This window comes from Pseudomonas sp. NFX98 (assembly GCF_047784845.1).
Classification (GTDB): Bacteria; Pseudomonadota; Gammaproteobacteria; order Pseudomonadales; family Pseudomonadaceae; genus Aquipseudomonas.
The window spans coordinates 1-57671 of sequence record NZ_JBLNNF010000024.1; the positions used below are offsets into that span (position 1 = coordinate 1).

A 57671-nucleotide genomic window follows, 5' to 3' on the forward strand; every position below is an offset into this window, starting at 1 on the left:
TTTTGATCTTGATTTCCCAAGATCAAAAGATCGCAGCCTGCGGCAGCTCCTACATTATTTAGATCAGCGTCTGGATCAGGCTTTCGGTGAGCCCATGCCCTGACCCATCTGCACCGCCGTACCGGCAGTCATTTCTTCAGCCCACTTCACTTGATCCGGCCCGAACAGCACGACAGCGGTCGAACCCAGTTTGAAGCGGCCCAGCTCAGCGCCTTTTTCCAGATGGATCGGCGCGCGCGAAGCTTCGTCGTAACGGAAGGTTTTCAGCTCGCGTTTCGGCGGCGTAACCAGGCCGGCCCAGACGGTTTCGATCGACGCAACGATCATCGCACCCACCAGTACCACGGCCATCGGCCCGCGCTCGGTGTCGAAAATGCACGCAACGCGCTCGTTGCGGGCGAACAGTTCAGGCACGTTTTCAGCGGTGGACTGGTTGACCGAGAACAGACGGCCTGGAATGTAGACCATCTCGCGCAGGGTGCCGGCCAGCGGCATGTGCACGCGGTGGTAGTCCTTCGGTGACAGGTAGATCGTCGCGAAATCACCGCCCATGAACGGCGCGGCGTTGGCCGCGTCACCACCCAGCAACTCCAGCACGCTGAAGCTGTGGCCCTTGGCCTGGAACACGCGACCATGTTCGATCGGGCCGAGCTGGCTGACCGCGCCGTCGGCCGGGCTGAGGATCGCGCCCGGTGTTTCGTCGAGCGGGCGGGCACCGTCTTTCAAAGCGCGGGTGAAGAAGTCGTTGAAATGCTCGTAGGCGGTCAGGTCTTCGACCAATGCCTGGGACATGTCCACTTGATAACGCTTGGCGAACCACGCGGTGAACGCGTTCTTGAACCAGCGCACGCGGCATTCGGCGACGCAGCCGGCCAGCCGCGAGAGCAAGTGGTGGGGCAGCAGGTATTGGCTGAGGATAAACAAACGTTCTTTCATTGGATGTCCTTAAAAACCTTAAAGCTCGACGGGGGTGTCGGGGTGATTGCCCCATTCGCCCCAGGAACCGGCGTAGCCTTTGACCCGCGGATAACCGAGGGATTTGGCCACCAGATAAGTGAAGCCCGACCGGTGGTGGGTCTGGCAGTGGGTAATGATTTCTTTGTCAGGCGTAATGCCCAGTTGTTCCAGGATCTGCGGCATGTCGGTGCGGATACGCAGTTGGCGTGCCTTATCCATGCCCGCCGTCCATTCGAAATTGACCGCGCCGGGGATATGACCACCCTTGGCGGCGAGCACTTTTTCACCGGAATATTCCAGCGGCCCGCGAGCGTCCCAGATCGCCAGGTCGGCAGCACCGAGACGGCTTTGCAGGTATTCGCGGGTGGCGGTGGGTTCGTCGTGCAGGGTCAGCGCAATCGGGCCGCCAACGTGCGCCGGGATCTGAATCGACATGGGCAAACCTTCTGCCAGCCACGCCGGCAATCCACCGTCGACATAGTGGTACTTGCTGTGGCCGATGACATCCAGAAGCCAGATAAAGCGCCCGGCCCAACCGCCGCCTTCGTCGTCATAGACGACGTACACGGCATCGGGGTTGTGTCCCAGCTCGCCGAACAGCGCTTCAAGTGCCGCTTGCGGCGGCATCAGTCCGGGCGCAGGCGCCTGGCCGAGTTGCGTGCGTTTGGGGTCGACAAAACGTGCGCCGGGAATATGCCCTTCGGTGTAGCGGGCGCTGCTGGTCAGGTCGACCAGAATCAGTTCGCGGGCGTCGAGGCGAGGGAGCAAGTCGCTCGGTTCGATCACCAGCGGCAAGCCAGAGAAGTCAGGCATGTGAGGTCTCCAGGGCACAAAAGGGAGGATTGTAGCGTAGCGTCATTGGCCGCGTCGGCTAAAACTGTGCAGCGCTTTCTCGATGCATTGCGCGGTTTTGCCGAAGGCTTGTACGGTGATTTCCGAAAACGGCCCGCCGCCCTGATCCGCCACCACAATCATGATCACCCGGCCATTGTTGACCAGTGAACGCAGCAACAGGTGCTCGCCGCTGAACTGCGAGCGCAGGGTGTTGGGCAGCAGGGCGGAAAATTGTGCATTGTTGGCTGGCGTCAGGCGCACCTGGGCCTGTTGCGCGAGCAGTCGTTGCAGCACGGTGCTCTGACTGACTGCGATGTTCAACCCGGCGACTTCTTTCGGCAAGCCCGCCGTCTGATGGACCCGAAGATTGGCGTGGGTGCGGTCGGCCATCAAAATCATTACCCGACGCATGCCGCACGCGACCAGCGCGTCGCGGGCAGAGGTGGTCAAGTGCATGGCGTTGGTGAAGCGACTCGGTTCGACCAGCAGCTCGGCGCACTGGCTGCGCCACTTCGCCAGGTCTTCGGCGGTCGGCGCCGGGGCCGGTAACAGGCCGGCATGAACGCGGTTTGTGCCCCATGGCCAGAGCAACGCAACGGCGGGGTGCCAGAGGTCGGGCATGGCGTGATGGCGGGCGCTGTTGGCGGCTTGCTGGTGCAGTTGTTGCTGCACTTCGTCCATCGGCATTTGCAGGTAAAGGCTGGTCAGGTATTGCCAGCGCTCGCTGTGCGGACTGTCCCAGGCCTGTTGTGCCGACAGCGCCAACCCATTGGCCAGCAACACGGTGTTGGCCGGCTGGTTAAGCCAGCGGCGCAGCGTCGGATCGTCATCGAGGCGATTTTGTTGACGCAGTGGGTGCTCGCTGTCGCGGGCAATGCGCAGGACTTTGACCAGTTCCCGCTGCTCGGTGAGCAACAGTTTATAGCCTTGTTGCACCCAGATCGGCAGGCGCCAGATATCCACCAGGGCCAGACCGATTTGCAGCAAGCGCGTGCCAAACAATTGCTTTTCGACTTTGCGCGCCGACTCACCTTTATGGATGACCCGCAGTTCCCATTCTTCGAGCAATTGCGGATGCGTCAGCGCCAGTGGCCACAGCGGCGACAGAAACAGCAGGCTGCCCCAATGGATGTCCTGCCACAGTCTCGCCAGGCGACTGGAGAAAAAACCGTTGGCCTGTTGCGTGGCGTGCTGGCTGATCATCTGCAGCTGGCGCAGGGCTTTGGGGATCTCGGCCATGGGTTCGGCCGGCAAGCGCTCGAGCAGTTCTTCGGTGCGTTTCAAACCGAGGCGATTGATCGCGATCTCAAGGTTTTCCGCCGGCTCGGTCATGCTGCCATGGGTGTGCCGGTTGGCTTCGCGGATCACGCTCAAGGCCAGGGCCGGGCTGTCCTGCATCAAGTCGGCGATGTCGCGCAACGAGCTGCGGCTGTCGCGGATCGCACGGCAGACACGGTCGTGACTGGCCTGCGGAACCGGCAGGCGCACGCCATCCAGAAGCTTGATCCAGCCTTCAAGAGTGGTCGGTTTTGGAGTCGGGACGTTCGTTTCGTTAACCATGTCGGGAGGCGATCATCTTCAGCATTAACGGGGCCCGGAGTGGGTCGAAGTGGCTTTTCGCCTGAACTGGCTATAGTCTGGCGCAGTTTTGCCGATAAGTAGAAGAAGAGATTTTTTAACTTCCGAATATGACCTTGAACCCGACTCAGTAAGTGCTCTCCTACCTATGGCTAAAATAATCGGCATCATCGTCGTATTCGCGAGCGTGCTCGGCGGATACGTGCTCTCCCACGGCAAAATTGCTGCCCTGATCCAGCCCTTCGAGGTGTTGATCATCGGCGGTGCGGCCCTCGGTGCATTCCTCCAGGCCAACCCCGGCTACATGACGATGCACGTGCTCAAGAAATCCCTGAGCATGTTCGGCTCGCGTTTCACTCACGGCTTCTATCTGGAAGTGCTGGGGCTGATCTACGAGATCCTCAACAAAAGCCGCCGCGAAGGCATGATGGCCATCGAAGGCGACATCGAAGATGCCGCTGCGAGCCCGATCTTCGCCAAGTATCCGACCGTCCTGAAAGACGAGCGCATGACCGCGTTCATCTGCGATTACCTGCGCATCATGTCCTCCGGCAACATGGCTCCCCATGAGCTGGAAGGCCTGTTCGACATGGAGCTTTACAGCCTCAAGGAAGACCTTGAACACCCGTCCCACGCGGTGAACGGCATCGCCGACGCCATGCCCGGTTTCGGTATCGTTGCGGCGGTACTCGGTATCGTGGTGACCATGGCGTCCCTGGGCGAGGGCGACCAGAAGTCCATCGGCTTGCACGTAGGTGCGGCGCTGGTCGGTACCTTCTTCGGTATTCTTGCTGCCTACGGTTTCTTCGGTCCGCTGGCCCATTCCCTGGCCCACGACGCCAAGGAAGAGCTGAACGTCTACGAAGCCATCAAGGCCTCGCTCGTGGCTTCGGCATCCGGCATGCCGCCATCGCTGGCCGTGGAGTTCGGGCGCAAGGTTCTGTACCCGGCGCACCGTCCAAGCTTCGCCGAGTTGGAACAAGCGGTTCGTGGTCGTTAAGTTATGGAAAACAATCAGCCGATAATCATCAAGCGCGTCAAGCGCATCGCCGGCGGGCATCACGGGGGCGCCTGGAAAATCGCCTTCGCCGACTTCGCCACGGCGATGATGGCGTTCTTCCTGGTGTTGTGGCTGCTGTCCACGGCAACACCGGAACAGAAGATCGCCATCGCCGGTTACTTCAAGGACCCGATCGGCTTTTCCGAAAGCGGTACGCCTTACATCATCGACCTGGGTGGTACACCGACCCTGGCGCCGGAAAACACCCTCAATCCCGAGGTGAAGTCCCAGCCGCAACCGGACAAGGTCACCGTCGACGCCGAGCAGGTCGAAGGCATGGCCGAAATGGTCGAGAAGGAGCGCCTCGAACTGTTACTGCAAGAATTGCAGAACAAGGTCGAAGAGAACCCGCAACTGCAGAAATTCAAAGACCAGATCATGTTCGAGATCACCCCGGACGGCTTGCGCATTCAGATCGTGGATGCCGAGAACCGGCCGATGTTCGACTCGGGCAGTGCGCGCCTGAAACCGTATTTCGAAGACATCCTGCTGGCCATGGCCGACACCATCAAAGCGGTGCCGAACAAGATCAGCATCAGCGGCCACACCGATGCCAAACCGTACAGCGGTCAGGGCGATTTCGGTAACTGGGAACTGTCCGCCAACCGTGCCAACGCCGCTCGCCGTGCGCTGGTGGCGGGCAGTTACCCGGACGCGCAGGTGGCGCGGGTAGTCGGTTATGCCTCGTCGGCCCTGTTCGACCGTGAGCATCCGTTCAACCCGGTCAACCGCCGTATCGACATCGTGGTGCTGACCAAGAAAGCCCAGCGTGCCATCGAAGGTTCGCAAGGCGCAGAGCCTGCACCCGATGCCTCGCAAGGTTCGGGTGCACCCGGTGAAGCTCCGGCCACGCCGGTCGACCCGAACGCCTTGCCGGCGGACAAGGAACCCCTGCCGGCCCACGAGCTTCGTGAGCGGTTGAACCTGTTTGATGATCCGGCACCGAAGCCGGGTGAACCCGTCAAGCAGTGACCTACAAAAAAGCCGACAGTGATGTCGGCTTTTTTGTGGGCGATGACTTTTAGAATCCGCGAATGATTCGAGACTTGAGATCCGTATGGAACCGATCGGCATTCGTCCTGTTAATGCTGCGCGTCGACTCACTGCCCGTCACCGACTCCAGCGACATCGAGCGCTTGAGCGTCGATTCATTGCGATACGCATCAATAAAGAATTCGATGTCCCTTTCATTGGTGAGTTTCGGCCATTTGTCGAGGTACAGCGGCAGTTCTGTCGGGCCGGTCTTGAATGAGCAGATGCGGCGGTTGGTGATGGTGGCCTCGCCGATTTCGAACGGCACCCACCAGGACAGCGCGGTTTTCTCCGAGACCACTGCCAGCAGGTGCGTGCATTCGCTGATGTTGCGGGTAATCACGCCGGTGATGTCGTCGGTGGTCTGGGATTCGGCGTCCAGCACGTCGAGATAAGTCTTGATGTTCGCCTGCATCAGGCGCGTGTTGATGTTGATCGCGTAGGCGCGATCCATGTGGCGGTAGCTGATAAACACTGGCATCAGAAATGTCCCTTGATCGCGAGTTCGCGGTAATAGGCGCCGAGCGCGGTGAGGCGGCAGCCGGTGGAGTGAATGGCGGCGTAGTACATGTGTTCGGCCTCCACCGGTTCGATCAGGCTGTGGCGATTGCACTTTTGCAGTTGGGCGAAGACATCGCCGTGTTCCGGGTTGAATTCAGGCTCGGTGGGCTCAAAGCTGGGGGCGAGGGGATAGACCGATTCCGCTTCGGCAAACCATTCAGGCAGCTTGCGCAGGATTTCCTTGGGGATCAGCGGCGAAACCTCGCGCAGGGAGATGAACTGCGACACGTTGGTCTTGAATACCGGCCGCTGCTCCCAGGCATCGAGCGCGTTATCGACAAACGAATAGAGGCTGCCGGGGGTGATCTTGCCGAGGATGTTCGCGGCGCCACCGTGCAGCGCCTGGAGCAGTAATCCGGTGAACACGCCGTGCTGCCCGCCTTCCATGGCTGGCTCTTCCTTTTTGCATGCTGTGAGAATCGTCATGCCTTCGCCGACCACGCTGCCTTCGCTACGCAGGGCGCGGAGTTCGCCGGCCGAGCCGCTCTGGCAGCAGTCGAGAATGATCACCTTGTTTTTGATCTTCGTGGCTTTGCTCGCCCAGTTGAGAATGTCGCTAAGGCGAATCCCGTCCTTGGCGCTCTTGTAATCCTGCGGGATCAACATGCCCTCGTCGGTATCGGTATCGAAAGTGCCGTGCCCGGCGAAATACAGCAGCGCGACATTGCAATCGCCGGAAAACAGCTCGCGGATCTGGTCTTCGAGCTTTTCCCGGCCCAGGTAGTCCTCGGCGGAGGTCAGCACGATGTTCTTGAAGTTCGGATCGCCATTGGCGTCGGTCTTCAACACAGACGCCATGGCCATGGCGTCATTGCAGCAACCGTTCAAACGCGAAACATGGGTGTAATCGTTGATGCCGATAAACAGTCCCTTGCGCATGATCAGGCCACCGTATGCAGGCGAATGGCTTTGACGATGCTGCCGGTGTTCCACGCACACTCGGCGTGAGCCGCATTGCGCACCACTGTAGAAATCCGCTCGGCGCCGAACGGTTTGATCGCGATGATCACCTTGCCCATGCGCTTGGCAATCTCGATTTCCTTGTTGATCCACTTGCTGTAGGTGGAATACATGCCGGCCATGATCAGGACGGCGGAGCAGGGGCGGATCTTGTTTTCGATGGCTTCTTCGAGTTGCTTGTCGGTGCGGGCGCCGAGGATCGGGTTGTGCGGTGGCACGGAGAAATTCTTGAAGGTGAAGTCGGGTTGCGCGTTCAACAGGCGCACGAGATTGTCGTGGGCGTGAGGGTAGTTCCACGAATGGCTGATGAACAAATGGTAGGTTTGCATGAGGGTCCCTCGGTGTCGCTGGAGTGCGAAGAGGGTTTGAACTTAGGCCAATGGTTGGCGGCTACAAGGGGGAGGAAGTTAAAGAGAAATGCCCTACAAGTACGCGTGCAGGCGTCTTACAGAAAGGTCTGATGTTTGGCTGACAGGGGAATTAAACAGTAGAGCCGGCAATCCACCACCCCGTTTGTTCGGAGCGGTGGACGGGCCTGTTTAGTAGCCGTTTTCCGGCAAACTGGCGATGATCGAGCGGTAGCTGTTCATTCGTTGCTGCTGCACGCGGCCATCTTCCAGAGCCTTGAGCAGCGCGCAACCAGGTTCACGGTCGTGCTTGCAGTCGCGGAAACGACACGTGCCGAGCAAATCGTTGAACTCGATGAAACCGGCCTCGACGTCGGCACGGCTGACGTGGCCCAGGCCGAATTCGCGGATGCCCGGGGAGTCAATCAGCTCACCGCCGCCGGGGAAGTGGAACAGTCGCGCGGTGGTCGTCGTGTGAGTGCCCTGGCCGGACAGCTCGGACAACGGGCCGACGCGGGTTTCGACTTCCGGCAGCAAGCTGTTGACCAGCGACGACTTGCCGACGCCAGACTGGCCGACGAACACGCTGATACGCCCGTCCAGTTGCTTCTGCAGTTGCTCCATGCCGTTGCCGTGGTGGGCCGACACTTCGAGCACCGGATAACCAAGCGTGCGGTAAACCGCCAGCAGGGCATTCAGCACCGGGGCGTTGTTCTCGTCGATCAGGTCGAATTTGTTCAGCAGCAGCAGCGGCTTGATGCCCGCGTGTTCGGCTGCTACGAGGTAGCGGTCGATCAGGTTGGCATGGGGCTCGGGCAGCGGTGCAAACACGATGACGATCATGTCGACGTTGGCCGCAACAGGCTTGAGCTGGCCGCGGCTGTCCGGGCGGCACAGCTCGGTGTTGCGCGGCAGTTGCGCCACGATCACGCCGATGCCTTGGTTGCCGGCACGCCAGACCACCTGGTCACCGGTCACCAGCGCCGGCAGGTTGGCGCGCAGGTGGCAACGGAACACCTGGCCGGCCAACTCGCCATCGCGGGCCTCGACCTCGACCTGCACACCGAAGTGCGCGATCACCAGACCGTGCTGTTCCGGACCCAGGTCGCCACCCTCAAGTGCCTCGACAGCCGAGGACTCGCGTTTGGCGGCGCGGGCAGCGCGCTCGCCCTGAATCTTTTCGATGCGCCAGTTTTGACGACGATTGAGTTGGCGTTTGGCCATGGGTGTTCCGTATCAAGAATGCAGCGATTAGGTAAAACGGCCGCGAGTTTAGCACGCCCGGCTACCGGCCTAGGCTAAACTGCGCAGCATTGCCTAGGAGCCGACACATGCAAAATTCGCAGAACCTGATCTGGATCGACCTGGAAATGACCGGTCTGAACCCGGACACCGACGTCATCATCGAAATGGCTACCATCGTCACCGACAGTGAGCTGAACACCTTGGCCGAAGGCCCGGTGATCGCCATTCACCACAGCGACGCGGTCCTCGCCACCATGGACGAGTGGAACACCCGCACCCACGGCAACTCGGGCCTGACCCAGCGCGTGCGCGACAGCCGCATCAGCATGGCCGAAGCCGAAGCCGAAACCATCGCGTTCCTGGAGAAGTGGGTGCCGAAGGGCAAGTCGCCGATCTGCGGCAACAGCATCTGCCAGGATCGCCGCTTCCTTTATACGCACATGAAATCCCTGGAAAGCTATTTCCACTACCGCAACCTCGACGTCTCCACGCTCAAAGAGCTGGCCGCGCGCTGGGCGCCGGACGTGCGCGACAGCTTCCAAAAGGGCAGCACCCACCTGGCGCTGGACGACATCCGCGAATCGATCGCCGAGCTGCAGCACTACCGCAAGCATTTCATCAAGTTCTGATATTGCCCACGTTCCTCGTGTAGGAGCTGCCGCAGGCTGCGATCTTTTGATCTTTGTTTTTAAAAGCAAAATCAAAAGATCGCAGCCTGCGGCAGCTCCTACATGGGATGTGTTGTCATTGTGAAAGTGAGTAGACTGCGCGCCTTTTTGCAAGGACCGCCACCATGTTGCTGATGCTCTACCTGATCGCCATCACCGCCGAAGCCATGACCGGCGCCCTGTCTGCGGGGCGTCGTGGCATGGACTGGTTTGGCGTGGTGCTGATTGCTTGCGTCACGGCGTTGGGCGGCGGTTCGGTACGCGACGTGCTGCTCGGCCACTACCCGCTGACTTGGGTCAAACACCCGGAATATCTGGTGCTGACCACCATCGCGGCGATGTTCACCGTGTTCACCGCACGCTGGATGCGTCACCTGCGCTCGTTGTTTCTGGTGCTCGACGCCGTGGGTCTGGTGGCGTTCACCCTGATCGGCTGCATGACCGCCCTGGAAATGGGCCATGGCATGTTGGTCGCGTCGGTCAGCGGTGTGATCACCGGGGTTTTCGGCGGCATCCTGCGGGATATCTTCTGCAACGATATTCCGCTGATCTTCCGTCGAGAGCTGTACGCCAGTGTCTCGTTCGCGGCGGCGTGGTGCTACATGCTGTGCCTGTACCTGAATCTACCGGGAGAACAGGCAATTCTGATCACCTTGTTCGGCGGCTTCCTGCTGCGATTACTGGCGATCCGTTTCCACTGGGAAATGCCCAAGTTCGTTTACAACGACGAAGCTTGATTCATACGCGATCCCTGTAGGAGCTGCCGAAGGCTGCGATCTTTTGATCTTAAACAGTCAAGATCAAAAGATCGCAACCTTCGGCAGCTCCTACGTTAGGCCGTGTTGCTTCAGGGCCCATTCGACGTGCTCGCGTACGAGCTCCGACGGATAGTCGCGTCGCGCCTTGAGCGCTTCCAATACTGGAATCGTTGAAGGCGCATTGCCCAAGCCCACCGCCAGATTACGCAACCAGTTTTCATATCCCGTCCGGCGCAGTGGCGAACCTTCGGTGCTGCTCAGGAATTTGTCCTCGTCCCACATGAACAGATCCGCCAGCCCGGCGTTGTCCAGATTGTGGCGCGGCTTGAAATCGCCTTCGCCGGACGGACGGGCGAAGCGGTTCCACGGGCAGACGATCTGGCAGTCATCGCAACCGAACACCCGGTTGCCGATCAGCGGTCGCAGGTCTTCGGGGATGGCGCCTTTGAGTTCAATGGTCAGGTAGGAAATGCAGCGTCGGGCGTCCAGCACATACGGGCCGACGAAGGCATTGGTCGGGCAGATATCGAGGCAGGCGCTGCAACGACCGCAGTGTTCGGTGGCGTGGGGCGGGTCCACGGGCAGCGGCAAATCGACGAACAGTTCGGCGAGAAAGAAATAACTGCCGGCTTTGCGATTCAAGACCAGCGTATTTTTGCCGATCCATCCAAGGCCGGCCTGTTCGGCGATGGCTTTTTCCAGCACCGGCGCACTGTCGACGAAGGCGCGAAAACCGAATGGGCCGATCTCGGCTTGAATTTTATCTGCCAGTTGTTGCACGCGCTTGCGGATCAATTTGTGGTAATCGCGGCCCAAGGCATAACGCGAGACGTAGGCTTTTTCCGGTTGGGCGAGGACTTTCGCCATTTGCGTGTCACCAGACAGGTAGTCCATGCGCAGCGAAACCACGCGCAACGTACCCGGCACCAGTTCATCCGGATGCGAGCGTTTGCTGCCGTGGGCGCCCATGTAGTCCATTTCGCCGTGGTAGCCGGCGTCGAGCCAGCGCTGCAAATGCTGCTCGTGCTCGCCCAGGTCGAGACCGCTGATGCCGACTTGCTGGAAGCCCAGCTCCCGGCCCCAGTCCTTGATGGATTGGGCGAGGGCGGGCAGGTCTGTGGTAATAGCGGGCATGAGGCGAGAGAAACCGGAGCTGAGGTGCGTATAATTCTGCCAGACATCGGAGCCTGAAGACGCATGCCGCACACTAAAGATGAATTACCCGACGCGCTGTACAGCGCCGCGCAGGTCCGAGGGCTCGATGCGAGCCTGATCGCGGCCGGCACACCGGGCTTCGAATTGATGCAGCGCGCGGCGCGGGCGACCTGGCGCGCACTGGTTCGCCAATGGCCGACGGCGAACGAATTGACGGTTGTCGCCGGTCACGGCAATAACGCCGGCGATGGTTATCTGGTGGCCGTGCTGGCCCAACGTGCCGGGTGGTCGGTGCGGGTGCTGGCGGCAGGTGATCCGCCGCAACTGCGCGGTGATGCGGCATCGGCCCATGCCGAGGCAGTATCGGAAAAAGTCTCCACCGAGTCCTGGACAGAAAACGCCCAATTGCGCGGCATCGTGCTGGACGCGTTGCTCGGCACCGGCCTGACTGGCGAGGTGCGCGAGCCCTACGCCAGTGTTATCGCGGCGATCAATGCCAGCGGCTTGCCCGTTGTGGCGGTGGATATCCCTTCCGGACTGTGTGCCGATACCGGTCGTCCCCTTGGCTGCGCCGTGCGAGCCGACCTGACCGTGACCTTCATCGGCTTGAAACTGGGATTGTTCACCGGCGATGCGGCGGATGTGGTGGGCGAACTGGTGTTCAATGATTTGCACGCCGATCCGCAGCTGATCGAGGCTGTGCCGATGACCGCACGTCGTTTGGCTGCCGGCAACCTTCCGCGTCTAGCCGCCCGCGCACCCACTTCCCACAAAGGCAGGTTCGGCCATGTGCTGTTGATCGGCGGCGATCGCGGCTTCGGTGGCGCGATCCTGTTGAGTGCGCAAAGTGCGCTGCGCAGCGGTGCCGGCATGGTGTCGGTGGCGACCCGCGGCGAACACGTGCCCGCCGCGCTGGCGCGGATTCCCGAGGCGATGGTGCTGGGCACGTCTTCGGCCAATCAGTTGATGGGTTTGCTTCAAAAGGTTTCCGTGCTGGTTGTCGGCCCGGGACTTGGGCAGGCTGGCTGGGGCCGCAGCTTGCTGTCGGCCGCCGCCAATGCGCCGCTGCCGCAAGTCTGGGATGCCGATGCGCTGAACATGCTGGCAGAGGAGCGTGTGAGTTTGCCCAAGGATTGCGTGATCACGCCGCATCCGGGCGAGGCGGCACGCTTGTTGGGGATCAGCACTGCCGAGGTGCAGGCGGATCGTCCTGCGGCGGCCCATGCGTTGAGCAAAAAATATACAGCCGTGGTTGTGCTTAAAGGCGCCGGCAGTTTGATTGCCTGTCCCGACGGGCGGCTGGCCGTGTGTCATCAGGGGCATCCGGTGATGGCGACGGCGGGTTTGGGCGATGTGCTGGCCGGTCTGGTCGGCGCATTGCTGGCTCAAGGCATGACCGCATTCGACGCGGCCTGTCTGGCAGTCTGGCTGCACGCCAATGCCGGAGAGCATCAAGGGAAATTCGGCCGTGGGCTGGCGGCCAGTGATCTGATACCAGCCATTCGTCAGTTGTTGGAGGAGCAAATACCGTGTCTGAAGTAACCCTGTACCTGGCTGATGAAGAGGCGATGACCGCATTTGGCGCGCGTATCGCTCAAACGACTCAAGGGCACGGTTTGATTTTTCTTGAAGGCAACCTCGGGATGGGTAAAACCACGCTGTCGCGGGGCATCATCCGTGGTCTTGGCCATGTCGGGGCGGTGAAAAGTCCGACCTTCACGTTGGTTGAACCCTACGAGATCGGCGACATTCGCGCCTTCCACTTCGACCTGTATCGACTGGTCGACCCGGAAGAGCTGGAATTCCTCGGCATCCGTGACTACTTCGAAGACGATGCGCTGTGCCTGATCGAGTGGCCCGATAAAGGTGCAGGCTTTTTGCCAAAGCCTGACCTGACCATTACCATTAGCCCGCAAGACAGCGGACGTTCGCTGAAAATTTTATCCCAGGGCTCGCGTGGCGAGATCTGGTGTGCCGCTTTGGCATTGGAATCCAAATAAATGATGGGGTTAGGTATGCGCTTTCGCGCGTTGGTTGCTGCCGTTGGGGTGTTGTTTTTGGCGGTGACCGTCGACGCTGTGGCCGAAACGAAGGTCAACAGTGTTCGCCTGTGGCGGGCGCCGGACAACACGCGGCTGGTGTTTGACCTGACAGGTCCCGTGCAGCACAGCGTCTTTACCCTGTCGGCGCCGGATCGCCTGGTCATCGACATCAATGGCGCCAGCCTCGGCGCGCCGCTGAACGTCAACACCTCGAACACCCCGATCACGTCCATGCGCTCGGCCCAACGAACGCCGACTGACCTGCGCGTGGTTATCGACCTGAAAAAGGCCGTCACGCCGAAAAGTTTCTCCCTGGCGCCTAACGCCCAGTACGGCAACCGACTGGTGGTCGACCTGTTCGACAACCCGGCCGACGCCGCGCCGCCGCCAGCGCCGACGCCTTCGGTGGCCACGGTGCCAGCCGTACCGGTCACACCGACGGAGCCTGCGATCAAATTGCCGCCAGCCCCGGCGGGCAAGCGCGACATTGTTGTGGTGATCGATGCCGGTCACGGCGGTGAAGACCCGGGCGCGTCCGGCTCTCGCGGTCAGCGTGAAAAAGACGTAGTGCTGCAGATTGCCCGCGAAACGCAGCGCCAGGTCAACGGCATGAAAGGCTTCCGCGCCGAACTGACCCGCACCGGCGACTACTTCATTCCACTGCGTGGCCGTACCGAAATCGCCCGCAAGAAAGGCGCCGACCTGTTTGTCTCGATCCACGCCGACGCCGCGCCTTCTGCCGCAGCTTTTGGTGCCTCGGTGTTTGCCCTGTCTGATCGTGGCGCAACTTCGGAGACCGCCCGTTGGCTGGCTGACAGCGAAAACCGTTCCGACTTGATCGGTGGGGCCGGCAACGTCAGCCTCGATGACAAGGACCGCATGCTCGCCGGTGTGCTGCTCGACCTGTCGATGACCGCGTCCCTGACGTCCAGCCTGAACGTTGGCCAGAAGGTCTTGAGCAACATTGGCCGGGTCACCCCGTTGCACAAGCAGCGCGTCGAACAGGCCGGATTCATGGTGCTGAAGTCGCCGGACATTCCATCGATCCTCGTGGAAACCGGATTCATCTCCAACGCCAACGAAGCGTCGAAACTCGCTGCATCGAGCCACCAGCAAGCGCTGGCGCGTTCCATCAGCAGCGGCGTGCGCCAGTTCTTCCAGCAGAACCCGCCACCGGGCACTTACATTGCCTGGTTGCGTGATTCCGGGAAAATCGCTCAAGGCCCGCGTGATCACCGGGTAAACCCGGGCGAGACGCTGGCGATGATCGCTGTGCGTTATCAGGTGTCGCCCGCCGCGGTGCGCAGCGCCAACAACCTGTCGAGCGATGAGCTCAAGATCGGTCAGCACCTGACCATTCCGGGCAATGATCTGGCGGCCAAAGAATGAATCAGGTCGTGAACAACAGCGCTCGCATCGAGCTGCTCAGCCCGCGTCTGGCGAACCAGATTGCTGCCGGTGAAGTGGTCGAACGCCCGGCGTCGGTGATCAAGGAGTTGCTGGAAAACAGCCTCGATTCCGGCGCCAAGCGCATCGACGTCGATGTGGAGTTGGGCGGCGTCAAATTGCTGCGGGTGCGCGACGACGGCAGCGGCATTTCTGCCGATGACCTGCCGCTGGCCCTGGCGCGACACGCCACCAGCAAGATCCGCAATCTGGAAGACCTCGAACAGGTCATGAGCCTGGGCTTTCGCGGTGAGGCACTGGCGTCGATCAGCTCCGTGGCGCGCCTGACCCTGACTTCCCGCACCCGCGAGGCCGATCAGGCCTGGCAGGTGGAAACCGAAGGCCGCGACATGGCGCCCCGCGTACAACCGGCGGCGCATCCGGTGGGCACATCGGTTGAAGTGCGCGACCTGTTTTTCAACACCCCGGCGCGACGCAAGTTTCTCAAGACCGAAAAAACCGAATTCGATCACCTGCAAGAAGTGATCAAGCGTCTGGCGTTGGCGCGTTTCGACGTGGCATTCCACCTGCGCCACAACGGCAAGACCATCCTCAGCCTGCACGAGGCCCATGACGATGCTGCCCGTGCGCGGCGTGTGGCGGCAATCTGTGGCCCGGGTTTCCTTGAGCAGGCGCTGCCGATCGAAATCGAGCGCAATGGCCTGCATCTGTGGGGTTGGGTCGGTTTGCCGACGTTCAACCGCAGCCAGGCGGACTTGCAGTATTTCTTCGTTAACGGCCGCGCCGTCCGCGACAAACTGGTGGCTCACGCGGTGCGCCAGGCTTATCGCGATGTGCTGTTCAATGGTCGGCACCCGACGTTCGTGCTGTTTTTCGAGGTCGATCCGACGGGCGTCGACGTCAACGTGCACCCGACCAAGCACGAAGTGCGCTTCCGTGAAGGGCGCATGGTCCACGATTTCCTTTATGGCACCTTGCATCGCGCCTTGGGCGATGTACGGCCGGACGATCATCTGGCGGCACCGGTGGCGACGGCTATCGTTCGTCCTACAGGCCTCGATGCGGGTGAGTTTGGCCCTCAGGGCGAAATGCGTCTGGCGGCCAATGCGCTTCTGGAACAGCCTCAGGCTCAGCCAGCGTTCAATACGCCTGCCGGTTCAGGCGCTGGCGCGGGTTATCAGTATCAATACACGCCGCGTCCGCAATCGGCCGTCCCTGCCGCCGAGGCGCACGCCGCCTATCGCGAGTTTTTCGCGCCATTGCCCGAAGCCAATGCGGTCGCTCTCCCGGCTGGGCAGGATGATATTCCGCCGTTGGGTTACGCGATGGCGCAGCTTAAAGGCATCTACATTCTTTCGGAAAACGCCCAAGGCCTGGTACTGGTGGACATGCATGCCGCTCACGAGCGGATCATGTACGAGCGCCTGAAAGTTGCGATGGCCAGCGAAGGCCTGAGCGGTCAGCCGCTGTTGGTGCCGGAATCCCTGGCGGTCAGTCAGCGTGAAGCCGATTGCGCCGAAGAGCACGTCGCCTGGTTCCAGCGTCTGGGCTTTGAATTGCAGCGTCTTGGCCCGGAAACCCTGGCCATCCGCCAGATTCCGGCACTGCTCAAGCAGGCGGAAGCCAACCGTTTGGTCGCCGACGTACTGGCTGACCTGATGGAATACGGCACCAGCGATCGCATTCAGGCGCACATCAACGAACTGCTCGGGACCATGGCCTGCCACGGTGCGGTCCGTGCGAACCGGCGTCTGGCCATCCCGGAAATGAACGGTCTGCTGCGCGACATGGAAAATACCGAGCGCAGCGGTCAATGCAACCATGGCCGACCGACCTGGACCCAACTGGGCCTGGACGATCTGGACAAACTGTTCTTGCGCGGTCGTTGATGAGCCAGCTCCCACCTGCGATTTTCCTGATGGGGCCGACCGCCGCCGGCAAGACCGACCTGGCCATCGAACTCACCAAGGTCCTGCCATGCGAACTGATCAGCGTCGATTCGGCGCTGGTCTACCGTGGCATGGACATCGGCACCGCCAAGCCTTCCAAAGAGCTTCTGGCGCAATATCCACACCGCTTGATCGACATTCTTGACCCGGCTGAGAGCTATTCGGCTGCGGATTTTCGTCGAGACGCCCTCGAAGCCATGGCCGATATCACCGCTCGCGGAAAAATTCCGCTGTTGGTAGGCGGCACGATGCTCTACTACAAGGCTTTGCTCGAAGGACTGGCAGAAATGCCGGCGGCCGATCCCGAGGTTCGTGCGCAAATCGAAGAAGAGGCTGCACGCCTTGGCTGGCAAGCCCTGCACGACCAGTTGGCGGTGGTCGACCCGGTATCGGCGGCGCGGATTCATCCGAACGATCCGCAGCGTCTGAGTCGAGCGCTGGAAGTTTATCGCGTCAGCGGTCAAAGCATGACTGCCCTGCGCTTGCAACAAACTGCGCAAAGTACTGAAGCAGCCGCTTCGGGACGGCAACAATTGCCCTATACTGTCGCGAACTTGGCCATTGCTCCGGCAAATCGTCAGGTACTGCACGAGCGAATTAAACAAAGATTCACTTTAATGTTGGAACAGGGATTCATTGACGAGGTCGTAGCCCTGCGTAAGAGAAGTGACCTGCATGCCGGGTTGCCGTCTATACGTGCAGTAGGCTACCGCCAAGTCTGGGACTACCTGGATGGCAAGCTGACGTCAGCCGAGATGCAGGAGCGTGGAATCATCGCCACGCGCCAATTGGCAAAGCGGCAGTTCACCTGGCTGCGCAGTTGGGCTGATTTACACTGGCTGGACAGCCTGGATTGCGACAATCTGCCGCGCGCCTTGAAATACCTTGGGACCATCTCCATATTGAGCTGAGTCCTTGCAATTGCCGTCTATCCTTGGGGGTGTGGCGGCCAAAGCCATCTGTTTACCTATTTTTTTATATTGAATCCTTAAAGGAGTGCGGCACATGTCAAAAGGGCATTCGCTACAAGACCCTTACTTGAATACTTTACGTAAAGAGAAAGTTGGGGTGTCCATCTACCTGGTCAACGGTATCAAACTGCAAGGTACGATCGAGTCTTTCGACCAGTTCGTTATCCTGCTGAAAAACACCGTCAGCCAAATGGTCTACAAACACGCTATCTCTACAGTAGTGCCGGTTCGTCCAATTCGTCTGCCTAGCGCAACCGAATCCGAAGCAGGTGATGCTGAGCCAGGTAACGCCTGATAGGAGTCTCCTTTGTTCTTTGAGCGCCACGGTGGTGGTGAGCGAGTCATCCTCGTTCACTTGGATGGACAGGACCCTGAGGCGCGCGAAGATCCGCAGGAGTTTCAGGAACTGGCTAATTCGGCAGGTGCCGAGACCGTCGCGTTTTTTAACGTGCCGCGTCATCGGCCAACTGCCAAGACCCTGATTGGCAGTGGCAAGGTCGAGGAACTGCGCGACCTGGTCAAAGCCGAGCAGGCCGATCTGGTGATTTTCAATCACATCCTCACGCCCAGTCAGGAACGTAACCTCGAACGTGTTTTCGAGTGTCGCGTGATCGACCGTACCGGTCTGATTCTCGATATTTTCGCCCAACGCGCCCGCACCCATGAAGGCAAGCTCCAGGTCGAACTGGCCCAGCTTGATCACATGAGTACCCGGCTGGTTCGTGGCTGGACTCACCTTGAGCGCCAAGGTGGCGGTATCGGTATGCGTGGACCGGGTGAAACCCAGCTGGAAACCGACCGCCGTTTGCTGCGGGTTCGCCTGCGTCAGATCAAGGGACGGCTGGAGAAAGTGCGCAGCCAGCGCGAACAGTCGCGCCGCGGCCGATCGCGTGCGGATATTCCTACCGTGTCCCTGGTGGGGTACACCAACGCCGGTAAATCCACGCTCTTCAATAACGTGACGAAATCCGACGTCTACGCAGCCGACCAATTGTTCGCCACGCTGGACCCGACCCTGCGTCGTCTGGAAATAGACGATCTGGGGCCGATTGTCCTGGCGGACACGGTGGGTTTCATTCGCCACTTGCCCCACAAGCTGGTCGAAGCATTCCGGTCTACCCTCGAAGAGTCGAGCAACTCCGATCTGTTGTTGCACGTGATCGATGCGGCCGAACCGGATCGCATGTTGCAGATCGAGCAGGTCATGGTGGTGCTGGGCGAGATTGGTGCCCAGGACTTGCCGATCCTCGAGGTCTATAACAAACTCGATTTGCTTGAAGGCGTTGAGCCACAAATCCAGCGCGATGAACACGGCAAGCCCCAACGGGTCTGGCTGTCGGCGCGTGATGGCAGTGGTCTGGAATTGCTTGAGCAAGCCATTGCCGAGTTACTGGGCAGTGAATTGTTTGTCGGTACCTTGCGCTTGCCGCAACGATTCGCTCGACTGCGTGCGCAGTTCTTCGAACTCGGTGCGGTGCAAAAAGAAGAACACGACGAAGAAGGCATCAGTTTGCTGGCCGTTCGTTTGCCCCGGGTCGAGTTGAATCGACTGGTAAGCCGCGAGGGATTGCAGCCGATGGAATTCATCGAGCAACACACTTTGCAATAAAAGCCTGAGAAAGCGGTTGTGCCGTGGTGACAGGCATTCTGTAGCATTGGTCGGCGCGCCGTGGGTGCGTCTTTGCTTTATCAGATGGAGAGCGCTATGGCTTGGAATGAGCCGGGTGGCAACTCGAATAATCAGGACCCTTGGGGTGGCAAGCGTCGTAACAACGGCGACCGCAAGGGACCACCGGATCTCGACGAGGCCTTCCGAAAGCTGCAGGAAAGCCTGAACGGGTTGTTCGGTGGTGGTAAGAAACGTGGTGATGACGGCGGTGGTTCGGGCAAGAGTGGCGGCTTCGGCGGCCTGCTCGGCATCGGACTTGTCGTGCTGGCGGCCGTGTGGCTGTACAGCGCGGTCTATGTAGTCGACGAGCAGGAGCAAGCCGTGGTGCTGCGCTTCGGCAAGTACTACGAAACCGTCGGCCCGGGTCTGAACATCTATTTCCCGCCGATCGACAAGAAGTACATGGAAAACGTAACGCGTGAGCGTGCGTACACCAAGCAAGGCCAGATGCTGACCGAAGACGAAAACATCGTCGAAGTGCCGCTGACCGTGCAGTACAAGATCAGCAACCTGCAGGACTTCGTGCTGAGCGTCGATCAGCCGGAAATCAGCCTGCAACACGCGACCGACAGCGCCTTGCGCCATGTGGTGGGTTCCACCGCCATGGACCAGGTACTGACCGAAGGTCGTGAGCTGATGGCCAGCGAAATCAAGGAGCGTCTGCAACGCTTCATGGATACCTATCGCACCGGTATCACCGTCACCCAGGTCAACGTACAGAGCGCAGCAGCACCGCGTGAAGTGCAGGAAGCCTTCGATGACGTGATCCGTGCCCGTGAAGATGAGCAGCGTTCGCGCAACCAGGCTGAAACCTATGCCAACGGCGTCGTGCCGGAAGCCCGTGGTCAGGCCCAGCGTATCCTCGAAGATGCCAATGGTTACCGTGACGAAACCGTCTCGCGTGCCAAGGGTGAAGCCGATCGCTTCACCAAACTGGTCGCCGAGTATCGCAAGGCACCTGAAGTCACCCGCCAGCGTCTGTATCTGGACACCATGCAGGAAGTCTTCAGCAACACCAGCAAGGTTCTCGTGACCGGCAACAAGAATGGCCAGAGCAATCTGCTCTACCTTCCTCTGGACAAGATGGTCGAAAGTGGTCGCAGCACCAGCACTCCGGTGACCGGCGCGGCAGCCAGCAGCAATGAAGCGAATGCGCGTGCGGCAGCTGATCTGCAGCAACAGCAAGCACGTACCAGGGAGAGTCGCTGATGAGCAATAAATCGCTGATCGCCCTTATTGTCGGCGTCGTCGTGGCGATCGCTGCCTGGAACTGCTTCTACATCGTGGCTCAGACCGAGCGTGCGGTGTTGCTGCAGTTCGGTCGCGTGGTTCAGGCCGATGTTCAGCCAGGCCTGCATGTGAAAGTGCCTTACGTTAACCAGGTGCGTAAATTCGACGCACGCCTGATGACGCTGGATGCACCGACACAACGCTTCCTGACGCTGGAAAAGAAAGCGGTAATGGTCGATGCCTACGCCAAGTGGCGCGTGAAGGACGCCGAGCGTTTCTACACCGCGACTTCCGGTCTCAAGCAAATCGCCGACGAGCGTCTGTCCCGTCGTCTGGAGTCGGGTCTACGAGACCAGTTCGGTAAGCGCACCCTGCACGAGGTTGTGTCGGGTGAACGTGATGCGCTGATGGCGGATATCACGGCTTCGCTGAACAAGATGGCCGAAAAAGAGCTGGGCATCGAAGTTGTCGATGTTCGGGTCAAGACCATCGACCTGCCAAAAGAAGTGAATCGTAGCGTGTTCGAACGTATGAGCACCGAGCGTGAGCGTGAAGCTCGCGAGCACCGCGCCAAGGGTAACGAGCTGGCCGAAGGCATCCGTGCCGACGCCGATCGTCAACGCCGCGTGCTGCTGGCTGAAGCCTATCGTGAATCGGAAGAGGTTCGCGGTGACGGTGACGCCCAGGCTGCTGCGATCTACTCCAAGGCCTACGGCCAGGATCAGGAGTTCTACGCGTTCTACCGTAGCCTGCGTGCCTACCGTGAAAGCTTCGCGAACAAATCCGACGTCATGGTCCTCGACCCAAGCAGTGACTTCTTCCATTACCTGGAAAAAGCCAAGCCTTGATACGACGTTGACCTGAATCATCCCGCCGGGCGGCTAAAACCTCTGGCGGGGTGATCCTTTGGGAAAACGTGTGTATGATGCGGCAGCCGGGAAATTCCCGGCTTTTTTGCGTCTGCACGTTTGATTGCTGTTTTTATGCAGATGCCGGGCTGAAAGGCTCGACAGGATTTTCGAGGAAAGTGGTTGGCGAAGCCGGTAAAAGGCTTTTCGCTCCGTCGCTCATGCGCGTGGTTTGCGCATGAGCCGATCATTTTCTGCTTCACTCAAGGCTCGGCCGAGGGCTGGCCGCCCGGATATAGGGGAAGGCGTAATGGCAACGGTAGACCGCTGGCTGCTGCCAGATGGCATCGAAGAAGTACTGCCACCGGAAGCTGCGCGTATTGAAGTCGCGCGTCGTCAGGTGTTGGATCTGTTCCAGAGCTGGGGTTACGAGTTTGTCGTGACTCCCCATATCGAGTACCTGGAATCCCTGCTGACCGGCGCGGGCTCCGACCTCGATCTGCGTACCTTCAAGGTCATCGACCCGCAGTCGGGCCGGCAGATGGGTTTCCGCGCCGACATCACGCCGCAGGTGGCGCGCATCGATGCGCATACCCTGCGTCGCGAAGGTCCAAGCCGTCTGTGCTATGCCGGCAGCGTGCTGCATGCTCAGCCACGTGCCTTGTCGTCCTCGCGCAGCCCGATCCAGTTGGGCGCCGAGTTGTACGGCGATGGCAGCCCGAGCAGCGACGTTGAAGTCATCAGCCTGATGCTGGCCATGCTGCAACTGGCCGACGTGCCGGATGTGCACATGGACCTCGGGCATGTAGGCATTTACCGCGGGCTTGCCCGTGCTGCCGGTTTGTCCGGTGAAGTCGAGCAGCAGTTGTTCGATGCGTTGCAACGTAAAGCCATCGACGAGGTCATTACCTTGACCGAAGGCTTGCCTGCCGATCTGTCGGGCATGCTGCGCGCGTTGGTCGACCTGTGTGGCGGCCGTGAAGTGCTGGCGGCTGCGCGTGAGCGTCTGGCCAAGGCTCCGGCCCCGGTTCTGGCAGCACTGGATGACTTGCTGGCGATTGCCGAGCGTCTGTCGGTGCGTTTCCCGGCGTTGCCGCTGTACTTCGACCTGGGCGAGTTGCGCGGTTACCACTACCACACCGGTGTGGTGTTCGCGGTGTTCGTACCGGGCGTTGGCCAGTCCATTGCCCAGGGCGGTCGTTACGACGATATCGGCGCCGACTTCGGTCGCGCTCGTCCGGCAACCGGTTTCTCTACCGATTTGAAAACCCTGGTGACCCTGGGGCGTGCTGAGATCGAGCTACCGTCTGGCGGTATCTGGATGCCTGACAGTACGGATGCGGCACTCTGGCAGCAGGTTTGCCAGTTGCGCAGTGAGGGTCAGCGTGTCGTCCAGGCATTGCCTGGACAACCTTTGGCCGCCGCCCGTGAAGCGGACTGCGACCGGCAATTGATCCAGCAGAACGGGCTTTGGCAAGTATCGCCACTGGCTTCTTGAGTTTTCCTGCCGGCCGCCGCCGGCACCAAGTTTGCGCGAATGAGGACAAGTGTTATGGGTAAGAATGTCGTAGTCCTGGGCACCCAATGGGGTGATGAGGGCAAAGGCAAGATCGTTGATCTGCTGACCGAACATGCTGCCGCCGTAGTGCGCTACCAGGGTGGCCACAACGCTGGCCACACGCTGGTGATCGATGGCGAAAAAACTGTCTTGCACCTGATCCCGTCGGGCGTGCTGCGCGAAGGCGTGCAGTGCCTGATCGGTAACGGCGTGGTGGTTGCACCTGACGCCCTGCTGCGCGAGATCACCAAGCTGGAAGAGAAAGGCGTACCGGTGCGTGAGCGCCTGCGTATCAGCCCGTCCTGCCCGCTGATCCTGTCCTTCCACGTCGCGCTGGACCAGGCCCGTGAAAAGGCCCGTGGCGAGCTGAAGATCGGTACCACCGGTCGCGGCATCGGCCCGGCCTACGAAGACAAGGTTGCACGTCGTGGCCTGCGTGTGGGCGACCTGCTCAACATGCCGCGCTTTGAAGACAAGCTGCGTGAACTGGTGGATTACCACAACTTCATGCTGGTGGGTTACTACAAAGAGCCAGCCATCGAGTTCGACAAGACCCTGGCCGAGTGCAAAGAATACGCTGAGCTGCTCAAGCCGCTGATGCTGGATGTGACTGCCGAGCTGCACGACCTGCGTCGCGCTGGCAAAGACATCATGTTCGAAGGCGCCCAGGGCTCTCTGCTGGACATCGACCACGGTACCTACCCGTACGTGACCAGCTCGAACACCACTGCTGGCGGCGTTGCTACCGGTTCGGGTGTTGGTCCGATGTTCCTGGACTATATCCTCGGCATCACCAAGGCTTACACCACGCGCGTAGGTTCGGGTCCATTCCCGACCGAGCTGTTCGACGAAGTCGGCGCGCACCTGGCCAAACAAGGTCACGAGTTCGGCGCGACGACTGGCCGTGCTCGTCGTTGTGGCTGGTTCGACGCCGTTATCCTGCGTCGCGCTATCGATGTGAACAGCATCTCGGGCATCTGCCTGACCAAGCTGGACGTACTCGACGGTCTGGAAACCATCAATATCTGCGTCGGCTACAAAGATGCGCAAGGTAATGCGGTTGCCCCGACTGATGCAGACAGCTACGTAGGCCTGCAGCCTGTGTACGAAGAAGTGCCGGGCTGGACCGAGTCGACCGTGGGTGCCAAAACCCTGGAAGAGCTGCCAGCTAACGCCCGTGCTTACATCAAACGCGTCGAAGAGCTGATCGGCGCGCCGATTGACATTATTTCGACGGGGCCTGATCGCAACGAAACCATCGTTCTGCGTCATCCGTTCGCTTGATAAGTCATTGAAGTGAAACACAAAGGGTCCTTAATCGGACCCTTTGTCGTTTATGCCTGTCGTACGGCACGACCTTTGCTGTGAACATTAGAAAAAGCATCGCTTCCGGCGTGCTATCAATTTAATGGCGCCAAAGCAGAGGGATTCCAAGTGTCGGCCGTTCTCTCACTGTTACAAAGCCGTTTACTGCGGCCTGTGTTCGTTACCCTCGGTATCGCCCTTTTGGTGCAGGTGCTGGTGGCTGTTGCTCTGACCCGGAGCACGGTGACCGCGCTGGAAGCCGATTTGGGTGTGCGCCTGGGCGCGGACAGTCAAAAGCTTTCGGGCGAACTCGAGCAGGCGGGGCGTGAAGTCACGTCGAGCCTCGACAGCCTATCCACCAGCACACGCCAACGCCTCACGGCAGGTCTGTCTTCTCGTTTGAAGGACGAGCAGGCGCAACTGCGTGCGACACTGGAAAAAGACCTGAAGGACTCCGCCAATGATATGGCGCAGCTTCTGGCTTCGGTCGCACCGCGTGCCATGTGGGACAGCGACGTTCCAACCCTCTCCGAATTCGCCCGTCGTGCGCAGCGCAATCCAAACGTGCTGTTTGTGGTCTACGACGATGCGACGGGTCAGCACTTGACGCGCTACCTCAACCGGGAAAACCCGATCAACAAGGCCCTGCTGGAAAAAGGCCAGGGCGAGCGGGCGCTGGACAAGGTGCTGGATGCGGCGAAGAACGATCCTTCGGTGTTCTACATCGAGGCATCGATCAACCCCAATGGCGTCGAAATCGGCAAGGTGTTGATGGGCGTCTCGACCGCCTCGGTGGAAACCGATCTCGCGGCCCTGGACAAACGCTTCTCTGCGCTGATCGCCAGCAGCGACCAATTGGTCGGCGACAGCCTCAAAGGCGCGGCGGCCGACAGTGCGACAGCCATGCGCGCGCGCCTGCAGTCGGCGCAGTCGACGGCATCGGAAATGAAAGCCAATACCACCAGTACGGTGCAGGAAGCGGCGTCCACCTTGCGCTGGCGCATCGGCGTGTTTCTGGCGGTGGTGGGCTTCGGTGTCCTGCTATTGCTGGCGGTGGTGCTTGGGCGACGGGTGGTCAATCGCCTGAAAATGCTGATCGTTGCCATGGATGACCTGGCGGCGGGCGAGGGTGACCTGACCAAGCGCGTACAGATCAACAGCAAGGACGAAATCGGCGACATGGCCTCGGCGGTCAATCGCTTTGTGGATAAGTTGCAACCGATCGTGCGCGAGGCGGGCGATGTGGCCCAGCGCACCGGTGTGGAAATCGGCGCGATGACCCTGCGCAACGCCGGGGCCGATGCGGCGGCGGGCATGCAGCGTGATGAAGTGGCTGAAAGTCTGCGGGCCTTGTCGCAAATGGCGGATGAAGCTCAGTCAGAAAGCCATGCCATGCAGGCGGCATTGAAGCAGGTGGTGGATATCCGCCAGGCCACCGATGAAAACACCCGGACCTCGGCGAAAGTCGGCAGCCTGATCGAGGCATTGGCCGGGCAGGTCGATACCGGCGCGCAAGTGATTGAGCGACTGGCGCAGCAGAGTGAACAGATTGAAGTGGTACTGACGGTGATTCACGGGATCGCCGAGCAAACCAACCTGCTGGCGCTGAACGCGGCCATCGAAGCAGCGCGCGCCGGCGAAACCGGGCGCGGGTTTGCGGTGGTGGCTGACGAAGTGCGGGCACTGGCGAGCAAGACCCAGAGCTCCACCGGCGATATTCAGGCGCACATCGTGGCGTTGCAGCAGGGTGCGCGCGAAGCGGTGGCGGCAATTGGTCAGGCCGGGCGTCAGGCCAGCGAAGGTTTGTTGGTCTTGCGTGACAGCGCGCGGTTGCAGCAGTCGGTGCAGGCATCGGTGGAGCAGGTGCACGCGGCGATCGGTCTGGCGACTCAGGCAGCAGCGCATCAGGCCAAGGGTGCGCAGGCAGTGCGCGGGCGGGTCGAGACTATTCATGCGCAGGCCGAGAAAGCGGCTCAGGCGGTGGTAGAAACCACAGCCAGCGGCAAGGTGCTGGATGGATTGGCGGCGCAATTGAAGGCGAGCCTGGGGCAGTTCCGGGCGTAAAAGATCAAAAGATCGCAGCCTTCGGCAGCTCCTATAGGGGAATGTGCGTTTCTCTGCAGGAGCTGCCGAAGGCTGCGATCTTTTGCGTTGTCAGCGGCTCAGATACATTCGGGTCGTCAGCAGATAGACCGGCAACCCCGACACTAATATCAACAACGCCGCATAAGGCGCCGCCGCCGCAAACTCCACATTCGCGCTATGCGCCCACACTTCTGTTGCCAATGTGTTGAGTCCGGTCGGACTCAACAGCAACGTCGCCGTCAGTTCCTTCATCGCATCCAGAAACACCAACGCAAACGCCGCACCCAGCGCCGGGAAAATGATCGGCAGGGTTATCCGGCAAAACGCGGTGAACGACGAAGCTCCCAGCGTTCGTGCGGCTTCCTCCAGTTGCGGCGCAGCCTTGCTCAGTGCCGTACGAATCGGCGCCTGAGCCAGCGGCAGGAACAGCAACGCATAAGCGATCAACAGCAGCGCCGAGGTCTGGTACAGCGCCGGCACATAATGCAAAGCGAAATAGACGAGCGTCAGGGCAATCACCAGTCCCGGCAGGGCATGCAGCAGATAGGGCAGGCGTTCGGCCCAGATCGCCAGTTGGCCCTTGTAGCGCACCACTAACAATCCGACGGGTACTGCCAGCACCAGGCACAACGCCGCGCCCCCCAGCGACAACGCCAGGGATGAAAGCAGCGCCTCACCGATGGCGGCTACCGGAAATGCCGCAGACGAACCCACTGCCAGCCAATACGCCAGCATGCCCAGTGGAATGCCGCTACCGATGATCGCCAGCAGCAGGCAGTAAGACTGTCCTGCGATGGCCCATGGTCCCAGGCGAACTTGCTCCGCCCGCCGCGCCGCGCCTTGGCCTGTACGCACGTGGCGACCTTTGCCGCGAACGCGCAGTTCCAGCCACAGCAGCATCAGGCACAGCGCCAGCAGTACTGCCGAGAGCATCGCGGCGTTGGCGTTACTGAATTCCAGTTCGAACTGTTGATAGATTGCGGTGGTGAAGGTTTGCAGGCCGATGATCGACAGCGCGCCGAATTCCACCAGCATGTGCAGCGCGATCAGCAGCGAACCGGCGAGCAGCGACGGCCAGAGCAGGGGTAGGGTGACCTTGAAGAACACCCCCCAGCGATTTTGCCCCAGCGTGCGTGCGGACTCTTCCAAAGATGGATCGAGATTGCGCAAGGTCGCCGCCACCGGCAGGAAAATCAGCGGGTACTTGGAGAGCGTCATCACCAAAATCGCCCCGCCGAGCCCTTCAAAATGAGCGCTCAGCGATACCCAGGTGAAGCTGCTGACAAACGCCGGTACGGCGAACGGCAGGCACAGGATCACGCCCCACAGGCGCCGCCCCGGCAGATTGCTGCGTTCCAGCAGCCACGCCAGCGACAGCCCGATCACGCCGCAGGCCAGCGTCACACCGACCATCAGCGCCAAGGTATTGCGCAGCAAACCGAACACATAAGGTCGCCAGAGCAAGTGCAGCGCCTCGGCCCAGCCCGCCTGCCAGGCCTTGAGCCCGACATAGGCCAGCGGCAGCAGGCTGAGTACGACCAGCAGCAGAACCGGCAGCAGCAACCAGATCGATGGCCGCTTCCGCCGAGGCACGTAAGCGCCGGTCGGAACGGGTAGCGGAGTGCTCATCAGTTCAGGCCAACGTCACGTTCCAGATCCAGGGCTTCTTCGGCGTTGCCGAGGTCGGCTGGCGTGACTTTCGGCGCTTCCAGCTCACTGAAAGGCTTGAGGCCGCGATCCGATTCCATGCCTTTATGCAGCGGGTATTCAGCGGTGGTCTGGGTGATCACGCGCTGACCTTCTTCGCTGGCCATGTAGGCGAGCAATTGCTGGGCTTCTTTTGGATGTTTGCTGGACTTCAGAACGGCTGCGCTGGAAACAGTGATCAGCCCGCCGACGTCGCCACCGGTGAAGTAGTGCAGTTTCGAATCGAGCTGGCCCTTTTCACGCTGCAGGGCGAACCAGTAGTAGTTGTTCACCAGCACTGTCGCGACTTCGCCGTTTTCCACGGCTTTGAGCGCGACCATGTTGTTGCTGTAGGTCTTGCCGAAAGCGCGCAGGCCGGTCAGCCACTCTTCGGCCGCGTCCATGCCGTGCACCTTGATGATCGCGACGGCCTGTTCCTGGAAGGCGCCGCTGGTCGGTACGAAACCCACCTTGCCCTGCCATTTCGGGTCGGAGAACTCCATCACTGATTTCGGCAGGTCTTTTTCGTCGATCAGCTTGGGGTTGAACGCCACGACGCGCACCCGGGCGGTCACGCCGATCCAGGTGCCATTGCCGGCGACGTATTCCTTGGGCAGAACCACCAGCGTGGCGTCGTCAGCCTTGGCCAGCAGGCCTTGCTCGCCGAGTTTGTTCAGTGGTGGGGATTCTTCGGTGTAGATCACGTCGGCGGGGGAGCGATCGCCTTCTTCGACGACCTGGCTGGCGAGCTGGTTGCTGCTGCCTTTGCGGACGTTGACGTGGATGCCGGTTTTGGCTTCGAAGGCTTTGGCGACGGCGTCGCCGACTTCTTTGTGTTGGCCGTTGTAGAGGGTCAGGGAAACTTGATCCGCAGCCTGGGTGAGGGGGGTGGCGAGTGCCAGGCCGAGCAGGGTGATGGTCAGGCCGCGGCGCAGGGTATTTCGAAACATCATTCGCAGGGTTCCTCACTGTCGCATTGCAAAAACTTGCAACAATGATAAACGATATTGTTTCTCAAATGCGCATTGAAAGGCGAGGTTGGCTCATTGTAGGAGCTGCCGAAGGCTGCGATCTTTTGGCTCGATCTTGAAAATCAAAAGATCGCAGCCTCGTTTCTCTCGGCAGCTCCTACAGGTCCTGCGGGGGGAGGTTTTTAGGCCAGAAACGCAAAAACCCGCTTTCGCGGGTTTCTGTGAAATCCAGGGTCGTAACCTTGAATTTGAATTGGTGCCCAGAAGAAGACTCGAACTTCCACGACCTTGCGGTCACCAGCACCTGAAGCTGGCGTGTCTACCAATTTCACCATCTGGGCAATCATCTTCAGCGTCGCCGCTGTTGATGTGGCGCACTATACGGAGCGCATTTTGATCTGTAAACCCCTGATTTTAAAATTAATAAACCAGTCGTCCAGAATGCAGAAACCCGCTTTCGCGGGTTTTTGTGTGAGTCTTGAAATTGATCTAATCTCAAGCTCGAAATTGGTGCCCAGAAGAAGACTCGAACTTCCACGACCTTGCGGTCACCAGCACCTGAAGCTGGCGTGTCTACCAATTTCACCATCTGGGCAGTATCGGCAACGTCTCCGTCGTCGATGGCGCGCACTATACGGAGCGTCTTTTTAACTGTAAACCCCCGGAATCAAAAAAACCTGGAAAATTTCACCAGCGGTCTTCAAATCAGCTTTACGGTGTCGATACAGGGCTTTAGATGGGTCGTCTTAGCCTGAAATTTCCCGTTTCATTACGCCTATGCCAAACTAACCCGCATATAGACAAGGTGAAAACTCTCTAATGGCCGATTGGCAGTCCCTCGATCCCGAGGCCGCTCGTGAAGCGGAAAAATATGAAAACCCCATTCCTAGCCGCGAACTGATCCTTCAGCATCTTGCTGATCGGGGTTCGCCTGCTAACCGCGAGCAGCTGGTCGAAGAGTTTGGTCTGACCACAGAAGACCAGATCGAAGCCCTGCGCCGCCGTCTGCGCGCCATGGAGCGCGATGCTCAACTCATCTATACCCGTCGCGGCACTTATGCGCCGGTGGACAAGCTCGACCTGATCCTGGGTCGCATCAGCGGTCACCGTGACGGTTTCGGTTTCCTGGTGCCGGATGACGGCAGTGACGACCTGTTCATGAGCCCGGCGCAAATGCGTCTGGTGTTCGACGGTGACCGTGCCCTGGCCCGCGTTTCCGGTCTGGACCGTCGCGGTCGCCGCGAAGGCATGATCGTCGAAGTGGTGTCCCGCGCTCACGAAACCATCGTCGGTCGTTACTTCGAAGAAGGCGGTATCGGTTTCGTCGTTGCCGACAACCCGAAGATCCAGCAGGAAGTGCTGGTGACGCCGGGCCGCAACGCCAATGCGCAGATCGGTCAGTTCGTCGAAGTGAAGATCACCCACTGGCCGACGCCACGCTTCCAGCCGCAAGGCGACGTGGTTGAAGTCGTGGGTAACTACATGGCGCCGGGCATGGAAATCGATGTCGCCCTGCGCACCTACGACATTCCCCACGTCTGGCCTGATGCCGTACTGAAGGAAGCCGGCAAGCTCAAGCCGGAAGTCGAAGAGAAAGACAAAGAGAAGCGCATCGACCTGCGCCATCTGCCGTTCGTCACCATCGACGGTGAAGATGCCCGCGACTTCGATGACGCGGTCTACTGCGAAGCCCGTCCGGGCAAGCTGCGCCTGTTCTCCGGTGGCTGGAAGTTGTACGTGGCGATTGCCGACGTATCCAGCTACGTGAAACTCGGTTCGGCGCTGGATGCCGAGGCGCAGGTTCGCGGCAACTCGGTGTACTTCCCCGAGCGCGTGATCCCGATGCTGCCTGAGCAGTTGTCCAACGGCCTGTGCTCGCTGAATCCGCAGGTTGATCGTCTGGCCATGGTTTGCGAGATGACCATCTCCAAATCCGGCGAAATGACCGACTACTGCTTCTACGAAGCGGTGATTCACTCCCATGCCCGTCTGACCTACAACAAGGTCAGCGCCATGCTGGAAACGCCGAAGGCTACTGAAGCGCGCAAACTGCGTGGCGAGTACACCGACGTCGTGCCGCATCTCAAGCAGCTTTATGCGCTGTATAAAGTATTGCTGGCCGCCCGTCACGTGCGTGGCGCGATCGATTTCGAAACGCAGGAAACCCGGATCATCTTCGGTTCCGAGCGCAAGATCGCCGAAATCCGTCCAACCATACGCAACGATGCCCACAAGCTGATCGAGGAATGCATGCTGGCGGCCAACGTGGCCACCGCTGAATTCCTGAAAAAGCACGAAATCCCTGCGCTTTACCGCGTTCACGATGGTCCGCCACCGGAGCGTCTGGAAAAACTGCGCGCGTTCCTCGGCGAGCTCGGCCTGTCCCTGCACAAAGGCAAGGACGGTCCGTCGCCGAAGGATTACCAGGCATTGCTGGCCGGTATCAAGGATCGCCCGGATTTCCACCTGATCCAGACCGTCATGCTGCGTTCGTTGAGCCAAGCGGTGTACAGCGCTGATAACCAGGGCCACTTCGGCCTGAATTATGAAGCGTACACCCACTTCACTTCGCCGATCCGCCGCTACCCGGACTTGCTCACGCACCGGGCGATCCGCAGCGTGATTCATTCGAAACAGGACACCCCGCACGTTCGTCGTGCCGGTGCGATGACCATTCCGAAAGCGCGTATCTATCCTTACGACGAAGCGGCGCTGGAGCAGCTCGGCGAGCAGTGCTCGATGAGCGAGCGCCGTGCCGACGAAGCGACCCGCGACGTGGTGAACTGGCTCAAGTGCGAGTTCATGAAGGATCGCGTGGGCGAGTCGTTCCCGGGCGTGATCACCGCAGTGACTGGTTTTGGTCTGTTCGTCGAACTGACCGACATCTACGTCGAAGGTCTGGTGCACGTCACCGCGCTGCCGGGCGATTACTACCACTTCGATCCTGTGCACCACCGCCTGGCCGGTGAGCGTACCGGTCGCAGCTTCCGCCTTGGCGACACCGTTGAAGTGCGGGTCATGCGCGTCGACCTCGACGAGCGCAAGATCGACTTCGAGATGGCTGAAACAACCATCAACGCACCGATCGGTCGCAAGAAGCGTGGCACTGAAACCGCAGCACCTGCTGCCTCTTCTAAAAAATCGGAAGCAGAGCCGGCCCCGGCGAAAACCGGTCGTCGTCCTGCCAAGGAAAAGGCTGTCGAGGCCTACCGCCCGAGCGATGCGGCAGCGAAAAACGCTGAAGTGCGCAAAAGTCGTGAAATGAAACAGGCGTTGCTCGCCGGTGCGAAAAGCGGCGGTAAAGCGGCGTCTGCGGGAAAGACCAGCCGGTCGGCGCCTGAAAAGGCTGTCGGCGGCAAACCTGCCAAACCGAGCAAACATCGTAAAGGTCCGCCAAAAGCGGGCTCGGCCCCAGCCAAAAGCGGTGGGGCGCGTAAACCTAAGGCCAAGCCATGAGTCAGTTGGAAAAGATCTATGGCGTACACGCTGTAGAAGCGTTGCTGCGTCACCACCCGAAACGCGTCAAGCAGATCTGGCTGGCCGAAGGTCGCAATGATCCACGGGTCCAGACGCTGATTGAGCTGGCCAACGAAAACCGGGTCCAGGTCGGCCAGGCCGAGCGCCGTGAAATGGACGCCTGGGTTGAAGGCGTGCATCAGGGCGTGGTTGCGGACGTGAGTCCAAGCCAGGTCTGGGGCGAGGCGATGCTCGACGAGCTGCTGGATCGCACCGAAGGCGCACCGCTGTTGCTGGTGCTCGACGGTGTGACTGACCCGCATAACCTCGGTGCCTGCCTGCGTTCCGCCGATGCGGCGGGCGCACTGGCCGTGATCGTGCCAAAGGACAAGTCGGCAACGCTGACGCCGGTTGTACGAAAAATTGCCTGCGGTGCTGCGGAAGTGATTCCGCTGGTGGCCGTGACCAACCTGGCGCGCACCCTGGAGAAACTTCAGCAGCGCGGCTTGTGGGTTGTCGGTACGGCGGGGGAGGCTGAGGTCAGCCTGTACGACCAAGACCTGACCGGCCCGACCATCTTGATCATGGGTGCCGAAGGCAAAGGCATGCGTCGCCTGACCCGCGAACATTGCGACTACCTGGTGAACCTGCCGATGGCTGGTAGCGTCAGTAGCCTTAACGTGTCCGTGGCGACGGGTGTTTGCCTGTTCGAAGCGCAGCGTCAGCGTAGCGTCAAAGCCAAGGCTGCCGCCAAGAAGTCCTGATTCACGCAGGCCCCTATAGGAGCTGCCGCAGGCTGCAATCTTTTGACTTTGATTTTTCAAGATCAAAAAATCGCAGCCTTCGGCAGCTCCTACAGGTGTTCGGCATATGGTGACTGTTCAAATAATCACCAATTACCTTGCGCCTCCCTCGCCCCTTCTCTACAATTGCGCCCCTTGCTGTGACGGCAGGCACGCATGTGCCTTACCCACGCAAGTCCATAAGTGTCATTCACTCCTTGTCTGACCGCTTTTGAGCGGCAGGCTACAACCCGTAAGGAGCATTCATGCGTCATTACGAAATCATCTTTTTGGTCCACCCGGATCAAAGCGAGCAAGTCGGCGGCATGGTTGAGCGTTACACCAAGCTGATCGAAGAAGACGGCGGCAAAATCCACCGTCTGGAAGATTGGGGCCGTCGTCAACTGGCCTACGCAATCAACAATGTTCACAAGGCTCACTACGTGATGCTGAACGTTGAGTGCACTGGCAAGGCCCTGGCCGAGCTGGAAGACAACTTCCGCTACAACGATGCAGTGATCCGTAACCTGGTCATCCGTCGCGACGAAGCCGTTACCGGCCAGTCCGAGATGCTCAAGGCTGAAGAAAACCGCAGTGAGCGCCGTGAGCGTCGCGACCGTCCTGAGCACGAAGGCGCTGAAAGCGCTGATAGTGATGACAGCGACAACAGCGATAACGCTGACGAGTAATCCACGGACCTTTTAAGGAGCCTATCAAATGGCACGTTTCTTCCGTCGTCGTAAATTCTGCCGCTTCACCGCTGAAGACGTGAAAGAGATCGATTACAAAGATCTCAACACTCTGAAAGCCTACGTATCCGAGACCGGCAAAATTGTTCCAAGCCGCATCACCGGTACCAAAGCTCGTTATCAGCGTCAGCTGGCCACCGCTATCAAGCGCGCCCGCTTCCTGGCCCTGCTGGCCTACACCGACAGCCACGGCCGCTGAGACCGGGCAGTCGACACGTAGCAAAGGATTGAATGTATGCGTGCCTTAGCTGAGTTCATCATGCGGGGCCGTATGCAGGCCACTCTGGTAGTGGCTGGATGTGCGGCATTGCCGTTGTTGTATTGGTTGGGTGCTGCCGCCGGATGCCTTGTGCTCCTGCGGCGCGGATTGAAGGACGCCCTGGGCGTTCTTGCTCTGGGACTGCTGCCGGCGTTGATCTGGTGGCTTTACTCCGACGACCCACGGGCACTTCTGGTGCTGCTGGGGTCTGCGAGCCTTGCGTTGATTTTGCGCGCAAGCGAGTCCTGGAACCGCGTGCTGCTGGTCAGCATAGCGATGGGAGTGGTGTTTTCAGTGGTGCTGGGGACGGCTTTTGGTCCCCAGATCGAGATGCTGGCGCAGGCTTTGATAAAAGTCATGCCGTCGCTACTCGGTGAGGTCTACCAGCAAATGTCGGTAGACGAGCAAGCGCGTTTCGCGTCCCTGATTGCACCAATCCTGACCGGCCTGATTGCGGCCTTGTTGCAGATCGTCAGTGTGCTGAGCCTGATTGTCGGGCGCTACTGGCAGGCGTTGTTGTACAACCCAGGCGGTTTTGGTCGCGAGTTTCGCGCCATCCGAATCCCGCTGGGTCCCGCGTTGTTGCTGCTGGCGGGCATGGTTGTGACACCGAACTTCGGTGCCCAGATGTCTATGCTCGTACCGTTGTGCAGCGTACCGCTGGTTTTCGCCGGGCTGGCCCTGATTCACGGGCTGGTGGCGCAAAAGCGACTGGCCAGGTTTTGGCTGGTGGGGTTGTACGTGACGCTGTTGCTGTTCATGCAGCTGATCTATCCGTTGCTGGTGGTCTTGGCCATCGTCGACAGCCTGATTGATTTTCGCGGTCGTCTGGTGCCGAAAGACACCGATAACGCGAACGGTGAAGGTTAAAAGTTAAGAGGATTTTCACATGCAACTGATCCTTCTGGAAAAAGTCACCAACCTGGGCAACCTGGGTGACAAAGTGAACGTTAAGGCTGGTTACGGTCGTAACTACCTGCTGCCTTACGGCAAAGCTACCGCTGCGACCCCAGCCAACCTGGCTGCGTTCGAAGAGCGTCGCGCTGAGCTGGAAAAAGCTGCAGCAGACCGTAAAGCATCGGCTGAAAGCCGTGCCGCCCAACTGGCTGAGCTGGAAGTGACTATCACTGCCACCGCTGGTGACGAAGGCAAGCTGTTCGGTTCGATCGGTACTCACGACATCGCTGACGCACTGACCGCCTCTGGCGTTGAAGTGCAGAAGAGCGAAGTTCGTCTGCCGAACGGCACCATCCGCAACGTAGGCGAATTCGACGTAGCCGTGCACCTGCACGCCGAAGTTGAAGCCACCGTACGCGTTGTCGTGGTAGCAGCTTAAGCAGCACTTGTCGGCTGGCACCCTCGGGTGCTTGCCGGTAACATCGGGCACGATCCTGTTTACAGGTCGTGCCCTTTGTCTTTCTGGCATCCCCGTTTTTACATCTGATTCCAAGTGGCCATGAACGAAATCTCCGCTCCCGAGCAATACGATCTGCAAACCGCCGCGCTGAAAGTACCGCCGCATTCCATCGAAGCCGAACAGGCTGTACTCGGTGGTCTGATGCTGGACAACAACGCCTGGGAACGCGTGCTCGACCAAGTCTCCGACGGCGATTTCTATCGACATGACCACCGTCTGATTTTCCGTGCGATCGCCAAACTGGCCGATCACAACTCCCCGATTGACGTCGTGACCCTTGCCGAGCAACTGGACAAGGAAGGTCAGACGTCGCAGGTGGGTGGCCTCGGTTACCTTGGTGAGTTGGCGAAAAACACACCGTCCGTCGCCAACATCAAGGCTTATGCACAGATCGTCCGTCAGCGCGCGACGTTGCGCCAACTGATCGGCATCAGCACCGAGATCGCCGACAGCGCCTTCAACCCGGAGGGTCGCACTGCCGAGGAAATCCTCGACGAAGCGGAACGCCAGATCTTCGCGATTGCCGAGGCCCGGCCGAAAACCGGTGGCCCGGTGGGTGTGAACGATTTGCTGACCAAGGCCATCGATCGCATCGACACGCTGTTCAACACTGACAACGCCATTACCGGCCTGTCCACGGGCTACACCGACCTTGATGAAAAGACCAGCGGCCTGCAGCCGGCTGACTTGATCATCGTCGCCGGTCGTCCGTCGATGGGTAAAACCACCTTCGCGATGAACCTCGTGGAAAACGCCGTACTGCGCAGCGACAAGGCTGTTCTGGTGTATTCCCTCGAGATGCCAGGCGAATCGCTGGTCATGCGTATGCTGTCGTCCCTCGGTCGGATCGACCAGACCAAGGTGCGTTCCGGTCAGTTGGAAGATGACGACTGGCCGCGCCTGACCTCGGCGGTGAACCTGCTCAATGACCGCAAGCTGTTCATCGACGACACCGCCGGTATCAGCCCTTCGGAAATGCGAGCGCGTACCCGGCGTCTGGCGCGTGAGCACGGTGAGATCGGCCTGATCATGATCGACTACCTTCAGTTGATGCAGATTCCAGGTTCAGGCGGCGACAACCGAACCAACGAGATTTCTGAAATCTCGCGCTCCTTGAAAGCCTTGGCCAAGGAGTTCAACTGTCCGGTGGTGGCGCTGTCCCAGCTCAACCGCTCCCTCGAGCAGCGGCCGAACAAACGGCCGATCAACTCCGACCTCCGGGAATCCGGAGCGATCGAGCAGGACGCCGACGTGATCATGTTCGTTTACCGAGACGAGGTGTATCACCCGGAAACCGAGCACAAGGGCATTGCCGAAATCATCATCGGCAAGCAGCGGAACGGCCCGATCGGCTTTATCCGCCTGGCGTTCATCGGTAAGTACACCCGCTTCGAGAACCTGGCGCCGGGTAGCTACAACTTTGATGATGACGAGTAATTTGTAGCGTCTGAAAGGGCCTCATCGCGGGCAAGCCCGCTCCCTCAGGGTTCTGTGTGGTACCAAAATAGCAGGTACACCATAAATCACCGTGGGAGCTGGCTTGCCAGCGATAGGGTCGCCACCAATTTCCGACCACAGCCGTCGGAATTGGTCAAAATTTGTGCTATATTCCGCGCCCGCGAAATTCAATGAAAGCCAACACCGGTTATCGACATGCAAGCAGCCAAGCCGTTATTTGACTATCCAAAGTACTGGGCCGAATGTTTCGGGCCAGCGCCATTCCTGCCGATGAGCAGGGAGGAGATGGATCAGCTCGGCTGGGATTCCTGCGACATCATCATCGTCACCGGTGATGCGTACGTCGATCACCCGTCGTTCGGCATGGCGATCATCGGCCGGCTGCTGGAGTCCCAGGGCTTCCGCGTCGGGATCATTGCCCAGCCGAACTGGCAGTCCAAAGACGATTTCATGAAGCTCGGCGAGCCGAACCTGTTCTTCGGTGTCGCGGCCGGCAACATGGACTCGATGATCAACCGCTACACCGCCGACAAGAAAATCCGTTCCGACGACGCCTACACGCCGGGCGGCATGGCCGGTAAGCGTCCGGACCGCGCGAGCCTGGTCTACAGCCAGCGCTGCAAGGAAGCTTACAAAAACGTGCCGATCGTGCTTGGCGGCATCGAAGCTTCGTTGCGCCGTATCGCGCATTACGATTACTGGCAGGACCGTGTGCGTAACTCGATCCTGATCGACGCCAGCGCCGACATCCTGCTCTACGGCAACGCCGAACGAGCGATCGTCGAAGTCGCCCAGCGTCTTTCCTACGGTCACAAGATCGAAGACATCACCGACGTGCGCGGCACTGCGTTCATTCGTCGTGATACACCGAAAGACTGGTACGAAGTCGACTCCACGCGCATCGACCGTCCGGGCAAGATCGACAAGATCATCAACCCGTACGTCAACACCCAGGACACCCAGGCCTGCGCCATCGAGCAGGAAAAAGGTCCGGTTGAAGATCCGCAGGAAGCCAAGGTCGTACAGATCCTGGCCAGCCCGAAGATGACCCGCGACAAAACCGTGATTCGTCTGCCGTCGGTTGAGAAAGTCCGTGGCGACGCCGTTCTCTACGCCCACGCCAACCGCGTGCTGCATCTGGAAACCAACCCGGGCAACGCCCGCGCCTTGGTCCAGAAGCACGGCGAAGTCGATGTCTGGTTCAACCCGCCACCGATTCCGATGACCACTGAAGAAATGGACTACGTGTTCGGCATGCCATACGCGCGCATTCCGCACCCGGCGTACGGCAAGGAGAAGATCCCGGCCTACGACATGATCCGTTTCTCGGTGAACATCATGCGTGGCTGTTTTGGCGGCTGCACCTTCTGCTCGATCACCGAGCACGAAGGCCGGATCATCCAGAACCGTTCCCACGAGTCGATCATTCGAGAGATCGAAGAGATTCGCGACAAGGTCCCGGGTTTTACCGGCGTCATTTCTGACCTCGGCGGCCCGACCGCGAACATGTACCGCATCGCGTGCAAGAGCCCGGAAATCGAATCCGCGTGCCGCAAGCCGTCGTGCGTGTTCCCCGGCATCTGCCCGAACCTGAACACCGACCACTCGGCGCTGATCCAGTTGTACCGCAGCGCCCGTGAATTGCCGGGCGTGAAGAAGATCCTGATCGCTTCCGGCCTGCGTTACGACCTCGCGGTCGAATCGCCGGAGTACGTAAAAGAGCTGGTGACCCACCACGTCGGTGGTTACCTGAAGATCGCCCCGGAACACACCGAGGAAGGTCCGCTCAACCAGATGATGAAACCGGGCATCGGCAGCTATGACAAGTTCAAGCGCATGTTCGAGAAGTACTCCAAGGAAGCGGGCAAAGAGCAATACCTGATTCCGTACTTCATCGCCGCCCACCCGGGCACCACCGATGAAGACATGATGAACCTGGCGCTGTGGCTCAAGGGCAACGGTTTCCGTGCCGACCAGGTGCAGGCGTTCTACCCGTCGCCGATGGCCACCGCCACCGCGATGTACCACTCGGGCAAGAACCCGCTGCGCAAGGTCACTTACAAGTCTGACGCGGTCACCATCGTCAAGAGTGAAGAGCAGCGCCGTCTGCACAAGGCGTTCTTGCGTTATCACGACCCGAAAGGCTGGCCGATGCTGCGTGAAGCGCTGACCCGCATGGGCCGCGCCGACCTGATCGGGCCGGGCAAGAACCAGTTGATCCCGCTGCACCAGCCGTCCACCGACAGCTACCAGAGCGCCCGTCGCAAGAACTCGACGCCGGCCGGCAGCCACAAGGTTGCAGGGGAAAAGACCACCAAGATCCTGACCCAGCACACCGGTCTGCCACCACGCGCCAGCGATGGCGGCAACCCGTGGGACAAGCGTGAACAAGCCAAGGCTGCGGCGTTCGCCCGCAACCAGCAGGCGGCCAAGGAGCGCAAGGACGCGGCCAAGGGCAAAGGGCCGAAGCCGACGCGCAAGCCGGTTGTGCCGCGCTAAACCTCGCTTGAGCAGAACAGAACGCCAACCTTCGGGTTGGCGTTTTGCATTCCAGGCCCAATCAAAAGATCGCAGCCTTCGGCAGCTCCTACAGGTGCACGCCAATCCCGTGTCGGAGCTGTCGAAGGCTGCGATCTTTTGATCTTCGCGACATATTCGTGCAATTGCTCCGAACCAATTTCCCGCATCGCCCGATTTTGGTGCTGTACTGCCTCCAGTAACCGGAGAAAGCGCCAGCGCCGCTGGATGGCATAAGTCTTGCGCGCTTTCGAATACGCTTAGGGCTCGCAGGAGGCACGCCGTGTCGATTCATGTCGCATTGCACCACGTCACGCATTACCGCTACGACCGCGCCGTCGAGCTCGGTCCGCAGATCGTTCGCTTGCGCCCGGCCGCCCACAGTCGCACGCGGATACTCTCCTATGCGCTGAAAGTCTCGCCCGAGCAGCATTTCATCAACTGGCAGCAAGACCCGCAGGGCAATTACCTGGCGCGGCTGGTGTTTCCGGAAAAGACCGACGAGCTGCGGATCGAAGTCGACCTGCTGGCCGAAATGGCGGTCTTCAACCCTTTCGATTTCTTCCTCGAACCCTACGCAGAAAAAATCCCGTTCGCTTACGCCGCGGACGAGCGCAAGGAACTGGCGCCGTACCTGGAAACCTTGCCCCTGACGCCAAAATTCAAGGCCTATCTGGATGGCATCGATCGCACGCCACTGCCCGCCGTGGATTTCCTCGTCGCACTCAACCAGCGCCTGAGCGAAGACATCGATTACCTGATTCGCATGGAACCGGGCGTGCAAACCCCCGAATTCACCCTCGAACAGGCCTCCGGCTCGTGCCGCGACTCCGCGTGGCTGCTGGTGCAACTACTGCGCAACCTCGGGCTGGCGGCGCGCTTCGTTTCCGGTTACCTGATCCAATTGACCGCCGACGTGAAAAGCCTCGATGGCCCGTCCGGCACCGAAGTGGATTTCACCGACCTGCACGCCTGGTGCGAGGTGTACTTGCCCGGCGCTGGCTGGATCGGCCTGGATGCGACTTCCGGGCTATTCGCCGGTGAAGGACACATTCCGTTGGCCTGTAGTCCCGATCCATCCTCGGCGGCACCGATCACGGGGTTGGTGGAACCCTGCGAGTGCGAATTCAGCCACGAAATGTCGGTTGAGCGGATTTGGGAGGCGCCCCGCGTCACCAAGCCTTACACCGACGATCAATGGCTGGCGATTCAGGCCCTGGGTCGGCAAATCGACGCCGACCTGCTGGAAGGCGATGTGCGCCTGACCATGGGCGGTGAGCCAACCTTTGTGTCCATCGATGACCCGGACGGTGCCGAGTGGAACACGGCGGCGCTGGGGCCGGACAAACGCCGACTGTCCGCCGAGCTGTTCCAGCGCATGCGTAAACGCTACGCGCCGCAGGGGCTGGTGCATTTCGGGCAGGGCAAGTGGTACCCCGGTGAGCAACTGCCGCGCTGGTCGCTCAATTGCTACTGGCGCCGTGACGGCGTGCCGATCTGGCAAAACAGTGCGCTGATTGCCGATGAGCAGGAAGATTACGGCGCCAATGGCGAACTGGCCGGGCGTTTTCTGGCGAGCGTCGCCGAGCGCCTGAAAATTCCGACACGCTTTGTGTTTCCGGCCTACGAGGACAATTTCTATTACCTCTGGCGCGAAGGCACTTTGCCGCAGAACGTCAGCGCCGAGGATTCCCGTCTTGAAGAGCCGCTGGAGCGTGCGCGTCTGCGCAAAGTCTTCGGCCAGGGTCTGGACAAGGTCATCGGCCAGGTACTGCCGCTGGCGCGCACCGCCAAGGGCGATCAATGGCAAAGCGGTCGCTGGTACTTGCGCGATGAGCATTGCCGACTGGTGCCAGGTGATTCGCCGCTGGGCTACCGCTTGCCGCTGGGTTCGCAGCCTTGGGTGAGAGCGGCGGAATATCCGTTCATTCATCCGCAAGACCCTAATCAGGAGTTCCCGCCGCTGCCTGATGCTGCACAACTGCAAAACCAGGGCGCGGCTGCCGTTGCTGAAGATCGAGCGCCGAAGATCGACGAGTCTGCGGACTGGCTGACCCGCACCGCGTTCTGCGCTGAGGCACGGGAAGGCCGGTTGTACCTGTTCATGCCGCCGCTGGAGCGCGCTGAGGACTATCTGGAACTGGTCGCGGCCATCGAAGCCACCGCCGAAGAGTTGCATTGTCCGGTGTTGCTGGAAGGCTATGAACCACCGAGTGATCCGCGCCTGAGCAACTTCCGCATCACCCCGGATCCGGGCGTGATCGAAGTCAACGTGCAGCCGTCCACGACGTGGGACGAATTGGTCGAGCGCACCGAATTCCTTTACGAAGAAGCGCGCCAGACCCGACTCACCACCGAGAAGTTTCTCATCGATGGCCGGCATACCGGCACCGGTGGCGGTAACCATTTCGTACTGGGTGGCGCGACACCGGCTGACTCACCGTTTCTACGGCGTCCGGATTTGCTGCGCAGCCTGATCAGTTACTGGCATAACCACCCGTCATTGTCCTATCTGTTTTCCGGACTGTTCATCGGGCCGACGTCCCAGGCACCGCGAGTCGACGAAGCGCGTAACGATGCCTTGTATGAACTGGAAATAGCTTTCGCGCAGATGCCTGAACCGGGTGAAGAGTGTGCGCCGTGGCTGGTCGACCGATTGCTGCGTAACCTGCTGATCGATGTCACTGGCAACACCCACCGTGCCGAGTTTTGTATCGACAAGCTCTACTCGCCGGACGGCGCGACGGGACGCCTTGGATTGCTTGAGTTGCGGGCCTTTGAAATGCCACCCCATGCGCGCATGAGCCTGGCGCAACAGTTGTTGCTGCGGGCGCTGGTCGCACGTTTCTGGCGCGAGCCGTATGCGCCGCCGAAACTGGCGCGCTGGGGCACGGAGCTGCACGACCGTTTCCTGTTGCCGCATTTTATCGAACAGGATTTCGCCGATGTCATCGTCGAACTCAACGCCGCCGGTTACCCGGTACGGGCCGAGTGGTTCGCGGCGCATCTGGAGTTTCGTTTTCCCAAGGTCGGCGATTACGCCGTCAGCGGTATTGCGCTGGAACTGCGTCAGGCGCTGGAACCGTGGCATGTGTTGGGCGAGGAGGGCGCGGTCGGTGGCACGGTGCGTTACGTGGACTCGTCCCTGGAACGCTTGCAGGTCAAGCTCAGCGGCATGCCGCCGCAGCGCTATTTGCTGACTTGCAACGGCATCCCGGTGCCATTGCAGCCGACCGGGCGTGTAGGGGAATTTGTTGCTGGCGTAAGATTCCGCGCCTGGCAACCGGCGAACTGCCTGCAACCGACCATTCCGGTTCACGCGCCGCTGGTGTTTGACCTGCTCGACACCTGGATGGGCCGTTCGCTGGGCGGTTGCCAGTATCACGTCGCGCATCCGGGCGGGCGCAACTACGAGACCTTGCCGGTCAACGCCAATGAAGCCGAGAGCCGGCGAATGGCGCGTTTTTTCCGGATCGGACACACGCCAGGGAAACTTCCTATCCCGATTCTGGAAATTAACGACGAGCTGCCGATGACTCTCGATTTGCGACGTTTCTAAACCGTACGCGACGCTCGGATTTTTCGTATATCCGGGCGTCATGAGCCTGCGTTAGTCTGACCGTTCCTTGCTGTCTGCCGAGCTTTCCATGCCTGACCTGCTAGACCGCTACCCGCTCACGGCGGGCACCTATCACGAACTGCTCGACGACAGCGGCGCCGTGCGCCCGCACTGGCGCCGACTGTTCGACCAATTGCAGCGCAGTACGCCAGCGCAACTGGTGCAGCGTCAGGCCCTGCTGACCCGGCAGATTCAGGAAAACGGTGTCACCTACAACGTCTACGCCGATCCCAAGGGCGCCGACCGGCCATGGGAGCTGGACCTGCTACCCCACGTGATTGCCGCTGACGAGTGGGAACAGCTGTCGGCCGGCATCGCCCAGCGTGCGCGATTGCTCAATGCCGTGCTGGCTGATCTGTATGGTCCGCAACGCCTGATCGCCGAAGGCCTGCTACCGGCCGAACTGGTGTTCGGCCACAACAACTTCCTCTGGCCCTGTCAGGGCATCAATCCGCCTGACGGGGCTTTTCTGCATTTGTATGCGGTGGATTTGGCGCGCACTCCCGATGGCAGATGGTGGGTCACGGCTGATCGCACTCAAGCGCCGTCCGGTGCCGGCTATGCGTTGGAAAACCGCACCATCGTGTCCCGGGCGTTTCCCGAGTTGTACCGCGACCTGAAGGTGCAGCATCTCGCTGGTTTCTTCCGTACGCTTCAGGAAACTCTTGCCCGACAGGCGCCGAGCGATGAAGAAGTGCCGCTGGTGGTGTTGCTGACACCGGGACGTTTCAACGAAAGCTATTTCGAACATCTATACTTGGCGCGCCAACTCGGCTATCCGCTGGTGGAGGGCGGCGACCTGACGGTGCGCGATGCCACGGTTTACCTGAAGACCCTGAGCGGTCTGCGCCGGGTTCATGCGGTCATGCGCCGACTCGACGACGACTTCTGCGACCCGCTGGAGCTGCGCACCGATTCGGCCCTTGGCGTGCCGGGCCTGCTGGAAGCCGTGCGGCAGGGGCGGGTGCTGGTCGCCAACGCCCTTGGTAGCGGTGTGCTGGAGTCGCCGGGGTTGTTGGGTTTTTTGCCGAAGATCAATCAGTTTCTGTTTGGCGAAGAACTGATCTTGCCGTCCATCGCTACCTGGTGGTGCGGCGAGGCGCCGGTGCTGGCGCAGGCCCTGGAAAAGCTGCCTGAACTGCTGATCAAACCGGCGTTTCCGTCCCAGAGTTTTGCGCCGGTATTTGGCCGTGATTTGAGTGAAAAACAGCGCCAGGAACTTGCCGAGCGCATGCAGGCACGCCCTTACGCGTATGTCGCGCAAGAACTGGCGCAGTTGTCCCAGGCGCCGATCTGGCAAGCCGAGGGCGGAGTGCTGCAACCCCGCGCCATCGGTATGCGCGTGTATGCCGTGGCCAGCCGCGAGGGCTATCGGGTGCTGCCCGGTGGTTTGACCCGAGTGGCCGCCGAGGCCGATGCCGAAGTGGTGTCGATGCAGCGCGGCGGCGCCAGCAAGGACACCTGGGTGTTGGGCGACCGCCCGCCCAGCGGCGAACAATGGAAAGCCCAACGCAATATCGGCGTACATGATCTGGTGCGGCGCGATCCGTATCTGCCGTCGCGGGTGGTGGAAAACCTGTTCTGGTTTGGCCGCTACTGCGAGCGCTGCGATGACAGTGCCCGGTTGCTGCGGATCATGCTGGCTCGGTACGTGGATGGCGATGACCCGCAAGCCCTGCAAGCGGCGGTCGAACTTGGCGAACGGCTGATGCTGTTGCCCGAAGAAGGCGAACTGCCGGAACGTTTACTGGCAGCAATCCTCGGCGATGACTGGCCATTCAGCCTGCGGTCCAACCTGCAACGCTTGCAGTGGGCGGCCTCGCAGGTACGCGGCAAGCTCTCGCGGGAAAACTGGCAGGCGCTGGTGGAGTTGCAGCGCGAAGCCATCGAGCTGGAAACCGATGAGCCGGATTTCGGCGAGCTGCTGGATTTCCTCAACCGTCTGGTGATGTCCCTCGCGGCGCTCTCCGGTTTTGCCCTGGACGACATGACACGGGACGAAGGCTGGCGCTTTTTGATGATCGGCCGGCGGATCGAGCGCCTGCAATTTCTCAGTGGCAGCCTGGCGGCGTTTCTGCGTGGCGCCGGGGCTTTCGATCAGGCCGGGCTGGAATGGCTGCTGGAGCTGGGCAACAGCAGCATCACCTACCGCTCGCGGTATCTGGCGGTGGCGCAATTGATTCCGGTGCTCGACCTGTTGCTGCTCGACGAACAGAACCCGCACGCGGTGCTGTTCCAGTTGAAATTGGTAACCCGCACTCTGAAACGTCTGAACGATGACTTTGGTGCTCCGCGCGAAGCAGGATTGCCGCAATTGGTCGAGCGACTGGCGCGCTTTGATCTCGGCTGTCTGGAGAATCCTTTGTTCGGTGAAACCAGCGTGCGTGCGGCGATCGATGGGCTGGCGGATTTGCTGCAAGAGATTGCCGAGTCCAGCGGACAAGTGTCCGATCGCCTGGCCCTGCGCCATTTCGCCCATGTCGATGATGTCAGCCAGCGCACGGTGTCTGTCTGATGAGCGCCCATTACCAGATTTTCCACGACACCCATTATCACTACGACAGCCCGGTGTCCCTGGCGCAGCAACTGGCCCATTTGTGGCCAAGGGCATGTGCGTGGCAGCGCTGCACGGATCAGCAACTGCAGATCAGCCCGGAGCCGACTGCGCGTCGCGATGAGCTGGACGTGTTCGGCAACCCGCTGACCCGGCTGGCGTTCGAGCGCCCTCATGATGAACTGTTGGTCAACGCCAGCCTCACGATCGAAGTGCTGCCCCGGACCGCGCTGGACTTCAATCTGTCCCCGGCGTGGGAAGACACCCGCAGCGCGCTGACCTACAGCAGCCAGCCGCTGTCGCCCGAACTACTCGAAGCCTGCCGCTACCGCTTCGAATCACCCTATGTGCATTTGAAGCGCAACTTCGTCGAATTCTCCGAGAGTTGCTTCCCGACCGGGCGACCGCTGCTGCTTGGCGTTCAGGCCCTGATGGAGAGAATATTCAGCGAATTCACCTTCGACGCCGAAGCGACGCAGGTAGCGACGCCGCTGGTGGAGGTACTGGAGCGTCGGCGTGGGGTCTGTCAGGACTTCGCCCACTTGATGCTCGCTTGCGTGCGCTCCCGTGGCCTGGCGGCGCGCTATATCAGCGGTTATCTGCTGACCCAGCCGCCACCCGGTCAGCCACGCTTGATCGGCGCCGATGCATCCCATGCGTGGGTGTCGGTGTATTGCCCGGTGCTGGGCTGGGTGGATTTCGATCCGACCAACAATGTGCAACCGGCGCTGGAACACATCACATTGGCGTGGGGGCGGGATTTTTCCGATGTGTCGCCGTTGCGTGGGGTGATTCTGGGCGGTGGTAATCACGACCCGGAAGTCCGCGTTACGGTGATGCCTTTGGAATAAGGATGCCCCTTGTAGGAGCTGCCGAAGGCTGCGATCTTTTGATCTTGAGCTTTTTCAGGCCATTGAAGAGCAAGATCAAAAGATCGCAGCCTTCGGCAGCTCCTACAGGGTCGGCAGCGGCGCTGCCAACCCTGGACACAGATCCGGTGGGCCTGATCAGATCATCCGGCCCGGAGGGTCTCAGGCGTCGGGCGCCTGGTCTTTCGGTGCATCAACATCATCTTCTGCTGCCACTTCTTCCCCGTCAGGGTTCAGTGCTGTTTCTTCAGCTGTAGCTTTCTTGCGCTGAAGCTTTTCCTCTTTCTTCTGTTCCTTGGCCAAGTCACGCTGACGTTTGGCGAAGGAGTAGTTGGGTTTAGCCATGGGCGATCCTCTGGGGTCGAAGGTGAGGTTGAGCGGCGCGTATTCTGCCCTGTATCGGTGCCGAGTCGTTAGTCGGGTTTTTGCTCGACCCACTTCGGCGGTACGCTCGGTTGCCAGGCATCGAGGGCGTCGAGCAGCGTCTGTGGCGATTCGCTCACCTGCAGCATGTCACGGTGAGCCCCGCGAACGAAGCCTTCGCCGACGATGTGATCAAGAAAACCGGTGAGTTTGCTGTAGAAACCGTTCACTTCCAGCAAGCCCAGCGGTTTGCCGTGGTAGCCGAGTTGGCCCCAGGTCCAGACTTCGAACAGTTCTTCCAGGGTGCCGAGGCCGCCTGGCAACGCGATGAAAGCATCGCTGAGTTCGGCCATCCGCGCCTTGCGCGCATGCATGCCGTCGACCACTTCCAGGCGAGTCAGGCCGCTGTGGCCGATTTCCTTGTCCTTGAGGCTTTGCGGAATGATGCCGATCACTTCGCCACCGGCCGCCAGCGCGGCGTCGGCCACAATACCCATCAAGCCCACGGCCCCACCGCCATAGACCAGCGTCAGCTTGCGCGCGGCCAATGCCTGGCCCAGGGCCACAGCCGCTTCACGATAAGCCGGGTTGGTGCCGGTGCTGGCCCCACAAAATACACATACGGATGCTAAAGACATGCCTTACTCCATGGTCAATCAGGGTCACAGAGTAAAGGCAGGCGCTTGGCGCTCCAAGGGCTAAACTTCCCGCTTGGGAGTTTCATAGGTGCCGCTGGCGCCACAGGCATAGGCGGCAAGCAAGCTGCACAACAGGCTATTGAGGGACATGACAGACGCTCCGTTGATTGATGACGATCTGATCATAGGGCCGGGCCAGACGCCTGGCTGGTAGATTGTTTCCATCGATGTCATAGCCTGAAAGTTGTATACAATTTTTGATTCAAGTCATATGAACTTGCGAAGTTTTCAGGCAGTCTTCTGTCCATTCGCATTTTCCCCTAACCCTGCCTTGGAGATTCACCATGTTTGCCAAACTTGTTGCGGTATCCCTGCTGACACTGGCCAGCAGCCAATTGATGGCTGCCGAGTGCAAAGTCACCGTTGACTCCACTGACCAAATGTCCTTCAACACCAAGGCCATTGAGATCGACAAGAGCTGCAAGACTTTCACCGTCGAACTGACCCACTCCGGCAGCTTGCCGAAAAACGTCATGGGTCATAACTGGGTGCTGAGTAAAGAAGCCGACATGCAGCCGATCGCCACCGACGGCCTCAGCGCCGGCATCGACAAGCAGTACCTGAAGGAAGGCGATGCGCGCGTGATCGCCCATACCAAGATTATCGGCGCCAAGGAAACCGACTCGGTGACCTTCGATGTGTCGAAGCTTGATGCCAATGAAAAATACGGTTTCTTCTGCTCGTTCCCGGGCCACATCTCGATGATGAAAGGCACTGTTACCCTGAAGTAATCGAATTGCGGTCATAAAAAAAGCGTCCTGTGTGGACGCTTTTTTTGTTTTTGTAGGAGCTGCCGCAGGCTGCGATCTTTTGATCTTGAAAATCAAAAGATCGCAGCCTCGTTTCACTCGACAGCTCCTACCAGCTCTTACATAGGCAGGGGCCTCAAGGCGCAAACGGCATCACCCGCTTGTGGTGCGTCTTGTTGTACGTGCTGACGATGATCTTGAACGCTTCCTCACGCACCGGCTCGCCATGCAGGAAAGCGTCGATCTCGGCGTAGGTCACGCCGTGGGACGCTTCGTCCGGTTTGCCCGGCGACAGGTCTTCAAGGTCGGCGGTCGGGACTTTTTCCACCAGCGATTCCGGAGCGCCAAAGCTGCGGGCAATCGCCCGGACCTGGTTTTTCACCAGGCCGCTGAGCGGTGCCAGGTCGCAGGCGCCGTCACCGAACTTGGTGAAGAAACCCATCACCGCTTCCGCCGCGTGGTCGGTGCCGATCACCAGGCCGTGGGCGGCGCCGGCGATGGTGTACTGGGCGACCATGCGCATCCGCGCCTTGGTGTTGCCGAGCACGAAATCCACCGACACCGCATGTTTGCCTTCGAAGGCCGCCACTTCATTGGCCAGGGATTTGACCGCCGGGCCGATGTTCACGGTGTGGCGCTCGTCCGGGTTGATGAAATCCACCGAAGCCTGGGCATCGTGTTCATCGAACTGAGTCTCGTACGGCAAGCGCACGGCGATGAACTTGTAGCTGCCGTCGCCCGTGCGCTGGCGCAGTTCACGCATGGCGCGCTGGGCCAGCAGGCCGGCGGTCAGGGAATCGACACCGCCGCTGATGCCCAGCACCAGCGTCTTGAGCCCGGAATTGACCAGGCAGTCCTGGATGAAGGTAATGCGTCGGGCGACTTCGGCCTCGAGGGCGGCGTCATCGGCGAACGGCGGTTGAACCTTGAGCTGCTCAGCAATCTCACGCTGTACGGCTTGCATGAATTCACTCCTTGCTTGATGTGCTGGAAAGGGCGGCAGGAACCTGGAAAACGTGTCGCAAATAGGCGACGAAATTCGGGTCTTTACAGTGAGTCTTGCCTGGCTCGTCGGAGATCTTCGCCACCGGCGCGCCGTTGCAGGCGGTCATTTTAAGCACGATGCTCATCGGTTCGACACCCGGAATGTCACAGGTCAGGTTGGTGCCGATGCCGAAGCTGACATTGATCCGACCGCGCAGCGCCCGGAATATTTCCAGTGCCTTGGGCAGCGTCAGGCTGTCGGAGAAGGTCAGGGTCTTGCTCATCGGGTCGATGCCGAGCCTGTGGTAGTGGGCGATGGCTTTTTCCGCCCACACCACCGGATCACCGGAATCATGGCGCAAGCCGTCGAAGAGCTTGGCGAAAAACAGGTCGAAATCGCCGAGAAAGGCATCCATGGTGATGCAGTCGGTCAGGGCGATCCCCAGCAAACCGCGATACTCGCGGACCCAGCAATCGAGGGCGGCAATCTGACTGTCGATCAATCGCGGGCCGAGTTGCTGGTGAGCCATGATCCATTCGTGGGCCATGGTGCCCAGCGGTTTCATGTCCAGTTCCCGGGAAAGGTGCACGTTGCTGGTGCCGACGAAACGGCCGGGGAAATCGTGCTTGAGCACGTTCACCACTTCTTCCTGCACGCGGTACGAAAAGCGCCGACGCGTGCCGAAATCGGCTACCTGCAACTCCGACAATTCGTCGGTGCTGGCGTTGGCGGTGAGCCAGTCGAACTTGCGATAGAGCTGCTCGCGGGCCTGCTCCAGGACGATTTCCCGGTAGCGATAGCGGTTACGCACTTCGCTGACGATCGCCAGTATCGGCACTTCGAAAAGGATCACATGCAGCCACGGCCCGCGCAGGCGGATAAACAGCTCGCCGTTTTCGATGCCGGTGTGGATGTAGCGCAAGTTGAAGCGAAACAGCCCGAGAAAGCGCAGAAAATCCGGCTTCAGGAAGCTGATGCGCTCCAGGAAGCTCAACTGGTCGGCGCTAAGGCTCAACTCGGCCAGGCGCTCGATCTGGAAACGGATCTCCGCCAGGTACGGGCGCAAATCCTCGCTGTTACGGCAACGAAACTCCCATTCGACTTCGACGTTCGGGTAGTTGTGCAGCACCGCCTGCATCATCGTCAGTTTGTAGAAGTCGGTGTCGAGCAGGTTCTGCACGATGCGATCGGCAAACACACTCTCGCTCATAACGGGGGTTCTCCACATTCAATAGAGCTAGTGGCGCATATCGAGGACGGGAATTGCCAGCATTTTTTACGCTAACCCTGTGTAGGAGCTGACGAGTGAAACGAGGCTGCGATCTTTTGATCTTGTCTTTAAAGAGCAAAATCAAAAGTTCGCAGCCTCGTTTCACTCGTCAGCTCTTACAGGGATTTATCAGCGACAGCAGGGTGGTCAACCTGCTCCAGCATCCACTTCACAAAATCCCGCACCTTCGGCACTTCCGCCGAATGCTCCGGATACGCCAGGTAATAGGCATCGGTGCTGGGCATTGCATGTTGCCAGGGAATGACCAGTTTGCCTTCGGCCAGTTCCTCTTCCACCAAAAACCGGGGCAGCAATGCGACGCCGCAGCCGACTTGCGCGGCGCGGATGCACATGTAGAAGGTTTCGAAGCGCGGGCCGTGGTAGCTGTGTTCGGTGTGGTAGCCCTGACTGTCGAACCAGTCATGCCAGCCCTGGGGGCGTGAGGCGTTTTGCAGCAGGACCAGGTCGGTGAGTTGCGTCGGGTCGGTGAACGGCTCGGCTGGCAGGCTGCCGGGAGCGCAGACCGGCACCAGTTCTTCGCTGAACAACTTCAGGCATTCGGTACCCGGACGTGAGCCCTGGCCAAAGTAGAACGCCAGGTCGCTGCGGCCTTGCAGCAGATCGTCGGCTTCCTGTTCGCTGCACAGGTCCAGGTGAATCGACGGATGGCGCAGGCGCCAGCCTTTCAGCCGCGGCACCAGCCAGCGTGCGCCGAATGTCGGGGGCGTTGAGACGCGCAGGACTTCGGTTTCGCCACCGTAGGAGCGCAGGTAATGGGTCGACATCTCGACCTGCGTGAGGATTTTTCGTACTTCCACCAGGTACAAATCGCCCGCCGGGGTCATTTGCAGGCGTCGACGCACCCGGCGAAACAGCAAGTGCTGCAGCAGCTCTTCCAGTTGCGCGACCTGCTTGCTGACGGCGCTCTGGGTCAGGTTCAGTTCTTCGGCGGCCCGGGTGAAGCTCAGATGCCGGGTCACGGCTTCGAAACACTGCAGGGCAGCGATCGATGGCAAATAGCGTTTGTTCAGCATGGGCGGTCCTTGTTCTTGTCTCTTTATTGCCAGCAATGCACAGCATGAATAAACGGAATGATATCTCTCTTAAAGGTCGTTTGTTGAGTAACCTCGGGGGCGCTAAAACTACAGGTCTGATCAGCCGTGATTTTCCGGCTGCACCCGTTCCGTTTTTTGCTTGAGGAGTGACCCATGGTTGCCGCATTGCTTGATCGTCTTGGTGTGAACCCGGCCCTGTACCAGAACGGCAAAGTGCCGGTACATTCGCCCATCAACGGCAGTCGCATCGCCGCCGTGAACTGGGAAGGCGCTGCCGAAGTCGAGCAGCACATCAGTCGCGCAGATCATGCGTTCGAACTGTGGCGCAAGGTTCCGGCGCCGCGTCGTGGCGAACTGGTGCGTCAACTGGGCGACATTCTGCGTGAATATAAAGCCGATCTCGGCGAGCTGGTGTCGTGGGAAGCCGGCAAGATCACTCAGGAAGGCCTGGGTGAAGTTCAGGAAATGATCGACATCTGCGATTTCGCCGTCGGCCTGTCCCGTCAGTTGTACGGTTTGACCATCGCCTCGGAGCGTCCTGGCCACCACATGCGTGAAACCTGGCATCCGCTGGGCGTCGTCGGCGTGATCAGTGCGTTCAACTTCCCGGTGGCGGTCTGGGCCTGGAACGCTACGCTGGCGCTGGTCTGCGGTAACCCGGTGATCTGGAAACCGTCGGAAAAAACTCCGCTGACCGCACTGGCCTGCCAAGCGCTGTTCGATCGCGTGCTGAAGAACTTCAGTGACGCACCTCCGCACCTGAGCCAAGTGATCATCGGTGGCCGCGATGCTGGTGAAGCGCTGGTCGACGACCCGCGTGTCGCGCTGGTCAGCGCCACCGGCAGCACCCGCATGGGCCGCGAAGTGGCGCCGAAAATCGCCGCTCGTTTCGCCCGCAGCATTCTGGAGCTGGGCGGTAACAACGCAATGATCCTCGGCCCAAGCGCCGATCTGGACATGGCCGTTCGCGCGATCCTGTTCAGTGCCGTCGGCACCGCCGGTCAGCGTTGCACCACGCTGCGTCGCCTGATTGCCCACGAATCGGTGAAAGAAGAAATCGTCACCCGCCTGAAAGCCGCCTACTCCAAAGTACGCATCGGCCATCCGCTGGAAGGCAATCTGATCGGCCCGCTGATCGACAAGCAAAGCTTCGAAAACATGCAGGACGCGCTGGAACAAGCGCTGAGCGAAGGCGGCCGGGTGTTCGGCGGCAAGCGCCAACTGGAAGACAAATTCCCGAATGCCTATTACGTTTCGCCAGCGATCGTCGAAATGCCGGAGCAAAGCGACGTGGTCTGCCACGAAACCTTCGCGCCGATCCTTTATGTGGTCGGTTACAGCGACTTCAACGAAGCACTGCGCCTGAACAACGCCGTGCCACAAGGCTTGTCCTCGTGCATCTTCACCACCGACGTGCGCGAAGCGGAGCAGTTCATGTCGGCGGTGGGCAGCGACTGCGGCATTGCCAACGTCAATATCGGCCCGAGCGGTGCGGAAATCGGCGGCGCGTTTGGTGGCGAGAAAGAAACCGGCGGTGGCCGTGAGTCGGGCTCCGACGCATGGCGCGGCTACATGCGCCGTCAGACCAACACCGTGAACTACTCGCTGGAGTTGCCGTTGGCTCAGGGTATTACGTTCGACTGAAGGGCCTCATCGCGGGCAAGCCTTGCTCCTACGGGATTTGTGTTGTGGCACATACCTGTAGGAGCAAGGCTTGCCCGCGATGCTTTTGATTTTAGTTTGTTAGGTTTCATTTTCGGAGTCTGGCAATGCCGTTACGCGAAGAGTGTCTGTGGGAAAAACTGACGCCGCAAAGGCCTGACAACGCGGCGCTCAGAGGTGAAGTAAAGGTCGACGTCTGCGTCATCGGTGCCGGTTTCACCGGACTGTCGGCGGCGGTGCATTTGCTGGAGCAAGGCAAGACGGTTTGTGTGCTGGAAGCCCAGCGCGCCGGGCATGGCGGATCGGGGCGCAACGTCGGGCTGGTCAACGCCGGGATGTGGATTCCACCGGACGAGATCGAGGCCGGGTTTGGCGCCGAAGTCGGCAGCCAGCTCAACCGCATGCTGGGTGCGGCACCGTCGCTGGTGTTCAGCCTGATCGACAAATACAACATCGATTGCCAGTTGCGCCGCGAAGGCACGCTGCACATGGCGCACAACGCCCGTGGCGAAGCGGACTTGCGCAGTCGTGAAGAACAATGGAAACGCCGTGGTGCGCCGGTGGAATTGCTCACCGGGCAGGCTTGCGAACAAGCTACGGGCACCAAGAAAATCGCCGCTGCGCTGCTCGACCGGCGTGCTGGCACCCTCAACCCGATGGCCTACACCACGGGGCTGGCCAAAGCGGCCATCGGCCTCGGCGGCCAATTGTTCGATCATTCCCCAGTGACCCGACTCGAACGTCAGGGCCAGCGCTGGTCGGTGCAAACCGCGCAGGGCTCGGTACTGGCCGAGCAAGTGGTGATTGCCTCCAACGCGTACACCGAAGGTGACTGGACCGAGCTGCGGCGCAATTTCTTCCCCGGCTATTACTATCAAGTGGCGTCGGTGCCGTTGACCGAAGACGCTGCGCAGCAAATTCTGCCCGGTGGCCAGGGTTCCTGGGACACCCGTCAGGTCCTGAGCAGTATTCGTCGCGACAAGGACGGGCGCCTGCTTCTTGGCAGTCTGGGTAATGGCAACCAGAAGCCGGCCTGGTTCCTCAAGGCTTGGGCCGATCGCGTCCAGCAGCATTACTTTCCCTACCTCAAACCGGTTGAATGGGAGTGCACCTGGACCGGTTGCATCGCGTTTACCCCCGATCATCTGATGCGCCTGTTCGAACCGGCGCCCGGTTTAGTGGCAGTCACCGGCTATAACGGTCGGGGCGTGACCACAGGAACGGTCGTCGGCAAAGCCTTTGCCGATTACTTGTGTAACGGAAATCCTCAGGCGCTACCGATTCCCTTCGCTCCCATGCAGCCACTGGCCGGGGTGGGCCTGCGCAGCTGTTTATATGAGGCAGGGTTTTCGCTGTATCACGCAGGCCAGTGCTTGCGGATCGTGATCTGATTGTTGAAATTTGTTGCGGGGAGCGGCGCTTTTTCGTTCAGCAGCTAGCCTGTAATGGTGCGGGTTGTAGCAGTCCCGCACCAGCAGTGTGCAGTTCGGTGACGTACGTTGTTACAGGCTGGTTGCACGCCGTTTGGTGCCGCGGTTGCAATGATGGCGCAGAGGGGTTGCGCCTCGAAAAAAATACGGTTTCACCTTCCGCGGTTTAGACGGTTGCACGCCCAATGAAAATGGGTCAGAAACAGTCGAAATAACAATAAAGCAGCGACTTTTTTCAGAATAAAAAACCGATGGCACGGCCCTTGCTCTGAGCATTCAGTGAAGTCGCAGTGCCAATTAAAAAAAAACCTTGGAGCACCACCTCATGTCCCAGACGTTTTACAAGAAAGGCTTTCTGGCCCTCGCAGTGGCTACTGCGTTGGGTGTTTCTGCGTTTGCTCAAGCTGATGTGAAAATCGGCGTAGCGGGTCCAATGACGGGCGCCAACGCAGCATTTGGCGAGCAGTACATGAAGGGTGCACAGGCAGCAGCCGATGCGGTGAACGCAGCGGGCGGCGTAAACGGGGAAAAAATCGTATTGGTCAAGGGCGATGACGCCTGCGAACCGAAACAGGCTGTGACGGTCGCCAAGGACCTGACCAACCAGAAAGTTGCCGGCGTGGTCGGTCACTTCTGCTCCTCGTCGACCATCCCGGCCTCCGAGATCTACGATGAAGCAGGCATCATCGCCATCACTCCAGGCTCCACCAACCCACAGGTTACCGAACGCGGCCTGAGCGCCATGTTCCGTATGTGCGGTCGTGACGACCAGCAAGGCATCGTGGCCGGCGACTACATCGTCGACGTGCTCAAGGGCAAGAAGGTTGTCGTGCTGCACGACAAGGACACCTACGGCCAAGGCCTGGCTGACGCCACCAAGGCTCAACTGGTCAAGCGCGGCGTAACGCCAGTGCTGTATGAAGGCCTGACCCGTGGCGAGAAAGACTTCAGCACCATCGTGACCAAAATCCGCGGTGCCGGCGCCGACGTCGTCTACTTCGGCGGCCTGCATCCGGAAGCCGGTCCACTGGTGCGTCAACTGCGTGAACAAGGTCTGAAAGACGTCAAGTTCATGTCCGACGACGGCATCGTGACCGACGAACTGGTGACCACCGCTGGCGGCCCGCAATTCGTTGACGGCGTGCTGATGACCTTCGGTGCCGACCCACGCCTGCTGCCAGACAGCAAGGCCGTGGTAGACGCATTCCGCAAGGCCGGTACCGAGCCTGAAGGCTACACCCTGTACGCCTACGCTTCGGTGCAAACCCTGGCTGCAGCTTTCAACGGCGCCAAGTCCAACAAGGGCGAAGAAGCGGCTGCCTGGCTGAAGAAAAACCCGGTCAAGACCGTCATGGGCGAGAAGACCTGGGACAGCAAGGGCGACCTGAAAGTCTCCGACTACGTGGTTTACCAGTGGGACAAGGACGGCAAATACCACCAGCTGGAAAAACAGAAGTAAGGGCTGTTCCGATTACTTGAACCCACATATCCCCTGTGGGAGCGGGCTTGCCCGCGATGGCGGACGGGCAGGAGACAATTTCGTCGAATGTACAACCGCTATCGCTGGCAAGCCAGCTCCCACAGGGGGCGGTGTGGGCCAGGTTGATCGTGTTTGACATTGCTCCGACGTAAATCTGTATTTTCCTTAGAAGAACCGCACCCCCACAGGTGTGCAGGTTCTCATTGCGTGAGATTGCGTTATGGATGGTATTTTCCTGCAGCAACTGGTCAATGGCCTGACCCTCGGGTCGGTCTATGGCCTGATCGCCATCGGCTACACAATGGTCTATGGCATCATCGGCATGATCAACTTCGCCCACGGCGAGGTTTACATGATTTCCGCTTACCTCGCGGCGATCAGTCTGGCTCTGCTGGCTTACTTCGGTATCGAATCCTTCCCGCTGCTGATGCTCGGCACTCTGATCTTCACCATCGTCGTCACGGCGGTGTATGGCTGGGTCATCGAACGTGTCGCCTACAAACCCCTGCGTAACTCCACCCGACTGGCACCGCTGATCAGCGCCATCGGTATTTCGCTGATCCTGCAAAACTACGCACAGATCGCCCAGGGCGCGAAGCAACAAGGCGTTCCTACGTTGCTGACGGGTGCGTGGCGTGTCGAGGTCGGCACAGGTTTCGTGCAGCTGACCTACACCAAGGTGTTCATTCTGGTCGCCGCGTTTGTCGGGATGGCCGCGCTGACCTACATCATCAAGTACACCAAGCTCGGCCGCATGTGCCGTGCAACCCAGCAAGACCGCAAGATGGCTTCGATTCTGGGGATCAACACCGACCGTGTGATTTCCTACGTGTTCATCATCGGTGCAGCGATGGCGGCCCTGGCCGGCGTGCTGATCACCATGAACTACGGCACATTCGACTTCTATGCCGGCTTCATCATCGGGATCAAGGCGTTCACCGCCGCGGTGCTCGGCGGGATTGGCTCGCTGCCTGGCGCCATGCTCGGCGGGATCATTCTCGGGATTTCCGAGTCGCTGTTCTCTGGTCTGGTGAACTCGGACTACAAAGACGTTTTCAGCTTCTCGCTGCTGGTTCTCGTTCTGGTCTTTCGGCCCCAAGGCCTGCTCGGCCGTCCTCTTGTGTCGAAGGTGTAAGCGATGTCTTCAACCACTAAAAAAACCATTGATATCAAAAAAAGTCTGGTTGACGCGATTCTTGCCGGCCTCATCGCCCTGATTGTGTTCGGGCCGATTGTCGGCGTCGTTCTCGATGGCTATGGCTTCAACCTGGAAACCACCCGGGTAGCGTGGATTGTCGCCATTGTCATGGCCGGTCGCTTTGCCCTGAGCATGTTCCTGCAAACCCCCAAGGGCCTGAGAATCCTCGAAGGTTTTGAATCCACCGGTTCCGGGGTCCATGTACTGGCGCCTGACTACAAGTCC

The 57671-nt window shown here is 60.0% G+C and carries 48 protein-coding genes and 2 tRNA genes (1 of these 50 running past the window's edge); 33 read left to right on the top strand and 17 right to left on the bottom strand.

What is annotated here, in order from left to right:
* Window positions 1-75: 75 nt before the first annotated feature.
* The 3 genes from asd to ACM110_RS26245 are packed head-to-tail and all read right to left on the bottom strand — an operon-like array spanning window position 76 to window position 3351.
* Entirely contained in the window at window positions 76-936 is an 861-nt protein-coding gene (gene asd, locus ACM110_RS26235; RefSeq protein ID WP_416130045.1) for an archaetidylserine decarboxylase, read from the bottom strand.
* A gap of 18 nt (window positions 937-954) precedes the next feature.
* Window positions 955-1770 carry a rhodanese-like domain-containing protein gene (locus tag ACM110_RS26240; RefSeq protein WP_416130046.1) on the bottom strand — a complete coding sequence of 272 codons (816 nt, stop codon included), beginning with the start codon at window positions 1768-1770 and terminating at the stop codon, window positions 955-957.
* Between the two features lie 42 nt (window positions 1771-1812).
* A complete protein-coding gene (locus ACM110_RS26245) occupies window positions 1813-3351 on the bottom strand; it encodes an HDOD domain-containing protein (protein WP_416130047.1) in 1539 nt (512 codons plus the stop codon).
* Window positions 3352-3517: 166 nt separating this feature from the next.
* Between ACM110_RS26245 and motA the strand changes: the two genes are divergently transcribed.
* A complete protein-coding gene (gene motA, locus ACM110_RS26250) occupies window positions 3518-4369 on the top strand; it encodes a flagellar motor stator protein MotA (RefSeq protein WP_338584414.1) in 852 nt (283 codons plus the stop codon).
* Between the two features lie 3 nt (window positions 4370-4372).
* Window positions 4373-5401 (top strand): flagellar motor protein MotB, encoded by a 1029-nt coding sequence (gene motB, locus ACM110_RS26255; RefSeq protein WP_416130048.1) that lies wholly within the window; start codon window positions 4373-4375, stop codon window positions 5399-5401.
* A gap of 49 nt (window positions 5402-5450) precedes the next feature.
* Here motB and ACM110_RS26260 read toward each other — a convergent pair whose 3' ends face one another.
* The 4 genes from ACM110_RS26260 to rsgA form a co-directional block, all read right to left on the bottom strand.
* Window positions 5451-5942 (bottom strand): toll/interleukin-1 receptor domain-containing protein, encoded by a 492-nt coding sequence (locus ACM110_RS26260; RefSeq protein WP_416130049.1) that lies wholly within the window; start codon window positions 5940-5942, stop codon window positions 5451-5453.
* Window positions 5942-6901, bottom strand: a complete 960-nt coding sequence (locus ACM110_RS26265) for a caspase family protein (protein WP_416130050.1) — start codon at window positions 6899-6901, stop codon at window positions 5942-5944. The genes ACM110_RS26260 and ACM110_RS26265 overlap by 1 nt, the downstream gene beginning before the upstream one ends.
* Window positions 6902-6903: 2 nt before the next feature.
* On the bottom strand, window positions 6904-7311 hold the full coding sequence (locus tag ACM110_RS26270; RefSeq protein ID WP_416130051.1) for a TIR domain-containing protein: 408 nt from the start codon (window positions 7309-7311) through the stop codon (window positions 6904-6906).
* Window positions 7312-7521: 210 nt separating this feature from the next.
* The gene (gene rsgA, locus ACM110_RS26275; protein ID WP_416130052.1) at window positions 7522-8553 is read right to left on the bottom strand and encodes a small ribosomal subunit biogenesis GTPase RsgA; all 1032 of its coding nucleotides are present in this window, start codon (window positions 8551-8553) and stop codon (window positions 7522-7524) included.
* Between the two features lie 107 nt (window positions 8554-8660).
* Between rsgA and orn the strand changes: the two genes are divergently transcribed.
* Together orn and ACM110_RS26285 are read left to right on the top strand one after the other, a co-directional pair.
* The gene (gene orn, locus ACM110_RS26280; protein WP_338584423.1) at window positions 8661-9203 is read left to right on the top strand and encodes an oligoribonuclease; all 543 of its coding nucleotides are present in this window, start codon (window positions 8661-8663) and stop codon (window positions 9201-9203) included.
* A 164-nt stretch (window positions 9204-9367) separates the two neighbouring features.
* The gene (locus ACM110_RS26285; protein ID WP_075947737.1) at window positions 9368-9979 is read left to right on the top strand and encodes a trimeric intracellular cation channel family protein; all 612 of its coding nucleotides are present in this window, start codon (window positions 9368-9370) and stop codon (window positions 9977-9979) included.
* Window positions 9980-10069: 90 nt separating this feature from the next.
* On the opposite strand, the gene queG is transcribed toward ACM110_RS26285, so the two are convergent.
* Window positions 10070-11134 carry a tRNA epoxyqueuosine(34) reductase QueG gene (queG, locus tag ACM110_RS26290; RefSeq protein ID WP_416130053.1) on the bottom strand — a complete coding sequence of 355 codons (1065 nt, stop codon included), beginning with the start codon at window positions 11132-11134 and terminating at the stop codon, window positions 10070-10072.
* A gap of 63 nt (window positions 11135-11197) precedes the next feature.
* Here queG and ACM110_RS26295 point away from each other — a divergent pair, with 63 nt between their 5' ends.
* The 12 genes from ACM110_RS26295 to ACM110_RS26350 all read left to right on the top strand — a co-directional run bounded on the left by ACM110_RS26295 (window position 11198) and on the right by ACM110_RS26350 (window position 26198).
* Window positions 11198-12697, top strand: coding sequence for an NAD(P)H-hydrate dehydratase (locus ACM110_RS26295; RefSeq protein ID WP_416130054.1), 1500 nt, complete (start codon window positions 11198-11200; stop codon window positions 12695-12697).
* Window positions 12685-13155: a tRNA (adenosine(37)-N6)-threonylcarbamoyltransferase complex ATPase subunit type 1 TsaE gene (gene tsaE / locus ACM110_RS26300; RefSeq protein ID WP_416130055.1), complete on the top strand. Its 471-nt coding sequence runs from the start codon at window positions 12685-12687 to the stop codon at window positions 13153-13155. The genes ACM110_RS26295 and tsaE overlap by 13 nt, the downstream gene beginning before the upstream one ends.
* Window positions 13156-14586: an N-acetylmuramoyl-L-alanine amidase gene (locus ACM110_RS26305; RefSeq protein ID WP_416130056.1), complete on the top strand. Its 1431-nt coding sequence runs from the start codon at window positions 13156-13158 to the stop codon at window positions 14584-14586.
* Window positions 14583-16493, top strand: coding sequence for a DNA mismatch repair endonuclease MutL (gene mutL / locus ACM110_RS26310; RefSeq protein WP_416130057.1), 1911 nt, complete (start codon window positions 14583-14585; stop codon window positions 16491-16493). Before ACM110_RS26305 ends, mutL begins: the two co-directional genes overlap by 4 nt.
* On the top strand, window positions 16493-17464 hold the full coding sequence (gene miaA / locus ACM110_RS26315; RefSeq protein ID WP_416130058.1) for a tRNA (adenosine(37)-N6)-dimethylallyltransferase MiaA: 972 nt from the start codon (window positions 16493-16495) through the stop codon (window positions 17462-17464). Before mutL ends, miaA begins: the two co-directional genes overlap by 1 nt.
* A 94-nt stretch (window positions 17465-17558) precedes the next feature.
* The gene (hfq, locus tag ACM110_RS26320; protein WP_007902656.1) at window positions 17559-17819 is read left to right on the top strand and encodes an RNA chaperone Hfq; all 261 of its coding nucleotides are present in this window, start codon (window positions 17559-17561) and stop codon (window positions 17817-17819) included.
* A 12-nt stretch (window positions 17820-17831) separates the two neighbouring features.
* A complete protein-coding gene (gene hflX / locus ACM110_RS26325) occupies window positions 17832-19133 on the top strand; it encodes a ribosome rescue GTPase HflX (protein ID WP_338584427.1) in 1302 nt (433 codons plus the stop codon).
* 96 nt (window positions 19134-19229) lie between these two features.
* Window positions 19230-20402 (top strand): FtsH protease activity modulator HflK, encoded by a 1173-nt coding sequence (hflK, locus tag ACM110_RS26330; protein WP_338584428.1) that lies wholly within the window; start codon window positions 19230-19232, stop codon window positions 20400-20402.
* Complete coding sequence (gene hflC, locus ACM110_RS26335; protein ID WP_053153692.1) at window positions 20402-21271, top strand: protease modulator HflC; 870 nt, start codon at window positions 20402-20404, stop codon at window positions 21269-21271. The genes hflK and hflC overlap by 1 nt, the downstream gene beginning before the upstream one ends.
* Before the next feature lie 310 nt (window positions 21272-21581).
* On the top strand, window positions 21582-22769 hold the full coding sequence (locus ACM110_RS26340) for an ATP phosphoribosyltransferase regulatory subunit (RefSeq protein WP_416130059.1): 1188 nt from the start codon (window positions 21582-21584) through the stop codon (window positions 22767-22769).
* Between the two features lie 54 nt (window positions 22770-22823).
* Window positions 22824-24113, top strand: coding sequence for an adenylosuccinate synthase (locus ACM110_RS26345; protein WP_110657998.1), 1290 nt, complete (start codon window positions 22824-22826; stop codon window positions 24111-24113).
* Between the two features lie 150 nt (window positions 24114-24263).
* Window positions 24264-26198 (top strand): methyl-accepting chemotaxis protein, encoded by a 1935-nt coding sequence (locus tag ACM110_RS26350; RefSeq protein WP_416130060.1) that lies wholly within the window; start codon window positions 24264-24266, stop codon window positions 26196-26198.
* A gap of 90 nt (window positions 26199-26288) precedes the next feature.
* On the opposite strand, the gene ACM110_RS26355 is transcribed toward ACM110_RS26350, so the two are convergent.
* From ACM110_RS26355 to ACM110_RS26370, 4 genes are all read right to left on the bottom strand, one after another.
* On the bottom strand, window positions 26289-27848 hold the full coding sequence (locus tag ACM110_RS26355) for an ABC transporter permease (RefSeq protein ID WP_416130061.1): 1560 nt from the start codon (window positions 27846-27848) through the stop codon (window positions 26289-26291).
* Complete coding sequence (locus ACM110_RS26360; RefSeq protein ID WP_416130062.1) at window positions 27848-28858, bottom strand: extracellular solute-binding protein; 1011 nt, start codon at window positions 28856-28858, stop codon at window positions 27848-27850. Before ACM110_RS26360 ends, ACM110_RS26355 begins: the two co-directional genes overlap by 1 nt.
* A gap of 272 nt (window positions 28859-29130) precedes the next feature.
* A tRNA-Leu gene (locus tag ACM110_RS26365) sits at window positions 29131-29217 on the bottom strand.
* A 167-nt stretch (window positions 29218-29384) separates the two neighbouring features.
* Window positions 29385-29471: transfer RNA gene (locus tag ACM110_RS26370), tRNA-Leu, on the bottom strand.
* Between the two features lie 224 nt (window positions 29472-29695).
* Between ACM110_RS26370 and rnr the strand changes: the two genes are divergently transcribed.
* The 11 genes from rnr (at window position 29696) to ACM110_RS26425 (ending at window position 46538) form a co-directional block, all read left to right on the top strand.
* The gene (rnr, locus tag ACM110_RS26375) at window positions 29696-32332 is read left to right on the top strand and encodes a ribonuclease R (RefSeq protein WP_416130063.1); all 2637 of its coding nucleotides are present in this window, start codon (window positions 29696-29698) and stop codon (window positions 32330-32332) included.
* Entirely contained in the window at window positions 32329-33096 is a 768-nt protein-coding gene (rlmB, locus tag ACM110_RS26380; protein WP_007995003.1) for a 23S rRNA (guanosine(2251)-2'-O)-methyltransferase RlmB, read from the top strand. Before rnr ends, rlmB begins: the two co-directional genes overlap by 4 nt.
* 284 nt (window positions 33097-33380) lie before the next feature.
* A complete protein-coding gene (gene rpsF / locus ACM110_RS26385; RefSeq protein WP_008048087.1) occupies window positions 33381-33803 on the top strand; it encodes a 30S ribosomal protein S6 in 423 nt (140 codons plus the stop codon).
* Window positions 33804-33831: 28 nt separating this feature from the next.
* Window positions 33832-34062 (top strand): 30S ribosomal protein S18, encoded by a 231-nt coding sequence (gene rpsR, locus ACM110_RS26390; protein WP_002551829.1) that lies wholly within the window; start codon window positions 33832-33834, stop codon window positions 34060-34062.
* Between the two features lie 36 nt (window positions 34063-34098).
* The gene (locus ACM110_RS26395) at window positions 34099-34992 is read left to right on the top strand and encodes a hypothetical protein (protein WP_416130064.1); all 894 of its coding nucleotides are present in this window, start codon (window positions 34099-34101) and stop codon (window positions 34990-34992) included.
* A 19-nt stretch (window positions 34993-35011) separates the two neighbouring features.
* On the top strand, window positions 35012-35458 hold the full coding sequence (rplI, locus tag ACM110_RS26400) for a 50S ribosomal protein L9 (protein WP_007973276.1): 447 nt from the start codon (window positions 35012-35014) through the stop codon (window positions 35456-35458).
* A gap of 120 nt (window positions 35459-35578) precedes the next feature.
* Complete coding sequence (dnaB, locus tag ACM110_RS26405; protein ID WP_416130065.1) at window positions 35579-36976, top strand: replicative DNA helicase; 1398 nt, start codon at window positions 35579-35581, stop codon at window positions 36974-36976.
* A 216-nt stretch (window positions 36977-37192) separates the two neighbouring features.
* Entirely contained in the window at window positions 37193-39496 is a 2304-nt protein-coding gene (locus tag ACM110_RS26410; RefSeq protein ID WP_416130066.1) for a YgiQ family radical SAM protein, read from the top strand.
* Window positions 39497-39797: 301 nt separating this feature from the next.
* Window positions 39798-43073: a DUF2126 domain-containing protein gene (locus ACM110_RS26415; RefSeq protein WP_416130067.1), complete on the top strand. Its 3276-nt coding sequence runs from the start codon at window positions 39798-39800 to the stop codon at window positions 43071-43073.
* Window positions 43074-43161: 88 nt separating this feature from the next.
* Window positions 43162-45648, top strand: a complete 2487-nt coding sequence (locus ACM110_RS26420; protein ID WP_416130068.1) for a circularly permuted type 2 ATP-grasp protein — start codon at window positions 43162-43164, stop codon at window positions 45646-45648.
* Window positions 45648-46538: a transglutaminase family protein gene (locus ACM110_RS26425; protein WP_416130069.1), complete on the top strand. Its 891-nt coding sequence runs from the start codon at window positions 45648-45650 to the stop codon at window positions 46536-46538. The genes ACM110_RS26420 and ACM110_RS26425 overlap by 1 nt, the downstream gene beginning before the upstream one ends.
* A 180-nt stretch (window positions 46539-46718) precedes the next feature.
* On the opposite strand, the gene ACM110_RS26430 is transcribed toward ACM110_RS26425, so the two are convergent.
* Together ACM110_RS26430 and ACM110_RS26435 are read right to left on the bottom strand one after the other, a co-directional pair.
* Window positions 46719-46901, bottom strand: coding sequence for a hypothetical protein (locus ACM110_RS26430; RefSeq protein WP_338584440.1), 183 nt, complete (start codon window positions 46899-46901; stop codon window positions 46719-46721).
* A 68-nt stretch (window positions 46902-46969) separates the two neighbouring features.
* A complete protein-coding gene (locus tag ACM110_RS26435; protein WP_416130070.1) occupies window positions 46970-47557 on the bottom strand; it encodes a TIGR00730 family Rossman fold protein in 588 nt (195 codons plus the stop codon).
* Between the two features lie 344 nt (window positions 47558-47901).
* Here ACM110_RS26435 and azu point away from each other — a divergent pair, with 344 nt between their 5' ends.
* Window positions 47902-48348 (top strand): azurin, encoded by a 447-nt coding sequence (gene azu, locus ACM110_RS26440; protein ID WP_338584442.1) that lies wholly within the window; start codon window positions 47902-47904, stop codon window positions 48346-48348.
* Between the two features lie 154 nt (window positions 48349-48502).
* Here azu and nadE read toward each other — a convergent pair whose 3' ends face one another.
* The 3 genes from nadE to ACM110_RS26455 all read right to left on the bottom strand — a co-directional run bounded on the left by nadE (window position 48503) and on the right by ACM110_RS26455 (window position 51655).
* Window positions 48503-49330 carry an ammonia-dependent NAD(+) synthetase gene (nadE, locus tag ACM110_RS26445; protein ID WP_416130071.1) on the bottom strand — a complete coding sequence of 276 codons (828 nt, stop codon included), beginning with the start codon at window positions 49328-49330 and terminating at the stop codon, window positions 48503-48505.
* 4 nt (window positions 49331-49334) lie between these two features.
* On the bottom strand, window positions 49335-50561 hold the full coding sequence (pncB, locus tag ACM110_RS26450) for a nicotinate phosphoribosyltransferase (RefSeq protein WP_416130072.1): 1227 nt from the start codon (window positions 50559-50561) through the stop codon (window positions 49335-49337).
* 176 nt (window positions 50562-50737) lie between these two features.
* A complete protein-coding gene (locus ACM110_RS26455) occupies window positions 50738-51655 on the bottom strand; it encodes a LysR family transcriptional regulator (protein WP_416130073.1) in 918 nt (305 codons plus the stop codon).
* Window positions 51656-51829: 174 nt separating this feature from the next.
* Between ACM110_RS26455 and ACM110_RS26460 the strand changes: the two genes are divergently transcribed.
* The 5 genes from ACM110_RS26460 to livM form a co-directional block, all read left to right on the top strand.
* Window positions 51830-53320, top strand: coding sequence for an aldehyde dehydrogenase family protein (locus tag ACM110_RS26460; protein ID WP_416130074.1), 1491 nt, complete (start codon window positions 51830-51832; stop codon window positions 53318-53320).
* 125 nt (window positions 53321-53445) lie between these two features.
* Window positions 53446-54729, top strand: coding sequence for an NAD(P)/FAD-dependent oxidoreductase (locus tag ACM110_RS26465; RefSeq protein WP_416130075.1), 1284 nt, complete (start codon window positions 53446-53448; stop codon window positions 54727-54729).
* Between the two features lie 364 nt (window positions 54730-55093).
* Window positions 55094-56227 (top strand): ABC transporter substrate-binding protein, encoded by a 1134-nt coding sequence (locus ACM110_RS26470; RefSeq protein WP_338584448.1) that lies wholly within the window; start codon window positions 55094-55096, stop codon window positions 56225-56227.
* 241 nt (window positions 56228-56468) lie between these two features.
* Window positions 56469-57383 carry an ABC transporter permease subunit gene (locus tag ACM110_RS26475; RefSeq protein WP_046819754.1) on the top strand — a complete coding sequence of 305 codons (915 nt, stop codon included), beginning with the start codon at window positions 56469-56471 and terminating at the stop codon, window positions 57381-57383.
* Between the two features lie 3 nt (window positions 57384-57386).
* Window positions 57387-57671, top strand: partial view of a high-affinity branched-chain amino acid ABC transporter permease LivM gene (gene livM, locus ACM110_RS26480; RefSeq protein ID WP_338584449.1) — the start only. 999 nt of this gene lie beyond the right edge of the window; the window shows 285 of its 1284 coding nt (coding positions 1-285); the start codon lies at window positions 57387-57389; its stop codon lies beyond the right edge, outside the window.

Excerpts from the sequence above, each read along its gene's own strand:
- asd (WP_416130045.1), bottom strand. The coding sequence starts at position 936 with ATGAAAGAACGTTTGTTTATCCTCAGCCAATACCTGCTGCCCCACCAC.
- ACM110_RS26240 (WP_416130046.1), bottom strand. The coding sequence starts at position 1,770 with ATGCCTGACTTCTCTGGCTTGCCGCTGGTGATCGAACCGAGCGACTTG.
- ACM110_RS26245 (WP_416130047.1), bottom strand. The coding sequence starts at position 3,351 with ATGGTTAACGAAACGAACGTCCCGACTCCAAAACCGACCACTCTTGAA.
- motA (WP_338584414.1), top strand. The coding sequence starts at position 3,518 with ATGGCTAAAATAATCGGCATCATCGTCGTATTCGCGAGCGTGCTCGGC.
- motB (WP_416130048.1), top strand. The coding sequence starts at position 4,373 with ATGGAAAACAATCAGCCGATAATCATCAAGCGCGTCAAGCGCATCGCC.
- ACM110_RS26260 (WP_416130049.1), bottom strand. The coding sequence starts at position 5,942 with ATGCCAGTGTTTATCAGCTACCGCCACATGGATCGCGCCTACGCGATC.
- ACM110_RS26265 (WP_416130050.1), bottom strand. The coding sequence starts at position 6,901 with ATGCGCAAGGGACTGTTTATCGGCATCAACGATTACACCCATGTTTCG.
- ACM110_RS26270 (WP_416130051.1), bottom strand. The coding sequence starts at position 7,311 with ATGCAAACCTACCATTTGTTCATCAGCCATTCGTGGAACTACCCTCAC.
- rsgA (WP_416130052.1), bottom strand. The coding sequence starts at position 8,553 with ATGGCCAAACGCCAACTCAATCGTCGTCAAAACTGGCGCATCGAAAAG.
- orn (WP_338584423.1), top strand. The coding sequence starts at position 8,661 with ATGCAAAATTCGCAGAACCTGATCTGGATCGACCTGGAAATGACCGGT.
- ACM110_RS26285 (WP_075947737.1), top strand. The coding sequence starts at position 9,368 with ATGTTGCTGATGCTCTACCTGATCGCCATCACCGCCGAAGCCATGACC.
- queG (WP_416130053.1), bottom strand. The coding sequence starts at position 11,134 with ATGCCCGCTATTACCACAGACCTGCCCGCCCTCGCCCAATCCATCAAG.
- ACM110_RS26295 (WP_416130054.1), top strand. The coding sequence starts at position 11,198 with ATGCCGCACACTAAAGATGAATTACCCGACGCGCTGTACAGCGCCGCG.
- ACM110_RS26305 (WP_416130056.1), top strand. The coding sequence starts at position 13,156 with ATGATGGGGTTAGGTATGCGCTTTCGCGCGTTGGTTGCTGCCGTTGGG.
- mutL (WP_416130057.1), top strand. The coding sequence starts at position 14,583 with ATGAATCAGGTCGTGAACAACAGCGCTCGCATCGAGCTGCTCAGCCCG.
- miaA (WP_416130058.1), top strand. The coding sequence starts at position 16,493 with ATGAGCCAGCTCCCACCTGCGATTTTCCTGATGGGGCCGACCGCCGCC.
- hfq (WP_007902656.1), top strand. The coding sequence starts at position 17,559 with ATGTCAAAAGGGCATTCGCTACAAGACCCTTACTTGAATACTTTACGT.
- hflK (WP_338584428.1), top strand. The coding sequence starts at position 19,230 with ATGGCTTGGAATGAGCCGGGTGGCAACTCGAATAATCAGGACCCTTGG.
- hflC (WP_053153692.1), top strand. The coding sequence starts at position 20,402 with ATGAGCAATAAATCGCTGATCGCCCTTATTGTCGGCGTCGTCGTGGCG.
- ACM110_RS26340 (WP_416130059.1), top strand. The coding sequence starts at position 21,582 with ATGGCAACGGTAGACCGCTGGCTGCTGCCAGATGGCATCGAAGAAGTA.
- ACM110_RS26345 (WP_110657998.1), top strand. The coding sequence starts at position 22,824 with ATGGGTAAGAATGTCGTAGTCCTGGGCACCCAATGGGGTGATGAGGGC.
- ACM110_RS26355 (WP_416130061.1), bottom strand. The coding sequence starts at position 27,848 with ATGAGCACTCCGCTACCCGTTCCGACCGGCGCTTACGTGCCTCGGCGG.
- ACM110_RS26360 (WP_416130062.1), bottom strand. The coding sequence starts at position 28,858 with ATGATGTTTCGAAATACCCTGCGCCGCGGCCTGACCATCACCCTGCTC.
- rnr (WP_416130063.1), top strand. The coding sequence starts at position 29,696 with ATGGCCGATTGGCAGTCCCTCGATCCCGAGGCCGCTCGTGAAGCGGAA.
- rlmB (WP_007995003.1), top strand. The coding sequence starts at position 32,329 with ATGAGTCAGTTGGAAAAGATCTATGGCGTACACGCTGTAGAAGCGTTG.
- rpsF (WP_008048087.1), top strand. The coding sequence starts at position 33,381 with ATGCGTCATTACGAAATCATCTTTTTGGTCCACCCGGATCAAAGCGAG.
- rpsR (WP_002551829.1), top strand. The coding sequence starts at position 33,832 with ATGGCACGTTTCTTCCGTCGTCGTAAATTCTGCCGCTTCACCGCTGAA.
- ACM110_RS26395 (WP_416130064.1), top strand. The coding sequence starts at position 34,099 with ATGCGTGCCTTAGCTGAGTTCATCATGCGGGGCCGTATGCAGGCCACT.
- rplI (WP_007973276.1), top strand. The coding sequence starts at position 35,012 with ATGCAACTGATCCTTCTGGAAAAAGTCACCAACCTGGGCAACCTGGGT.
- dnaB (WP_416130065.1), top strand. The coding sequence starts at position 35,579 with ATGAACGAAATCTCCGCTCCCGAGCAATACGATCTGCAAACCGCCGCG.
- ACM110_RS26410 (WP_416130066.1), top strand. The coding sequence starts at position 37,193 with ATGCAAGCAGCCAAGCCGTTATTTGACTATCCAAAGTACTGGGCCGAA.
- ACM110_RS26420 (WP_416130068.1), top strand. The coding sequence starts at position 43,162 with ATGCCTGACCTGCTAGACCGCTACCCGCTCACGGCGGGCACCTATCAC.
- ACM110_RS26425 (WP_416130069.1), top strand. The coding sequence starts at position 45,648 with ATGAGCGCCCATTACCAGATTTTCCACGACACCCATTATCACTACGAC.
- ACM110_RS26430 (WP_338584440.1), bottom strand. The coding sequence starts at position 46,901 with ATGGCTAAACCCAACTACTCCTTCGCCAAACGTCAGCGTGACTTGGCC.
- ACM110_RS26435 (WP_416130070.1), bottom strand. The coding sequence starts at position 47,557 with ATGTCTTTAGCATCCGTATGTGTATTTTGTGGGGCCAGCACCGGCACC.
- azu (WP_338584442.1), top strand. The coding sequence starts at position 47,902 with ATGTTTGCCAAACTTGTTGCGGTATCCCTGCTGACACTGGCCAGCAGC.
- nadE (WP_416130071.1), bottom strand. The coding sequence starts at position 49,330 with ATGCAAGCCGTACAGCGTGAGATTGCTGAGCAGCTCAAGGTTCAACCG.
- pncB (WP_416130072.1), bottom strand. The coding sequence starts at position 50,561 with ATGAGCGAGAGTGTGTTTGCCGATCGCATCGTGCAGAACCTGCTCGAC.
- ACM110_RS26455 (WP_416130073.1), bottom strand. The coding sequence starts at position 51,655 with ATGCTGAACAAACGCTATTTGCCATCGATCGCTGCCCTGCAGTGTTTC.
- ACM110_RS26460 (WP_416130074.1), top strand. The coding sequence starts at position 51,830 with ATGGTTGCCGCATTGCTTGATCGTCTTGGTGTGAACCCGGCCCTGTAC.
- ACM110_RS26465 (WP_416130075.1), top strand. The coding sequence starts at position 53,446 with ATGCCGTTACGCGAAGAGTGTCTGTGGGAAAAACTGACGCCGCAAAGG.
- ACM110_RS26470 (WP_338584448.1), top strand. The coding sequence starts at position 55,094 with ATGTCCCAGACGTTTTACAAGAAAGGCTTTCTGGCCCTCGCAGTGGCT.
- ACM110_RS26475 (WP_046819754.1), top strand. The coding sequence starts at position 56,469 with ATGGATGGTATTTTCCTGCAGCAACTGGTCAATGGCCTGACCCTCGGG.